Consider the following 57,671-nt stretch of genomic DNA (forward strand, 5'->3'; position numbering starts at 1 on the left):
CAATAACTTTTACTAGGTCGCCTTTACGGATCTTTAATTTTGCCGGTTTGTTAACTTTGTTTCCCATTTTATAATACCTCCGGTGCTAATGATACAATTTTCATGAATTGTTTTTCACGCAGTTCTCTTGCTACCGGGCCAAAAATACGTGTGCCACGAGGCTCATCTTGGTTGTTTAACAACACGGCTGCATTGTCGTCAAAACGGATATAAGAACCATCTTTACGACGGATTTCTTTTTTAGTTCTAACTACAACTGCTTTAGAAACAGTTCCTTTTTTAATGTTACCAGAAGGCAATGCGCTCTTTACAGTTACAACGATTTTGTCACCAATTGATGCATATCTTTTGCCGGTTCCACCAAGTACACGGATAACCAATACTTGTTTTGCGCCGCTGTTGTCGGCTACGTTTAATCTTGATTCCTGTTGTACCATCTTATTTAGCTCTTTCTAAAATTTGTACTAATCTCCAGTTCTTGTTTTTACTCAGCGGACGAGTTTCCATGATCAATACTGTATCGCCGATACCGCATTCGTTTTTCTCGTCATGAGCCATAAATTTGGTAGTTTTCTTTACGAACTTACCATAAATCGGGTGCTTCACTTTACGCTCCACAGCAACTACAACAGATTTATCCATTTTGTTGCTTACTACTAACCCGGTTCTTGTTTTTCTTAATTGTCTTTCCATTTCGACTCTAAAATTATTTAGTTTCAGTAGCTGCCGCTGCTTTCACAGCAGACAATTCAGTGTTTAATCGGGCAATAGTTTTTCTGGCCGCAGTGATACGGTTAGGATTTTCGATAGCCGAAATTGTGTGCGCAAATTTTAACTTAACTAAGTTTTGTTTTTCTTCTGCGATCTTAGCTACTAATTCTTCTTGTGAAAGCCCTTTGATTTCTGAGTTTTTCATCTTATTAATTTTTATAGTGATGGGTCTAGCGGTTATAATAACAAGTTACTTACAACATTGATCCCATCTTTCTTTTTATGCTTCTACGTAATCTCTACGTACTACAAATTTTGTTTGAACAGGTAATTTCTGAGCAGCTAACCTTAACGCTTCTTTAGCAATTGCCAAAGGCACGCCTTCTGCTTCGAAAAGGATACGTCCAGGTCTAACTACGGCTACCCAATATTCAGGTGCACCTTTACCTTTACCCATACGTACCTCAGCTGGTTTCTTAGTTACCGGTTTGTCCGGGAAAATTCTGATCCAAACTTGACCTTCACGTTTCATGTAACGAGTTACCGCGATACGTGCTGCCTCAATTTGGCGACTTGTGATCCAAGTAGCTTCTAAAGATTTGATTCCAAAAGATCCGAATGATAGCTCAGCACCACGAGTTGCTAAACCTTTCATCCTGCCCTTTTGCATCTTTCTGAACTTGGTTCTTTTTGGCTGTAACATTTTATTTAAATATTATCGTTGAACGATTTGTTAACTATTTGCGAGGGCCTCTGTTGTTGCCACCGCCTCTATTATCTCTTCCGCCTTGACCCGGACGACCGCCACCGCGTTTGTCGTTGTTCCTTCTGTCGCCGCCGCCTCTGTTCTCTCTAGCTCCGCTGTTACCTGGTGCATTGTTAGCTGCGCCAATGTTTGGAGAAAGATCACGTTTGCCATAAACTTCACCTTTACAGATCCAAACTTTGATACCTATTTTACCGTAGGTAGTTAAAGCTTCTGCTAAAGCGTAGTCGATATCGGCACGGAAAGTATGCAAAGGAATTCTTCCTTCTTTGTACTGTTCTGTACGAGCCATCTCAGCACCACCTAAACGGCCAGAAGTCATGATTTTGATACCTTCTGCTCCCATTCTCATGGTTGATGCGATTGATGATTTCATTGCTCTACGGAACGAGATCCTAGCTTCTAATTGTTTTGCAACACCTTCTGCTACTAATTGTGCATCAAGCTCAGGGCGTTTAATTTCAAAGATGTTAATTTGAATTTCCTTTTTAGTCAATTTCTTTAACTCTTCTTTGATTTTATCAACCTCTTGGCCTGCTTTACCGATTACAATTCCTGGACGTGCTGTGTGGATAGTAACAGTGATACGTTTTAAGGTACGCTCAATTACTACTTTAGAAACACCGCCTTTTGCAATACGAGCTGAAAGGTATTTTCTTATTTTTTCGTCCTCAACTAATTTATCAGCATAGTTGTTGCCACCGAACCAGTTAGAATCCCAACCTCTGATGATTCCTAACCTGTTACCTATTGGATGTGCTTTTTGTCCCATTTCTGTTAATTAGTTTGAGTTTCAACGTTTTTACTATCTACAACAAGGGTTACGTGGTTAGAACGCTTACGGATTCTATAACCGCGGCCTTGAGGTGCTGGTCTAAGTCTTTTCAACTGACGACCACCGTCAACCATTACCGATTTAACGAATAATTGGCTTTCTTCAGGGCGAGAACCAGAATTTTTTTGCTCCCAATTGTTGATGGCAGACAATAAAAGTTTTTCAACTCTTATAGCAGCTTCTTTATTGGTGTACTTCAAAATCTGTAATGCTTTCTCAACACGCTCACCTCTGATAAGATCCACAACTAAACGCATCTTACGCGGTGAAGTTGGGCAATTGTTTAATTTCGCTACTGCTTCCATCTTTTAATTATTTTTTCTTTTCAGAGTGGCCCCTAAAGGTTCTAGTTGGAGCGAACTCCCCTAGCTTGTGGCCAACCATGTTTTCTGTTACGTATACTGGTATAAATTTATTGCCGTTATGCACTGCAAATGTGTGACCTACGAAATCAGGAGAAATCATTGATCTGCGAGACCAAGTTTTGATTACTGTTCTTTTGCCTGATTCGTTCATAGAGTTTACTTTACGCTCTACGTTGTGGTCAATATAAGGTCCTTTTTTAATTGAACGAGCCATTATTTTTTCCTTTTCTCTATGATGAAACGATTTGAGTATTTTTTAAGTGAACGGGTTTTGTAGCCTTTAGCTAGAACGCCTGTTCTTGAACGTGGGTGACCACCTGAAGCGCGACCTTCACCACCACCCATTGGGTGATCAACAGGGTTCATCGCTACTGGACGAGTACGAGGACGACGACCGATCCAACGGCTACGACCTGCTTTACCCAACACTTCGTTTGCATGATCAGAGTTAGAAACTGTACCAATAGTGGCTAAACAAGTAACTAAGATAGATCTTACTTCACCTGAAGGCAATTTGATGGTAGCATATTTACCGTCTCTTGCAGCTAATTGTGCATAAGAACCGGCGCTACGTGCCAACTGAGCACCTTTTCCAGGGTGAAGCTCTAAATTGTGGATGATAGAACCTAGAGGGATGTTAGCTAATTTCAAAGTATTACCTACTTCTGGGGTAGCTTTATCGCCTGAAAGCAATGTTTGTCCTACTTGCAATCCTTCCGGTGCAATGATATAACGCTTCTCACCATCAGCATAGTTAAGTAATGCGATGCGTGCTGTACGGTTAGGATCGTACTCAATAGTAGCTACAACAGCAGGAATATCAAACTTATCACGTTTAAAATCAATTAAACGGTAAGATTTTTTGTGGCCACCACCGATATAGCGCATGGTCATCTTTCCTGTATTGTTACGACCTCCCGATTTCTTAGAAGATACAACCAATGATTTTTCGGGCTTGGTTGCTGTAATCTCCGTAAAACTAGCACCAACTCTAAAGCGGGTACCCGGAGTAACTGGTTTAAATTTTCTTAAGCCCATAGTTATTAATTATTCAATTTTTATATTAAATATTCGCGTAATAATCTATTGTTTCTCCATCTTTAAGGGTAACAACAGCTTTTTTGTATTTAGGGCTACGGCCAGTTACCAAACCTGCTTTGGTGTTTCTGGTTTTTGCCTTGCCTTGTACTACCATTGTATTTACCGCAACGATAGTTACGCCATACATTTGCTCGATAGCACTTTTAATCTGCAATTTGTTAGCTCTATGATCTACTTGGAAAGTAAAACGGTTAGCTTTTTCAGTTAATGCAGATGCTTTTTCGGTTAAAATTGGTCTTTGTAAGATTTCCATATTACTTGGCAAATGCCTCCTCCAATGATTTAAGCGAATTAGCAGTTAACAAAAGTTTACTAGCGTTTAATACATCATAAGTATTTAAATCGCCTGCAGTGATAACTTTAGCTTTCTGAATATTTCTGCTTGATAAATAAATATTGTTGTTTTGTTCTGGCAACACTAACAAAGTTTTCTCGTCAGCTAAGTTTAATGCGTTTACCAAGTTTACATAGTTTTTAGTTTTGATGCTATCAAAATTGAAGTCTTCTAAAACCACGATGCTGTTATCTTGAGCTTTGTATGATAAAGCAGATTTACGAGCTAATGATTTTAATTTTTTGTTCAATTTAAAACTATAGTCACGAGGTTGAGGACCAAAAACACGACCACCGCCATTGAACAATGGAGATTTAATGCTTCCGGCACGTGCACCACCAGTACCTTTTTGTTTGTATAATTTACGTGTAGAACCAGCAATTTCGTTACGTTGCTTAGCTTTGTGCGTACCTTGACGTTGGTTAGCCAAATACTGTTTTACATCTAAATAAATCGCGTGGTCGTTTGGTGTAACACCAAATACCGACTCAGGAAGTTGCACCTTGGCACCTGTCTCTTTTCCTGAAATGTTTACTACTTTAACTTCCATCTTGCTTACTTATCTAAGATTACGTAAGAACCTTTAGCTCCTGGTACGGAACCGCTAACTACTACTAGGTTTTGCTCAGGATAAACTTTCAATACTTGTAAGTTTTGAACTTTTACTCTGTCGCCACCTGTTCTACCCGCCATACGCATACCTTTGAATACACGTGAAGGCCAAGAAGAAGCTCCCAATGAACCTGGTGCACGCATCCTGTTGTGCTGACCGTGAGTTTGACCACCCACACCACCAAAACCGTGACGTTTTACCACACCTTGGAAACCTTTACCTTTTGAAGTTCCCACAACATCTACATAGTCACCTTCAGCGAAGATGTCTACAGTAACCGTGTCGCCTAAGTTTAAAGTTGCTTCAAACTCGCCGAACTCAACCAATTTACGTTTTGGAGTTGTGTTTGCTTTTGCGTAATGGCCTTTTAATGGCTGCGTTACGTTTTTCTCTTTTGCTTCATCAAATCCTAACTGGATTGACGAATAACCGTCTGTTTCTTCGGTTTTAACTTGTGTTACAACACAAGGCCCAGCTTCGATTACAGTACAAGGAATGTTTCTTCCTTCTGCATCGAAAATACTGGTCATTCCTACTTTTTTTCCAATAATTCCTGACATTTCTTTAATTAAGTTAACACCCATCGAAGCAGTAGGGCTTCGTTCAAGGTGGATATACAATCCCCGCAAAGGGACGGCAAAGATAGGCAAGAATTATTAATTTTCAAATAGTTAGCTAAAAAATTTTTGATGTTTTATTAACAGCTATTTGAAGCTTCGGGAAGTAAATGTGTTTCGAAATCAATTTAAGGAACAAAAAAACCTAACAAATTGACTTACATACACTTAAACTTATTGAGAATTTAGACCGGTAATTATAAGAATATTTAGTTAAAACAGCACTGAAAAATGATTGCATCAGCTTTGCTTAAACGACTAATGCGCAAAACCGCCGCTTAAGCTAGCCATGATAATAGCCAGCACCAGCAAACCAATAGCAACATATAGGTAATCTTTCTCTATAAAAAAACTAACTACCGCCATTAGTACTCGGGCTATTGGAGTGAATATGAGCATCAACAAACCAAATTGAACAATAGCTACGCCTTTAAAGGTTAATACTTCGCTAAAAATACCTGCTACAGTTTTTAAGGATACTTTGTTAAAATCGAAAACTTTATAATCAATGGTTTCGGCGGAATGATCAAAGAGATAAATGATACCGCCAATGACAACGATGCCCATGGAAATGTAAACGCCAACCCTCAATAAGTTGCCTACCAAGCTTTGGATGTCTTTATCTGTTATATTTTTTGCTTGCTCCATTAAAAACCTCCTGTCAATCCTTTATAAATCATTTGTATTGCCAAAATGGTAACAACTACCGCAAAAACCATTTTCAATTTATCTGTTTTTGCCTTAACCAACACTTTGGCACCAACAGTTGCCCCTAACAGTACGCCGATGCACACCGGCATTGCTATACCAGGATCAATTTGTCCGCGATGCAAATAAACTACAGCACTTGCCGCAGCGGTGACGCCCATCATGAAATTACTGGTAGTTGTAGAAACCTTAAAAGGCAAGCGCATGATGTTATCCATTGCAATTACTTTTAAAGCACCGCTTCCTATTCCAAGTAGGCCCGATAATGTACCTGCAAACAACATCATGAAAAATCCACCTCCTACATTTTTTACCGCATAAGGCGTTTCGACACCCTGATTGGGATACGACCCATTGAGTTTGAAAAATTTTGCGCCTTTGCTGCTGTAATCTATATTGGTATGATCTACTTTTTTACGCAAAGTCATTAACGAAGAGAAAATCAGTATGCAGCCAAATATTACAGCCACGTAGGCAGCGTTTAAATAAACCGCAATTACAGCTCCTAAAATAGCTCCTACTGTAGTGGCAATTTCTAAAAACATGCCAATTCGCATGTTTGTAAGTCCTTCTTTAACGTAAGCCGCCGCAGACCCCGTAGAAGTAGCAATTACAGAAATGATAGATGCGCCTATAGCATAATGAATATCAACACCTAAACCTAAAGTTAGTAATGGAATGATGATTACACCGCCTCCTAAACCAGTAAGAGAACCTAAAAAGCCAGCCAAAAATGCGCCAACAAGTACAATTAATGTAAATACTAGTACTGTCATGCCGGCAAATATAAGGCACTTCAATAGGCTTTATGCAATAAATACGCAATAAAACAATCTCTATGGAATACTTAGACTTTATAGTGTATAAGGCTAATTATAAAATTGATAAGCAATTTAATTGTAGGCAAGTACTAATCCATTAGTTCGGTAATCATCTCGGAACTTAGAGCCCTAGCCTGTTCCAAACGGTCTTTAAAAAAAGTTTTAGCAGCTTCAAAATGTGCTTTATAACCTTCCATATCTCCATAACAAATCATAGAGGCCCATTCGTGAACTGCAGTGTGGAAAGCTAAGTCATCATTTCTTATAGACTTATCGTATAAGGCCGTTTGTATGGTTTCTTCTAGCAGTGCATCATTTTTAAAAAGATATTCGGCTATGCCTAGGCGTAATTTAAATGGTGGAGTTTGACAAATTAAATTTTGATAAGGATTGATGCCCATCTTATGCCAAGCACAAACCATACTTAATATGCTTAAATGCGAATTAGGTTTTGGGGCACAGCTTTTATTGGAAAGGCTAAACGCTCCCATTACTTCGGCATCGAAAAACAAAGGCTCATCTGCCTTAAAAACAAAATTTTTAGCAGCCGCAATTCTATCCCTGAACTCAAGTTCTTTCTCGGCAATCATCAATGCAAAAAGTTCACTTTCGGTTTTTGCATATTGCCGTACCTGTGTTTGAGCATGGGGATTTAAAATGGCCAAGCCAGCATAAATATGTGCTTTATAACTGAAGATTCGGAGCGTAGTTAATATTTTCACATTATCAATACCGCCAGCGTAGGCTGGGCTATCCCAGGGATAGTAACCTTGATTGGCCCAGGCAGAACCCATACTTTCGAAGCCCATATGTGTTACCGCCTGGGTATCGGCAACAATTTTATCATGTTGGTGATAGCTTGGCATTTCGATGATATTGGATTGCAATGCTTGATAAATTTCAAGCGCCTTCTTATACGCCACCTCGCTAGCACGATGCCTTATGATGACCAGGATTTGCCCTTTGGTAGTTAAGCCGGGACCGTGAAGGGAATGGCTGGTAATGATGTGCGTATCTGCAGGCAGATAGTTTTCAAAGGCTTTAATTTCTGGATGTTTTACAGATGTTTGCCCTCCTACAATAGCGCCATACTTAGTGGATTTAGCATACATTGCTACCACCTGCGCTATTTTTTCTGCCTCAACACTGTAGATGATAAAATCTGATTTGCGAGAAACTTCATGTCCATCGGCTAGCACTTCTATGCCTTTATCTTTTAACTCGGTAGCTAGTTGTGGTAGATGATGAGGTAAATCGGTGCCGCAAACTTGATAGCCTGCCGCAGCGAACGTGAGCGCATACAACTTGCCCATATCCCCCAACCCGATGATTCCAATGTACATGGAGCAAAAGTATCACTGTAAGGTTTAAAAAAAATGACGCCAATCAATTGATTTATTGATTAAACATCCTAACTTGAGCCAAATTACGATAACACAATACAACTAAACTTGATAATAAATCTTTACTAATATTGTTTTAGTATTAAATAACATTAGGCATGAGACAAACTTTACTTCACTTTGCTGGCATTGTACTGCTATGTTTTATTAGTCAGAATATATTGGCACAAACTAAACCCGTTGCCCCACAAACCAAACCAGCACCAGTGGTAAAAAAGGTTTATCGCCAACGTGACACGGTAAAAAACACCGATCCGAGCTTAAATGGGCAATACACTTTTATGCTTTCCAGAACACGCACTTCTCCTGATGGTTATAAAATGATTGCCAAATATAGGTTAGATGAACTCTGGAAAAACGTAATGGACACCTTGCGCAAGGAAAAAGCTGACAAAAAAAATCTTCAGCAAAAAATTACCGAGCAGGATAAAACTGTTAATTATTTAAAAACTGAAATTTCTGGTAAAGAGGCTTCGCTTACTGAAAATACCAACAAGGTTAATGAAATTAGCGTGCTGGGTATGAGTTTTGAAAAAGACACTTACAACATTATGATGTGGAGTGTTGTTGGCGTTTTGGTAGTGGCCCTTATTGTGGTAATTGCCCGCTCAGGCAAAAGTGTTAGCGAGGCTAAGCACCGCACAGAGCTGTACAACGAAATTTCCGAAGAATATCAAGCCTTCAAATCAAAATCGGTGGAGAAGGAAAGAAAGCTTGCCAGGGAACTTCAAGACGAACGAAATAGGTTAGAAGAACTAATGAACGGCAGAAAGGGCTAGCACCTAGTGCTATTTTTCCTTCAGTAATTCGGCCATTAGCACTTCCGCTACTTTTGTGGCTTTCTGTTTAATGTAAGGGCGAGGCGTGTTGTCGCCTACTTCATACGTTAACGCTTCGGCGTTAAGCACCTTACCCAGCCACGACTTTGATACGTTGCCCCCATTGCCAGACGGCTTAACAGTAGTCTTGTTATCTCCTTCAAAATCATGTAAGCCTTTTACCCATGCTGTGGTAAGCCCAGGAAAATTGGTATCTGGCCTATCCTCATTAGTGTAAAGCACATCATTAAAAGTCGAATGAAAATCCAAAGCAAAATATACCTTGGCTTTCTGTTTCTTTACTTTTTCCAATAAAAAATTTCTAACCGCTCGTGTTTCAGGCTGTTTAAAATCAATCCAATCCCTATTTAAATCTACCCCGCCAAAATTATGACGCCAGTTACCTTCATCTACGCCATCGGGGTTTATCATTGGGATAATAACCAATTCGTAGTTGGCAATGAACTTTTTGGCAAGCTCAGTTTGCCCCAATAAAGTTTCAACAAACTGCATCATTGCCATGTAGCCTGATATTTCGGGCGGGTGTTGGCGACTTAGCACGACTACGATTTTCTTTCCATCACTTTTAGTTGAGTTTAGTGCAATGATAGGTTTGCCTGCAATACTTTTACCAATAACGGTTTGCGTTAACTGATAACGCTGCACCATTTGATTGTTCCATTGGTAAGATTGTGCAGAAGATATGATTTCTTGAGCGGCTAAAGTTAGCGTATCGGTGCCCAGTTGCAGTTTAAAAGACGCGGTTGTTTTCTCTTTGTTGAGTTTTACCGCATTAACAGCATCCCAAGTGCTGCCATTATGAGTTATTTTGGGCTGGTAACGATGTTTACTATCGGGATAAACCAAGTTAAGGTAGATTTTTTTACCTGCCTTACCCCAAACCTTAAATGCAAACCACGGACTTTGATTGATGGGTTGGTTTTCCGGCTCGATGGTGATGTTAAAAGTACTATCATTAAGTTGGCTTAAGGCATTTAGCCTTGCAGCAGGAAACTTGTTGCTAAAAAACACACTTCCGTTTGCAAGCGCATAAATTTTGCGTTCCTGCAACTTAATACTAACGGCCGTATTTACCGCATTGATTTGATCAGTTGAATTGACTTTTTTAACAGCACAAGCCTGAAAAAATAGTGCAGCAGTTAGTAGAAGGTAAAACTTAGGATATTTCAATGTTATTTATCTAAAAGTAAACCATAATGATTTTTCATGTATTTAATAATGGCATCGGCAATTTTTATACCTGAAGCTTTACGTTGTGTAGCATTATTTCTTAAATCGGTGCCATGTGTTTCCAATTGTATGGCTGATACCGTGCCACCATTTCTTGAACCATAGGTTAGCGTACAATACCCTCCATTAAAATAGTCGTCATCGTTAGGTGTTGGATCTGTTTTACTTGGTACTGCAGGGATTCCTTCATTGGCCAAAAGCGTACCAAAGGCATAATCACCTCTGATAAGTTGCGAAAAAGAGTAGGCAGATGTAGTAGATAGCTGATAAATACTTGAGGTATTAGCAACACCATTCAAAGTGGCATCTGAAGCATTTAAGTTTGATCTGGATACAATGTAGCCCACTTCAACCCTTTTTTTGGTATGACCATGACCATGCATATCCAAAAACAAGCCTTTACCTACATTTTTAGCCACCATGTCCCTTGCAGATTTCAAAAAGCCGTGGTACTCTCTCCAAAGGGCATTTGCAGCCTCACTTTTATGATAAGCCTCCTCTAACGAACGATTAGGCTCCATGCGTTCCCTTGCCACGTCGTTAACAATAACATGCGGATGAATTCCAGTTTTTGCATAAAAAGCGCTGGCAATTTCCTCTACCAAATCAGTTACATACAAATCCCTTACGGTTACGGCATCCGGATTATCCCTAAATGGCATAGTTGAAGGAGTAATGGTGCCATCATGCGGAGAAGCTAAAATAATTGGAGAATTAGCATCGCCAACTTCAAACCTCACATATTTATTGCTTCCGTAAATGATGGTATTAGGCTTATAAGCAGTTTCATCAGGTTTGGTAGGATTTCCGCCGTCGCCGCTACTACTTGAGTTCTTTTTGCAAGATAAGATGATAGACAAAGCCATCATCAACGCCAATAAATTAATCTTTTTCATATCTATTGATTTTAATTGTCTGCTAATACCGGGCAACAGTTAGCGTGTTTCAACTGGCTAAATCATTCCCTTTTTGCTCCACATCTTTAATATTTCCCCAACAATGTTGCCCACACCATAAGCTGGATCTTCCTCTGTTTTGCGCCCCCATTTATATGCTTTATCAACTTTGTTATCATGCCTAAATCCTCTTACATGCGTAAATTCATGGGCAATATGTCTGGCTAAGCGCTGTGCAAGCTCTCCGTTTTCAACCAACCAATAATCATAAGTAGTGATGCTATAGCTACAGGCATTGGAAGAGCCCATAGTCCCTTTCTTATCGCCATTATTTTTTATATTGATGGTTAGGTTAACTTCTTTATCTGCCAATAAATTATCGTAAACAGCTTTTCCGGGTATGCGACCAGTTGTTTGATCATACACTACCTCAAAACACTTCTTTTTAGATTTGCTGTATGCGGAATCGTTGTAGTTTTGTTTATATAGCGCCTCTTTAAAATCTGCAGAAGAAAATACCCTACTTAACAATTGTTCGGCCTTTCTTAGTGTATCGGCAAAATGACTAGGCACAGTAGCTTTTTCATCCACATTAAAAGAAATTTTAAAACGAATATCAGCTACAACACTTGGCTTTTCGGCAAATATGTTTATGGCAACAAGTGCTAAAATTACAAGCAGCAGCCATCCTAGTTTTTTCATAATGCTAACATTTAATTTGAAGATTTAACCTAAAATAACAGGCAAAAAGAGTGACCGTAAGGAGCAATTAGCTTGCTCCCTCAGTCTTAACATATATAACTAACTTACTATTAACTAGGGATTTTGAACCATGTAGGGATTAGCCTGCATCTCACGGCGTGGAATTAAGAATTGCCATGTTACAGCGCCTCTTGCACGATCCATTGCATTGGCTAATGTAGAGGTAGCACCTGTATTTGCTCTAGCTAAAGCAAGATCTAACCTCTTCAAATCCAAGAAACGAAAGCCCTCGCCCCACAATTCTATTCGGCGTTGGGTCATAATTAAACCGTTATTATCGTTACCAATATCTGTAATGTTATCAGGGCGCACATAATTTGGATCCCTATTTTTCGCTAAAATATCTATAATATCAGCCGCCTCATTGATGAAACCATCTTTTGCTTTTGCTTCCGCTGCAATGAGATACATTTCTGCTACACGCATGAATGGAATATCGCCGGCACTAACGGCAGGATCAGCTACTACAAACTTTTTATGCATGTACAAAGCCCTAGTTTGGCCGGCTGCTGGCTGTCCTGTTGAGGCATCAATTACACCCGGAAAATTCACATAATCGTTTACATTATCGCAAAACAACTTTTTCCTGATATCAGTATTACTAAGCGAATTGTACAAAAGCGAGTTAATTTTTTTAGGATTTGGCCTGGTATGTGCCGAATTGAAATTTGAAGACATGTAAGCGTAAAACGAACCGTAAGTTGGCAGTTGCTCAGGCAATTGGTGCGCACCCCACATCCATTCAGAGTTTTTCATGTCTGTAAAACCATCCAAATACGCAGAGTTGGACATTAACTGATATCCTTTTAGTGCTTCTAGTGCATAATAAGCTGCATCAGTCCAGTTTTGCTGAGTTAAAGCAACCCTTGCTTTCAATCCTTGAGCCACACTTTTATCAATGTGTGTTCTGTATAACCCTCTTGCTGGTGCGCCGGTTAACATCACAATCGCTTCATCTAAATCTTTATTAATTTGAATGTAAACATCTTCGACGGTATTGCGTGGTTGTGGGTCCAAAGAGTATTTAGTAACAATAGGCACTCCAAGTTGTATCCTTGGTGAATTTGGATTGGAAATATCTGTTAGTATAGATTTATCGTAACGTTTGCCGAAGAGTTGCACCAACATGAAATGCGAAAAAGCCCGAAGTGCTAAACACTCCCCTTTTATTGCATTTTTTTGTGCTGTAGTTGCATCAGGCACCTTATCAATACCTTCTAACAACAAATTTGCATTAGCAATTATCCTGTAATAAAGGCGGTAGGCAAAATAAGGCAGGTCGTTCAAATCAGAGCGATGGTCTGTCCAACGGTAAGCGCCCCTGAAGTAACTTGTACCCGTTGCCGTATGAACGATATCTTCGCCCATGAAATCCATCACAATCATGATGGCAGCGTGACCATCCTGTTCCTGATCAGAATATTGCATGTACAACCCACGATAGATACCGTTAAGTGCCACCTTTACATTGTTGATGTTATCAAATATCTTGTCCGCATCAATTTGATCAGTTGGAACGGTATCTAAGTATGACTTTTTACATGAACCTAGTAGCAGTAAAAAGAAAAAAGCTGGCAGAATTAAAAAATATTTTTTCATTATTGAACGAACTATAATGTAATGTTTAAACCAAAACTGATGATACGAGAAGGTGCGTAGGTATACTCAGCATCTCCTGTGTAAGTTTGCGTAGGATCCATACCTTTTCTTGCCGAAGTAATGAACAAATTCTCTCCATTTACAAAGGCTTTTGCATTAGTTAATTTCAACCTTGAAAGCATTTTTTTAGGAAGGCTATAAGTTAATGCAACGGTACGCAGGTTCAAGTAATCTGATTTTGTTAACCAACGGTCGGTATCAGAAATAGATGATGAAGTGCTAAGTACAGGAATATCAGTTACATCGCCAGGATTTTGCCAGCGTTTTAACATATCTACGTGTAAAGCCCTACCATTGGTAGTGGTACCACCTCTGAACATTAGTGAGCGATAATCGTTATCGAACGTGTAACCACCAACCTGATAAATGAACATGACATTTAACGACCAGCTTTTGTAGCTGAAGCCATTATTTACGCTACCGAAAAAATCAGGAATTGCACTACCTGCGTAATAATAGGTGGCATCAGCCAAAGTAGTTGTTAAAGTGCCATCTGCTTTGCGGTATTGGTTTGCCCCTGTTTCTGGATTTACAGAATCCCAATCTCTCAACCAAAATTCGTAAAGTGATTTACCCGTTTCGTATTTTTTAGTTCCACTTACCCTACCTTCATAAGATGGTGGCAATGACAAGATCTTATTTCTAAACGTACTCCAATTAATATCAATGTTCCATTTAAAACGCTTAGTTTTTAGGGGAACTCCATTCAACTGCACTTCAACACCTTCGTTACGCATGGTGCCGAAATTGTCGTTATAAGTAAGTAAGCCCGATGTTAAAGGTAAAGTAACGGCAAACAGCAAATTGCTCGACTGGCGACGAAATGCTTCTACCGTACCGCCAAACCTATTTTTAAATACCGAAAACTCTACTGCTACATCTGCATTTTGATTGGATTCCCAAACCAAATCGTTATTACCAGCCTGTGTAAATAAAGCTCCTGGCTCGCTACCGTTGTTGTAGTTTAACGTATATAAACGTTGATAAGTGAAATAACTTCCGGTACGATCATTACCTACCTGACCGTAAGATGCTCTAAGTTTTAAGGCATCTACCCACTTAACTTTGAAGAATGGCTCTCTATCAATATTATATGCTGCACTAAGCGACCAGAAGTTGCCCCATCTGCTAGAAGGCGAAAATCTGGAAGTACCATCTCTCCTGAATGAACCAGAGAACAAATATTTTCCTTTGTAGCTATAGTCAATTTTTGACAAGTAACCTTCAGTTTTATAATCTCTATCATAAGACCCTAAAGCTGTAGTAGTTGTCATGTTATCCAGTACAGGTAAACCCGCTATTCCTTCGCTTCGTCTTGATCCCGATAGGTAATCATAATAATTAAGGTAGTTTTCGTGACCAACAAGTACACTAATTTTATGTTTGTTGATGGTTTTGCTCCAAGTTAATAACTGATTAAAGTTTAAATAGGTTGTAAGGCTATTGGTTCTGGTAGTTCTACCCACGCCCACAGCATCACCCATTACGCTGTTATCATACACGTTGCTACGATAGTTACCCAAAGTAAAACTGAAATTAGAAGTAAACTTGAAATCCTTCCAAAATTTAGCTTCGATATTGGCCACACCATTTAATGAGTTTCTTCTCACTTGGTTAACGTTGTACAAAGTTTCATACACTACATTTCGGCCGGTAAACAACGGTCTGTAATCACCTGGATCATAAACTTTATTTCCTTTGTTGTCCAAAATGTAAGCACCCGTTACCGGATCATGTTTGTACACAGGATAAATTGGTGCCAATATCAAATCGATGTAGAATGGATTTTCATTGATACCGCTGCTCTCGTTAGCCTGATCAGATTTGGTGTAAGTACCAAATAAATTCAATCCAAATTTCAGCCAATCTTTAGGCGTTGAGTTTACCCTTAACCTGCCGGAAAAACGCTTAAAATCCGAACCAATCACGTAACCGTTTTCGTCCAAATAATTAAGTGAAACATAATGATCTGTTTTAGCAGAACCGCCACTTAGCGATACTGACATGTCCGACCTCATGCCTAATCTCTGCAACTCTTCCCGGAAACGCACATCATCAGGATATAATAATTTAGCGTTTGGATTTAACTGTCCGTTTTCTAAAACAATTTCGTCATCAGCTACATTAAACGGATTCCAACCTACGTAGCTTTTTAAATTGGCCGTAGCGGCTGCCGCAGTGCCAGAAGTTCCATTTTTTAGTGCTTCCCACACAATTGGAAAGTATTGGTAAGCATCTAAAGTTTCATAATTTGGCAAGCCACGCTCAGAAAAAGCCTGTGTTAGCTTTGCAGTAATGGTGGTTTTGCCGTTGCTATTTCCTTTTTTAGTAGTGATTAATACTACGCCGTTAGCTGCCCTAGCACCATACAATGCTGTTGCTGAGGCATCTTTCAAAATGGAAATATTGTCAATATCTTCTGGATTGATGTTACTGATTACACCTTCGTAAGGTGCACCATCAAGCACATACAATGGGTTATTATCACCTGTGATTGAGCCAAACCCTCTGATTCTGATATCTGGTCCTTCGCCCGGCTGCCCGCTACCTGCCGTAGTTTGCACACCTGGTGAAGCCCCAACAATTGCAGAGTTTAAGTTACTGATAGGGCGTTGCTCGATATCTTTAGCTGAAATTTTGGTAACCGAATTGGTAAGCTCGTTACGTGTAGTAGTTCCAAAAGCAATTACTACCTCATCTAGCTGTTTGCTATCACGGGTAAGCGTAACTTCGTATTTTAATAAGGCCGTTAATGGAACTTCCTTAGTAACATAACCAATTGAACTAAATACCAATATTTTTTCGGTAGACTTCACATTGATTGCAAAATTACCTTCCACATTGGTAACCGCACCTGTAGTAGCACCTTTTACCCTAACGGATACGCCAAACAATGCCGAACCGTCTTCAGCATCAGTTACCTTTCCTGTAATGGTCCTATCCTGCCTAGCCTGCGTAGTGTTAGCTGCCAAGTCGTTTGCATGGTCAATAGGTTTTACAGAAATGATCTTATCTTCTATAGTGTAGCTTAAGGACATTCCCTTAAGTACAGATGACAAAACCACATCAATTGGCGCATTGGAAAAGTTAGCAGACACCCTTTTTTCATCTGAAACTTCCTTACTATTATAAATGAAATAATAGTTGGTTTGATTCCTCAGCTCCTTGAACATTTCCTTTAAAGTAATGTTTTGTTTTTTGATGCTTACGTTTTGAGCAAGTGTTTTGGCACTTAGCTGTAAACTGAAAACAAACACGATTACTGCAATGATTCTCATAACCAGTAAAGCTTTTTTAAATAGTTGTTTTTGTTTGGTCGAAAAATCGCAACTAAAAATAGCGTACGACAATCTACAATGTATTTTTTCTTTCATACATTTGTATATAAGGGTTTTGAATAAATAGTGGTTTCGTTTATTGTTATTTCATTTGGGCCTTTTATTGCTTTTCTCGGTTGCCGCCGAGAAAAGCCTTTTTACCCTTCTTGGTTATTTCTTCATCTTCTTTTCGCAGGTAATTACATTATTTTCAATTCCAAAAACTACATCTCCCGTAAGCTCCAACGTTTTTAAAACCTTTGATACGTTGGTATTTCTAGGAATTACACCGGTAAATGAGATATCGGGCTTTTCACCTTCGTACTTGATTTTAACATCGTACCAACGTGTCAACTCTTTCATGATCTCATCAATACTTGTGTTGTTAAATACAAACAAATCATTTTTCCAAGCCATTACTTCTTCAATATTGGCCTCTTGTTGTTTGGTTTCGTTCTCACTTTCAGTATAGATAATCTGTTTGCCCGGCTTCAACAATTGCGATTGCCCATTTTTAGTAAACTGCACTGAGCCTTCAAGCAAAGTAAGCGCTGAGCGGTACTCATCCGGATAAGCCATCACATTGAAGTGCGTACCCAGCACTTTGATTTCAGAACTGCCATTGCGTACGTAAAAAGGTTTACGCTTATCTTTCGCTATTTCAAAATAAGCCTCGCCTTTGATCTCCACCCTTCTGGCATCACCTGTAAATGCTGCCGGAAACTTAATTGATGAGCTAGCATTTAGCCAAACTTTACTACCATCAGAAAGCACTAAACTAAATTTTCCTCCAGCTGGTGTTGAAAGCGTATTAATTTTGGGTGTCGCTTCATCTGATTGGTTTTTTGCCACATAAACAATCTGCCCATTCGCATCCTTTTCAATCAAGATATCACCTTGAGTGGCAAGTTTGCCGGCGGCAGTATGATCCAAAACAATTTCAGAACCATCCGAAAGTGTCAACACAGCTTTTTCACTACCGGGCAATACATCATTATGATAAGCCAGTGGACTAGACTTTTGGTAAGAGTGGTTAGCGGTGTAATAAATTGTTACACTGGCCACAACCAATACCACCGCGGCCGCAACGTACTTCCAAAGTGGCTTACGCTCACGACCAGCCAACTTTTTTGGGTTGGTAATATTTGCATACATCCCATCCCAGTCTATTTCGTGTACAAGCGCATCAGATTGCACTTTTTTATTATGTTCATCCAAAAATGCCAAAACCTCATCTTTGGTTTCTGGATTTCTTATGTAAACAAATAACTCGGCATACTCTTCCTCCGTGATGCTCTTGTCTACATATTTTTGGAAAAGTTCCGCTAATCTGTCATTTGTTCCTAGTGTCATCTGATGTTCTTGATTGTCCATTTATACATTTATTGTCGTTAATTATTTCACGACCAATAATGTTTGCTTTTCTTCACTCAGTTTACCTTTGTTGATCCATAAAATGTAAGCACCTTTTGGAACGTTGGTTAAATCAAGTTTTAAACCTTCTTGTGTAGTTGTTTGAGCGTAATTATTGGTCAGTACGGTTTTACCCGTCAAAGATATTAGATTTAAGGAAACTGCACCCTCAACTGACGATGGAACTACATTAACATAGTTGCCCGCCGGATTTGGATACACCTTAGCAGATGCAAGCAAATCAAATCTTAAGCTTTGTATGCCTAAAACTTCCGAATTGCCATTTTTATCGTATTGTGTTAAACGGTAGTAGTTTAATCCCGAAAGCGGCGAAAAGTCAGTTAATGAATAACTTAACGGCGAATTGCTATCGCCAGCACCTGCAACTTCCTTTAAAATCTTGAAATCAGCTGGTGATGAGCCTCGTTCGATAACAAATTTGCTATTGTTTTGCTCACTTGCTGTTTTCCAAGTAAGAACGGCCGATGCTCCTTTTTTAGCCACGTTAAACGAAAGCAGCGAAACTGGCAACGTACCTTGGAACTCATAGGCTCCCAAATCAACTACCCCGCTTGATACACGGCTGTTCCCCGCCAAATCAGTAGTGATGCCAACTGGAATTAACGTATTATCTCCTTTTTGAGTTGCTTCGCCTTCTACAAGTTGTAGGAAATTCAAATCAGTAGCTACGGTGCTTGCAAACAATAAAGTGGGAGTTGCATTAACGATATTTCCATTTACACCGTTAGTTGCCACTGTAGTTGTTTGCATTAAACAGTTTTTTACCGTGAACGATGCACCGGTATTTCCTGCCGCAATATATACATCGCCTTCATTACCGTTAAAAATTGAGTTCTGTAACGTAATTTTTTGTGTAGTAGCCGAAGTAAAAAATGCTATTGCACCACCATTATTTGCGTTAGAAGCATTGGTGTTAGTATTGTTGTAAAATGTGCAATTGGTTAACACCGCATCGGTATAGGTTGAATTATAAATTGCCCCACCATAAGTAGCATTGTTTGCTGTATTATTAGCAAATACACCATTGGTGATACTAGGCGCTGCGTTATTAGAAGCTGTACCACCCAAATACATAGCTGCCCCACTAGATGCGGTATAATTGGCTAAAAACTTACAATTGGTATAGGTAGAGCTTGTACCATAATTATAGACTGCACCACCAGCAGAAGTAGATTTATTATTTGAAAACACAACGTTTAAGCAAGTAATTTTCGACGAAGTTGCTGTACCATTTGTAATTGCGCCACCTGAACCTGCAGTGGCTTCGTTGCCATCAAAAGTTGTGTTGGTAAACGTAGGCTGTGCAAAACTCGACAAATAAATTGCTCCACCCTCAAGGGCAGTATTGTTTGTAAATTTAACATTGGTAAATGTTGGATAAATATAGGCCGTTGTTAAACCAAGCATATAAATTGCTCCACCATTATTGGCCGATTTATTATTTTTAAATTCTACATTATTCAATGTAGCTGAACTATATAAAAAATATGCAGCTCCGCCATTTTGTGAAACGGTGGCATTCTCATTATCTGATATGATTAAATTTTCAAAAGTTGCCCCAGTGGTTGAACTCAAAAATAAACCTGCTGCTCTACCTTGGTGAAAACTGCCTCCATTAATTGTTGGTGTCGTTGTTCCATCGGCATAGCCCGCAGTAATTGTAAAACCATCTAATCTGGCTCCAACCATATTGCCGGTAACTGCCACAACATGGTACACATTATCGGTTTTAACCCCAACAGTGCCAATATCTCCACTTAAAATAGTTAGGTTGGCGGCTACGTCTCTCGCTGATAAAACTGCCTCAGTACCTACAAAACCTCCATAAACACTAACACCTTGCTTAAGCAGGAAAGTTTTGTCTCTATCCGTAGTTGAGCTACCAGGAGCAATTGTTGGTTTATAAGTTCCAGCTGCAACCCACACCTGATCTCCAGAAGAAGACGCATTAATCACAGTCTGTAAGTCGGCAGCTGCATCAGCCCAACTTGTACCATCACCGGCGCCCGTTGCTATTGGTTTAACATAGCGAACAGTTTGCGCAAATGTTGTTAGAGAGCCTAATACAATTAGAAATAATAAGTAAATTTTTCTCATGAATTGTTGGTTTAGGGTTTGTTGATGCTATATAGACTAGTTAGCCTGCACAACGGACCGTTTTTTAACCAACTTTTTTATTTTTTATAGAGAACTGCGATTTGACAAGCCATTGATATGATTTGAAAACTATGGCGAAGGTATGGCAAGAAGATTTTTTTATAGGAAAAACTTCAACAGTAGCAGTAATGAAACCGTGATGTTATGTTTAGCAATATGATATTTAAGATGCTTAAGCACCTCAACAATGACGTTTTTAACTCTACTTTTTGAGAGCCCAACCGCCTGCGCTATTTCTTCGTGACTCATATGCTGAGTACGGCTCATTTGAAATATTTCCTGCTTTTGCAGCGATAAGGTTTGCAAAACTTTGTTGATCAAAAAAGTACTTTCTTTCAAGTTAATTTGATCATCAATATTATTTAAAGAAGTAGAGGTGTTGATCCAGGCGTTGTTAATGGTTTTTTCTGTACGGCTAATTTTTGCCAAATAATCGTAAGTTTTGTTACGGGCAATGGTGTAGATGTAGTTACGCGGATGTTCTATGGAAAGTAACTTATCTCTGTTTTGCCAAATTACCAAAAAAGTCTCTTGCACTATTTCTTCGGCGTCAGCTTTACTGTGCACAAACGAATCAACAAAAGCAAGTATCTTGCCTCTGTAAAGACAAAACATTTTATTAAATGCTAGAGAATTTCCATCTGAAATTTCTTTTAGCAATAGCTTTTCTGCCGTTAAATCGTACAATGCCATTAAAAATAAATATCAGCTAACATAGCTAATAAATAGCAGGTTAGTCAGTTTGTGGTTTAGGTTATCTAAAATTAGTAATCATCTTTTACTCTACAAAATATTACAACTTATTTTTTTAAAATAAAATTACCATAATGCAAAAAAGCAAACACGTTTAATACGTATTTGCCTAAAAATACCATCATAAAAAAGGCGACCTCATTAAAATGAGACCGCCAATCGAGTCGCTTATTTATATAAATTAATTTTTAGCCCTAATTCTACATTTCCATAGGTATATTTTTGCAGATTACTGTTAATTGGCAGCGAATATGAAGCTTGCAATTGATATTTACTCAAAATATTAAAGCCAACACCGAAAGAAAGGTTGTTGCTGGTGTGATAAAATGCAAGCAAATTAAATTTGTCTTCCAAAAATTGAGCATTCACTCCAAGATCCAAAACACTTTCGTACCCTTTTAAGCCTCTAAACATCGCCTTTGGCGTTAGCTTAATTGTACCATCCGTAACCTGATAGGCTGCGGCCGCATAAAATGTGGTGTAATTGTAACCATCGTTTACATTTTCTGTATAGATTAAACTGCGCAAATTAGGTGCAACCACGCTCAAGCTCAATTTATCGGTGGCATAATTAACACCTAAATCACCATCAAAAACATATCCTTGATCATTAAATTGCGAAGGAATCGGATCATCTAAATCTCCAATCACATCAGCCATATTAACTTTTAAGGAAGTTACGCCGGCAGACAAACCAAACCGTAAATTTCCATTTGCTGATGTCTTTAAATTATAAGCATAAGTAGCCGAAAACCTGTTGACATTTAAAACGCCATCCTTATCAGTATTTACAGTTAAGCCAAACCCACTTTTACCCATGCCGTAATCAAGGGTCAAGGTATTTGCAACAGTTTGCCCATTACTTCCTGTTAAGTTATTTTTATAGAAAGCGCCTAAATTTAAGCCCTCCTTCTTTCCTGCCATAGCAGGATTGTAAAGGTATTCGTTAAGGTAGTACATAGAAAGTGGCGGACTAACCTGTGCCACTAATTTTGATGACAGCAAAAAAAGTGCAGTAGTAAGGACGATATAAGTGATGTTATTTTTTTTCATTGTTGTTTGGTTAAACAAATTCTTTTTATTGCATTTATTTGCGGCCTATTTATCTCCCTTTAAGGATAGTAATTGTTCCTTTTACCGGTGGAAGTCCCGCTCCAATATTGATTTCGTAGTAATAAGTACCGGCATTTAAAGTTGCGCCATTAAAGCTTCCATCCCAATCATTTTGGTAATTGGCTTTTTTGAAAACCGTTTTACCAACTTTATCATACACAATCACCTCATTTTTAGGATACATCACCTGTAAATCGGTAACTATCCAGAAATCATTTTTACCATCGCCATTTGGCGTTAAAATATTATTCGCCACTATTTGACCGCTATAAAGCCTTAATACAGTGCTGGTTTTAGGACTTGGATTACTAGTTCCCAAGCTGTTGCTAGCCACTACATAAAACGTATGAGCGCCCGGACTTAACTCATCAGTAAAGTTGTAAACCCATTCTCCCTTATCGTTAGAAAATGCAGTTACACTATGCGCTTTATCATCAACATAAATGGTAATTACACTTAGTGGCTCAGCTAATCCACTCAATTTAGGTCTGAAGCTGGTTAATATGCCATTGCTCACATTTGCAATAATTGGCGCCTGTGGATCCTCCATCAAATTATTTAATGAAACTATAACCCTCAATACCTGCTCACCGCCAACATTGTTAAATACCTTAACCGTTAAAGTAAACGATCTTACCTTTTCGTAATCAAGCTCGGTACTTTTTGCAACTGTGATATTTCCAGTAGTTGGACTAATAGCAAATGTATCGTTGAAATTACCGCTGATGATTGTCCAGTTTGTAATCACCCCCGTAAGCGTAGTTACCGGTTTTGCCACAAAGGAACCATTGGCCAAATTTTCATCTATGGTAACTTGTAGCGGCGGTACCGGTGCAGCACCACCAAACTCGAAAGCACCCATATCTAAAATCAAGTTGTTGATACGAGCTTGGCCCGCCAAATCTAAATTAACACCTAACGGCAAGAAAGAACTTTGCCCGGCGTCAATTGCCGGACTGAAATCCTGCAGATATAAAAATTTCGAATTGCTTGGATCTACACTTTCAAATACCGGATCCTGTCCAACTAAATTTCCATCAACACCATTTGTCCCGTAAGCTTCGGTCAAAGTAGCTTTCACTACTAAATTTGCGGGAGTAGCAGTGTAAAAATCTACGGTTGGTAATTCGCCAGCTAAATTTTTATAAGAGATACTATTATATACCGTTGCCTGGCCACTTGAGGCCACATAGATGGCACCGCCTCTGGAAACGGCCTTGTTGCCATAGAAAGTGGCATTATGAATTACTGGAGCGGCATTGGTAGACACGTAAATTCCCGCACCGCCACCAGAATTGGTATTGCTTTCGTTGTTATAGAATAAGTTATTAATTAATACCGGGCTGGCTAAATTTCCGGTAACGCCAAATAAATAGATGGCTCCGCCGCTAGTAGCTGCTTTGTTGCCAATAAATTTCACGTTTCGCATTTGCGGACTGTTGGCATTTAGGTACAAGGCACCTGCGGTAGTGCTGGCTTCGTTAGCCGAAAAAGTTACTTCATTTATGGTAGATGTTAATGTGCTGGTACCTAAATAAACGCCGGCTGCCGAACTTGCCTTATTTGCCGTAAACGTTGAACCTGATAAATTTAACGTACCAGTAGTAAAGTAAATACCAGCTCCGCTACCTCCGGCAATGTTACTATTAAAAGTACAGTTGGTTACGGTAACAGTGGTACCCAAGGCATTGCTGATTGCTCCTCCATTAGTAAGGGCATTATTGTTGCTAAAGTTGCACTCGGTAAATGTTGCACTAGCCGATGCAGAGTTCATTAAAACTGCTCCTGCAGTGGTAGACAATGATTTGTTACCATCAAAAATACATTTGGTAAAAACCGGCGCTCCAGCAGTGGAAACCGCAATTGCCCCGCCTGAGTTAGCTTCATTTCCTATAAACTCCACTTCATTAAATATTGGAATAGATGGCGTAGCTGCAGCGCTAAATATGAAAATTGCGCCTCCACTTCCTCCGGTAGCTTTATTATTGATGAACTTTACTTTGGTGTAGGTTGGCGAGCCATAAAAGATATACGTTGCTCCTGCACTTTGATCGGTAGAAGCGTTAAGGTTATCTCTAATAATTAAATTTTCGTAAGCTGCGCTGCTGTAGTAATTGATAATACCTGGCGACCTGCTTGGAGGGATGGCGTTACCGTTTACTGTAACAGCATTACCAGTTCCAGTACCACTACTGTAGCCCTTAGTTATGGTAAATCCATCTAATTTAGCCGTACCTAAATCTCCAGAAGCAATAACTACGTGATAGGCATTATCGGTATCAATGGTTTCATCACCAATGTTTCCGCTTAAAATAGTAACGTTAGTAGTGAAATTTCTTTGAAAACGAGACGTTTCTGTACCTGCAAAACCACCATAAATTGCCACATCTTTTTTTAACACAAATGCATTATACCTGTCGGTAGCGGTAATGGTAGCGGTAGCATCCGCTCTCCTATTAGGCTTGTACGTACCTGCGGCTACCCAAATTTCATCTCCTGCAGCGGCCGCATTAATGGTTGCCTGTAAATCTCCAGAAGCTGATGCCCAGCTTGCGCCGCTTCCCGTAGCTCCTACTTTAACGTACCTAATTGTTTGTGCCTTAACGCTGGTTCCAATTAGCAAAGAAAAGAAAATGAGCAATACGTAAAGTTTTTTCATATCGTTTGTTAGTTTATCTTTTTAGGTTATTTTGAGCAAAGCGTTTTTTAGCTCAAAACTATAGGATAGACTGTTACCAATTGAAAGAGGACCACCACAAAGTGATTTTTTTAAAACTTTTAATAACCGACATCGCCAAAAGCAGATTGTTAAAATTATTTCGGTACTTATATGGCTTTGCCCCGTCTATATCAAAAGCTACATCTTAAAAAAATTTAAACAAGCATTGAAATGAAATTTATCAAGTTTACTTTAGCCTTAATGTTAGTTTCCGCTTTTGCTTTTGCGCAAAAATGGGAAGTAGGCAAAACTTACACCGACGACGAAAAATGGACCGAATTTGTAGTTGGCGATTTACCAATAGTGATTAGCGTACCGCATGGTGGCGCCATTAACTTACCTGATGTAGGAACTAGAGATTGCAAAGGTGCGGTAACCGTAACGGATACCAGGACCATTGAACTCGTTAAAGAAATCGAAAAAGCATTTTTAGCAAAATATAAAGCTAGGCCTTACATTATCATCTGTAATTTATCTAGAAAAAATATTGATCAAAACAGAGAAATGGAAGAAGGAACCTGTGGAAATAAGGCGATGGAAAAACCTTGGAACCAATTCCATAACTACATTGATACCGCTATTGCATTAGCTACTAAAAAATTCGGAAAAGCAATCTACATCGATTTACATGGACACGGACATACCAAGCAACGTTTTGAGTTAGGCTATACCATATCTGCAGATGAACTGAGAGATTTAGATGCAAAAAACACTAAAGTAGCAGCTAAATCATCAGTAGCGAATATTTTAGCAAGCGATAAAAGTTTAGATATTGAACAGCTGTTGATAGGTTCAAATGCTTTCGGAACTTTAATTGCCAACGAGGGATTTAGCGCCGTTCCATCTAAACAAGATAAGGCACCGTTAGAAGAGGATAAATATTTCAATGGCGGTTATAATACTCGTCGTTACACTTCCACTCAGTATCCTAATGTATTTGGATGGCAAATAGAAAGTAACTACAAAGGTGTACGCGATGCCGAAGGAAGACCTGCTTTTGCTAAGGCATTTGCAGAAGTAATGGGCGATTATTTTAAAACCTACCTGAAAATTAAACTTTAGGAGAAAAGTTTTCTGAAGGACTGAATGAGTGAATGACTGAATGACTGAATGACTGAATGATTGAATGATTGAATGAGTAAATGATTGAATGAGTAAATGATGAAATGACAAGGCATTTTCACTTTTGAATTTTAACTTTTGAATTTCGAATTTCGACTTAAACAAAAAACCCCGAAAACAAGTTTTCGGGGTTTTTTGTTGCTGTATTAAAATCATTAAACTTTGATTTCTACTTCAACACCACTAGGCAATTCTAGTTTCATTAAAGCGTCAACAGTTTTTGAGTTTGAGCTATAAATATCTAAAAGACGTTTATAAGCACACAATTGGAACTGCTCACGAGCTTTTTTGTTTACGTGTGGTGAACGCAATACAGTGAAAACTTTTTTCTCTGTTGGCAACGGAATAGGTCCGCTAACTACTGCGCCTGTAGGCTTTACAGTTTTTACGATTTTCTCAGCAGATTTGTCTACCAAGTTGTAATCGTAAGATTTTAATTTAATTCTGATTCTTTGGCTCATTTTGTTATTTAATTAAACCGATAGTTAGAGCTATTTATAACTAAAGGCGGGTTTATTTTAATAGTATTTAGATGTTAGTATTTAGATAATGTACAAGCTAAAAGCTGACCCTCTAAATACTAACTACTAATATCTAATCACTAGTCTTCAGATTTGATTCTACCTTTTGACTTAGCGATGATTTCATCTTGAACACCTCTAGGTGCTGCTTCATAGTGATCAAACTCCATTGTTGAAGTTGCACGACCTGAAGTGATTGTACGTAACTGAGTTACATAACCAAACATTTCTGAAAGTGGAACCAATGCTTTGATTACCTGAGCACCATTACGAGTATCCATACCTTGAAGTTGACCACGACGACGGTTCAAGTCACCCATTACGTCACCCATGTTTTCTTCAGGAGTTAATACTTCAACCTTCATGATAGGCTCCATTAATACTGGAGAACATTTAGGTAATGCAGTACGGAAAGCCATACGAGCAGCAAGTTCGAATGATAAAGCATCAGAGTCAACCGCGTGGAATGAACCATCAATTAAACGAACTTTGAAATCGTTGATTGGATAGCCTGCTAACACACCGTTAGACATTGCCGAAGCAAAACCTTTCTCTACTGAAGGGATGAATTCACGAGGAATAGCACCACCTACAATTTCGTTCACGAACTGCAAACCACCTTTATCGTAATCAGCGTCAATTGGAGAAATTACCACTTGAATATCAGCAAATTTACCACGACCACCTGATTGTTTTTTGTAAACCTCTCTGTGTTGAGTTGTACCAGTGATTGCCTCTTTGTAAGCTACTTGAGGAGCACCTTGGTTAACTTCCACTTTAAACTCACGTTTCAAACGGTCAATCAAGATATCTAAGTGAAGCTCACCCATACCTGAGATTACAGTTTGACCAGTTTCTTGATCAGTTTCTACTCTAAAGGTTGGATCTTCTTCAGCTAATTTACCTAAAGCAATACCTAATTTATCTACGTCAGCTTGAGTTTTTGGCTCAATTGCTAAACCAATTACTGGCTCAGGGAAAGTCATTGACTCTAAAACAATTGGGTGTTTCTCATCGCAAAGGGTATCACCAGTTTTGATATCTTTAAAACCAACTACCGCACCAATATCACCAGCCTCAATAAAAGGAATAGGATTTTGTTTGTTAGCGTGCATTTGGAAGATACGAGAGATACGCTCTTTGTTTCCTGAACGAGTGTTCAATACGTAAGAACCAGCATCCAATTTACCAGAGTAAGCACGGATAAAGCATAAACGGCCTACAAATGGGTCAGTAGCAATTTTGAAACCTAAAGCCGCAAATGGCTCATTAACATCTGGTTTACGAGAAATTTCAGCATCAGTACGTGGATCAGTACCTTTAACACCTTCAGAATCTAATGGTGATGGCAATAACTCCATTACTAAATCCAACATAGTTTGTACACCTTTGTTTTTGAAAGATGAACCACATACCATTGGAACAATTGAGTTATCTAATACTGCAGCACGTAAAGCGTTTAAGATTTCACGCTCAGTTAATGAGTTAGGATCATCAAAGAATTTCTCCATTAATGACTCGTCATAACCAGCAACTGCTTCTAATAATTTTTCACGGTACATTGCTACCTCTTCTACCATATCATCAGGAATTGGCACTTCAGTAAAGGTCATTCCTTTATCATGCTCGTTCCAAACAATACCACGGTTGTTGATTAAGTCAACTACACCTTTAAAAGCATCTTCAGATCCGATTGGCAATTGCAAAGCGACAGCATCAGAACCCAACATGTCTTTAACTTGTTTAACTACTTTCAAAAAGTCAGCACCTGAACGGTCCATTTTGTTAACGAAACCGATACGAGGCACACCGTAGTTATCTGCTAGTCTCCAGTTAGTTTCCGATTGAGGCTCAACACCATCAACTGCCGAAAACAAGAATACTAAACCATCTAGTACACGTAATGAACGGTTTACCTCTACGGTAAAATCCACGTGTCCAGGGGTATCGATAACGTTTACTTGGTATTTATCACCACGGTAGTTCCAGAAAACGGTAGTAGCAGCCGAAGTGATGGTTATACCACGCTCCGCCTCTTGTACCATCCAGTCCATGGTAGATGCACCTTCGTGTACCTCACCAATTTTGTGGTTTACACCAGCGTAATAAAGAATACGCTCAGTAGTAGTTGTTTTACCAGCATCGATGTGGGCAGCGATACCAATATTTCTTGTGTATTTTAAATCTCTTGACATCTTTTTTTTATTAGCTAATTAGCTAATCCGAGAATTAGCTAATTAGTTATTTTCTTTTTAGAATCTGAAGTGAGAGAACGCTTTGTTAGCCTCAGCCATTTTATGCGTATCTTCTTTTTTCTTAACTGCTGCACCTTCACCTTTAGCTGCTGCTACCATTTCGCCAGCTAATTTTTCTTTCATGGTTTTTTCACCACGCTTACGCGAGTAGTTGATTAACCATTTCATACCTAAAGCAGTTTTACGCTCTGGACGTACTTCAGTAGGTACCTGAAAGTTTGCACCACCCACACGACGAGATTTAACCTCTACAGCTGGGCTAATATTTGCTAATGCACGTTTGAAGATTTCTAATCCGTTTTCGCCTGATTTTTTCTCTGCCAATTCAACAGCATCATAAAAAATTGCGTAAGCGATAGATTTTTTACCATCAAACATCATGTTGTTTACAAATCTTGTAACCTGAACATCGTTGAATTTAGGATCAGGAAGAATAATTCTCTTCTTTGGTTTTGCTTTTCTCATTTCTAATGTCCTCCTAAATTATTTCTTTTTACCTTTTGCTGGTGCTGCAGCTGCCTGTCCTGGTTTAGGGCGCTTAGTACCATATTTACTACGACGTTGGTTACGACCAGCTACACCTGATGTATCTAATGCACCACGGATGATGTGGTAACGTACACCTGGTAAATCTTTAACACGACCACCACGGATTAACACGATTGAGTGCTCTTGTAAGTTGTGACCTTCACCTGGAATGTAGGCATTCACCTCTTTTCCATTGGTTAAACGTACACGGGCAACTTTACGCATTGCAGAGTTTGGTTTCTTAGGGGTAGTGGTATATACACGTGTACATACGCCTCTTCGCTGTGGACAGCTGTCCAACGCTGGAGATTTACTCTTAAACTCCAGTGCTACTCTACCTTTTCTAACTAATTGTTGAATGGTTGGCATTTCTTGCTTTTTGTTTCTATTATTTATTTAATTTCCTTGACGTTAGCAGTTTACAACTAGCCTACATTAAGGGACTGCAAAAGTAGAACAATTTCTTTTAACTATCAAGAGGTTACGTGAAAAATTTCACAAGTTAAAAATGGCTTAACCTAAAACGTGTTTTTATTTAAAATCCCCATATCAATTGCTGGCACCTTTACTAATGAAAAATACAAAGGCGAAATATGATTTTTGACTCTTTCAGCTGGATTGAGTTAGCTTAACGTTTTACTATCTATTTTTTAATATTGAGATTAGTAACAATACACCGAACCCCACAATTGGATAACCTAGTGGCAAAAGTGATGTACACCGTTTGATTTTTAGGAAAGTGATAATTAGCCTCGAAATCGTTAGTAATGGAATTGAAATCCATTTCTACTTCTACTTGCCCCGCATTAACTGAAAAATCTGGATTTTTGTTGACTAGCATTACTACCTTGTAAGGGTTACCGCTTGGCTCCGGTGTTGGTAACGCACCTAGTTTTGTGGCAGCTGAACTACTTGATGAAGGTATTGCTACCAGTACACCTACGGACATGTTCGTGTTAGTTACTTTCCACTGCCTGTTAATACGCCTATCCCAACAATTAGATCCACTGTATGCATAAGGTTTCTCTCTGTTGCCAGCTGTACCTCCGTTAACCCATGTTAATGCCCCATTATCATCGCCAAGTAGTAGAAAGCACCTGTCGCTATCAAAATTTAAGCTCAATTTACTATTCTCTGTATTGAATATACCATCAACACTTACTTTTAGCATGCTTCCTGTTAATTGACTTATTGACTGATTTTGGCTTAAGCAGCTTACATCATCCCTGCCTACACCGAAAATTCTATTGCCATAGGTACTTATGTTATACAAAGTTGCTTGAGCGGCATTAGTTCCATCATAGCTAGGGTGAAAATAATTATGAGACAAAGTTCCTCCATACTTAATAGCCAAAATGCTATTTACTATTTGCGTTTCTACGGTAGTTAAATCTCTATTGAATGAAACAGCCTCGGCAATGGTTGCATTATTAAAGGCGCTACTTCCTGCAGGGAATGTGCCCAAGCCCAAAGTATAGGTTGCCGCACTGGCTAAACTAGTAGCCACAGTTCCGGACGAAACCGAAGTGCCATTTTGTGAGCCGTTAAGTACTCCTGAACCTATGCCTATTTTATAGATGTTTGGAGAAGTTGAGTTACTGAAGGCACCAGCAGTACCAGCCATAAACCTTGGCTGACCATTGATTCCTACAATATTGGTGGTATTATTACTCAGCATAAATAAATTGGTGGCCGAAGTTGCCACGCCATACATTGTCCCCTCGTTAGGATTAACAACAGATGTTTCGCTTAAACTTGTCTTAGAAAACGCAGCATTGCTTGCCAAGGTAAGTACGCTGTTATAATTGAATACAGTAGATGACCCCGAAGCTACGGTTGCAGTACCATTTGCATTTCTGGTAAGTGTATGGTTTCCCATTTCATCAGCTAGCGTTCCAGAGGTAGCAGCTATTGTACCCGCAGCTTTATTATCCATCCGATACCACGTGGTAATCCCTTCGGTAATGCCCCCAGGAGCTAAACAAAGCTTATCAGTAGAAAATGTAAAGTAGTCTCCATCAACAAAATCATAGCTCACTTCCCAGTTGGCTCCATTTAAAGTCATTTCCACCTCGGTTACTCCCGTAGTGCTACTGAACTTCCCATTACTTGCACTATTTGCTACTAGCAGATAAACCGGCTTATCTAAATCTGGAGCTGGCAATTTTGTTGTTAAGGCCGATGTGTGGGCGGGCACCTGTAAAAAAACGTTGCCCAAAGTTCCTGTTTCAGCCACACGCCATACCCTATTAATGCGTACATGATCTGTAGCTACAGGTAAGTCTACCCCGCTCCACAGTAAATTTTTATTGTTGTCGCCAAATAACAGCCAAGTATTGTTTGTGGTAAATGCATTTGTGTTACTTGGGTTGTCTGCGAAAAGACTATTCCCATTACCGATAGTAATTAAGGCCCCATTTTCTACAGATTTTGATTGTAGCTGTTCCAACCCTTGGCAGTCGTCCCTTGCTATCCCCGTAATTCGATTCCAGAAATTAGCATAATTATAAACATCCGCATTAAGCACATTCTTATAAGCTGCAACGGAAGAATTTAAAGTTTTACCATACTTAACCGCTAAATACGATTGTATCTTTAATCGCTCAGCAGCAGTTAACGCTTTATTGTATAAGATAACTTCTGGTATATAGCCATTAATCCACTCAGTACTACTACCTCCGGCGCCCAGCTTATTCACAGTTCGAGAAATTGTTGTTGGAACGGCAAGGGTGCTCACTGTAGTGCCTGCGCCATTTACCGAAATTGTTCCTGCTATCGCTGTTGCACCGCTACTACCGGCAGCATAACTTACATCATATATGCTAAACCCATTTGCCGCAGCCAAGGGTGCTGTAGTAGTAGCCATTGACCCAATTATGGTAGATGAAGCATTCCTACTTTCCGACCCCACATTGTTAGTTGCCGTCTGCCTATTGAAAGCCCATAAGTTGGCGTTTGCGCTTGAAGCCAGGTGTAAAATCCTTCCGCCAGATGTTACGGTACCAAAATTGGTATTGAGCACTGCAAATGAAGTTAAACCCGCGGTAAAATCATTGAAACCTGTGGGCAAATTAAAAAACTGTGAAGTACCATTGAATCCCATCACCGGATTAAAATTTGCCGCAACAGCACTTGCTCCACTTCTAAATAGCGGACTACCCACGGAGGTGCCGTTCATCCCTAGCAAGCCTAAATCGTTCCAAGAAGTAACTGCAGTATTGTCAGTAGTGGTTGATGGACCATCGCTGGCTTCAAGCCAAAGATTTAAATTTGAAGTAATACCACCAGGTGCAGCATTAATAATTGCTACTGTAAAAAATGCTCCATCTGGTATAGTCACGTCATCAAACTGAACTACCCCATTTACAACACTGGTTGCGTTGTAGATGGTTGCGCTAGTCCAATTTGTTGCGCTGTTACTAACCATTAACTTAGGCTTATAATAAGTTTTACTAAACAGCATTACGCCTGTTTTACCCATTTGTATGGATACGGTACCTGGCGTACCAGTAACCTGTGCTTGCCATACCCTACCCAGGCGTGAATAACACCCGAAACTTGAGCTTGTAAAAACTGTGGGCATGTTGCTTTGCGACAAATTAGTTACCACTCCATTATCATGGCCAAATATGATAAACGACTTATTGGAAGCGAAGCTATTTAAATTAAGCGTATTGCTCGTTGCAATGCCTCCACGTCCCATGCTAACCATATCAGGCCCGTCAATACTTGTTGATTGAAGTTGCTCCAGCGCACCACAGTCATCTCGACCTATGCCAGTGATGTCATTTTTGAAACCCGACTTAGCGGTGGCGTTCCATATGACGGTTCCATCGGAGGCAACATAATTTGTAGCCGTAGTTTGATCTAAAGTAAGTCCCCACCTTATGGCCAAATACGAATTAACCTTCAACATTTCACTCGCTGATAAATCCCAGGGGTAGTGAATCAATTCATCAATATCGCCATTCCATCCCTGACTATCTGTTTGTGGATATCCATTACCAGCTTGGTATTGTATTGAAGGCGCCATTGTTGTGCTCCAGCTTGTAATCGTTGGATTACCTAATTGTTTATTATCTCCGAAACCAAAGGCGTTGTTAGTGGCAAATATGTTAGAATTGCGATACATTGTTGCAATGCTGTTTGTTCTGGCTGTGCTTGTCCAATAAGCAGTTGCAATACTGACATCAACCCCAAAGCCCCAATAATTTATGTCACCAGTTGAGGTAGAGTATAGCCCCTGTATGGTACCTGTACCAGAACTTCCCCATCCGTAAGCAACCTCTACACCACCTGTACTTGCAAAACTTAACACTGAGAAATTTGTTTTATTTTGCTTCCCGTAGGCAAATCCTGTTAAGTTGCTACTATTAGAAAATCTATCTTCATCAAAACGAACTTGTTCATTGAAATTTCGGAGAAGTGAATTTTTTCTATAAACTGCATCGCCGTTTGTAAGCGCTAAATTGTTTCCGTTAACTGATTGATCGTACCATATTGTATTAAGTGGTATTGAAGCTAAATCGTTGACACTAGAAAAAGAGCCATCATCTGCGGCGAACCAAGCTGAAGGGCCGGCAACACGCACAAAGAAATTGGCATCGGGAATAGCGGTAAATGTGGAGCCAGAGCCGCCATTCCACGACAAGTCAAACACCTGAGCACCGGTTAGTTCCCTACCTCTAATTATGATATCGTGGTAACCTGACGTGAGTGTAATAACCGAAGAAAGAAAATTAGTGGCTGTAGTAGTACGATCGATAATGGTAGTACCATCGATGATTAATGCAAATTGATCATCAATATTGGCCCTAAATTGATAGGTTGTTGATCCAGATGCTACAAACAATTTACCGGATAGTTCCAATCCAAATTGATCGGCAATTTTATTGAGTACGAAATCGTGAAAGTTGGTTGCATTATGGTAATAACCATTGCTTAATAAAGTTGGGCTATAGGCACTAAAACCCGAAGCAATGGAACCTGAAGCGGTACCCAGTGAATACAGTTTATACTCTAAGCCATTGACATACGTGCTGCCCGATATACTTGTACCAGTACTAGGATTTGTTACGCCACCTGGTGCAACTTCAGACCAAACAAGTGTCCAGGTAGCATTATGTGGCAGATCAACATTATTAAATACTACTTCGTTATTTTTACGCAAAGCAGTTAAGTAGTACACTTGAGTTCCTGTAGTCAGGTTATCGTCGCCATCTAAATCCACCACCAACTGTATATTGGCCATTCCCTTAGTTACTCTAAGCCCTGTGGTACTACTACCTACAATCACTTGAACAGGCGCTACATTAGCCGTATTAGCTACTTTATACGCTTGGTTCCAACGTTTTGGATTACAGTTTACAGCAGCATAGCTTGATGGAATACCCGAATTGCTGTTTTGGCTAAAAAACCCAGCATTTCCGCTTAGCGAAGCACCCATTAACAAAAATTGTTGATCATTCGTAAACGATACATTGTTAAGTTCGTTACCAAGCTCATTGATGGTGCCAAGACCAAATCTCACATTGGTTGACTTTGCATATTCATTTGACTTAGATTGCCTTTGGTCTAGGCCTGAACAATCATCTCTACCTATACCAAAAATGTAGTTTTTGTACGTGCTATTGGCTGTGGCGTTCCATATTGTTAAGTTTTTGCTAGAGGTATAGTTTTGCAACGTACTTTGGTTAATGGTTTGGCTGTATTTAATTGCCAAATAGGTGTTAACTTTATTACGCTCTGCTGGACTGAGCACTCTGTTGTATAAGAAAACCTCCGAAATCTGTCCAAGAAAAATATAATTTGGAACTGCTCCGATACTTGTACTTAGGCTTGTAAAATCAACGGTGTTAGTTGTTGAAGAAACTAACGAACGCCCATTTACATTGATACCCCAATTGTTAGTCGCGGCAAACACGTTGTGTAAATTCCAATCGAGGGCGCTATAATTAAAAGATGTTGTTCCTACACCCGCTTTTAGATCTAGTATAGCACCACTCGCAGGGTTATAGCCAAAACGATCATTGGTACCAAAAGATTCGTAAATACCGCCATCGCTCCAAGTATAATGCCCGGTACCTGAATTCCCAAAATACCTATACATGTGACCACGAGTTGTAGTGATGGAAGATGATTTTCCAAATGCAAATACTTCAGCACTTGTGAAGGTTCCGGTTGGAAAGGTACTGATAGAGAAATAATCATTACCATCAAATTCAACTACTGGATTATAGTTTAGTACATTTTTAATGAGCTCGGGGTCACTAGTTGCAGGCAAATTAACTCCTGCTCCTGATTGGTCGTCCCATGAAGTCATATTTCCCGCAGCAGTATTATCATTTGCCTTTACCCAATGTGTTAAACCCGTACTTACACCTCCTGGTGAGGTTTTTTTCCAAACAAATGAAAAAATTTCGCCATTGTTTAAAACAACTCCAGTAAATGTGGCAACGCCATTTGTCAAATTGCTTACGGCGTACTGCCTTATAGTTCCAGTCAAAAAGTTTCCATCGCCATCTGCATCAACCATCAAGGTTAAACCTGTCATACTTGAGGAAAACCTAAAACTTCCCACATCACTACTTCCTGCAATAAAATTAACAGTGCCGGGTGTTCCGGTAATTTGAACTTTCCACTCACGAGCAATCCTTAAGAAAGTACAGGACCCATCATCAATTACAGAGGGTATCTCAGTCGACTGACTTGCTAAAGCAGCATTATCGTCACCAAGCAATACATAGTCTCCATCATTTAAGCTTCCTGTATTGGCCGCATTTGTAGTTTGCAAGCTACCTTTACTTACCTTCAAAAACTCGCTACTTAAATTGCCTGCCGGGCGCATTCTACTTTGCGACTGTTTCTGATATAATGCTTCTGCATTGTCTCTTGCAATTCCAAAAATTCGGTTGTTGTAAGAAGCATTTGCTGTTCTATTCCAAACCACAGTACCGTTGGTAGATAGGTAATCACCAGCAGATAAAGTTGTACCATACTTTATTGCTAAGTAAGTATTTATCTTTTGAGATTGCACACTAGTTAACTTAAAAGGATAATAAATAAACTCCGGCAAATAAGCACCATTTACAAAAGAACCACACAATGCCCCGTATTGTAGACCATACTTATTGATGATGTTATTTGCGTAATCATACGTCTGGTCGGTGGTAAATGTACTATTAGCATTGGTTCTTACGCCACGCAAAACATTTCTAGTAGCACTTGCACCAGTTTCCAACTGATGAAAACCTTCTTCTATTTTTGGCTCATTGAGCACATATGGGTTTGCAGAATAAATAACACTACCAGCCCTGGCTATACCCAATGCACTGGTATTAGCATTTTTATAAAAACCAAGCACATTATTGGTGCTACAATCCCATCCATATCCCCAAACCCATGATGTGCCTGCAATGTTGGTGTAATAAGACGAAACATTATACGCATGAAAAGGCCCATTTTGATAAACTAAACCATTAGAACTATTTGTACCATTTTTTGAAAGATAATTGTCATTGCCATCAAATTGGGCTGCAGAGTTATAATTGATCAAAATTGGAACCCCACTTACCGAAGTCCAAGCCCGGCCTCCAAATAGTTCTGCATTATTTTGATTGATGGAATTAGGCGCTTGGTTAATGTATTTGCTAATGCCTACGTTAGTTCCACTAGCAGCTGTAGTTGAGTTATCTGCTTTGTACCAATGACTTAAAAAAGCATTTTCATACCTAACAAAGCGACCGTCGATCTCTGAATTTGCTGTTAATCCCGGACCGCTCCAAACAACTTTTAAGCTCTCCGCACCAGTTTTCTCAATGAATTTTATCCTAATAAGTACGTCGCCGGCATTTAACGCTTTAGAGGCCACTGCACTATTTCCCGTGGTAAGCCTCTCAACTACTTTCACAAAGGTGACTCCACCGTCAGTGCTAAGATATAACTCGGCAATGTCATCAACATTAATTAGTTGAAAGCTATAGGTCCCGGTTTGCGGCACTGAGAGAATTCCATTGTATTCCATCCCATAATTATCCGCTATCTGGGTCACAAATTCTCTTCCTATAACTGTACCCGTGTAACCCCATATGGTTGGCGTTGCATTAGTTGTGCCAGTACCAAATGACGATGTCAGTGTAAAACTGCCAGAAAACATATCGGCTTTATAACCATTAAAAGTTCCCGAGCTTACACCGCCTGGCGCAACTTGCGCTTTACCAATTAAAGCAATAAAGCTCAGCAACAGGACAATTAATAGGTAGGTATGGCGTTTCATCTTCCGGATGGTTTTTATTTATTGACTTGTTTATTTAAGCATAAACACAATATTTACTACCGAGCATGAACTAGCGGGTGCTATCACATCGTAAGTCATAACTCCATTGGCATCTATGCTAACATTTGCCAAAACACTGGTATCGAAACTAGTGATGAAGTAGTGCAAATCGGTGGCATTTGCGAAGAAAGGCAAGCTACTAGGTGCGCCTGTACTTTTAATAGCAGGAGAATTGAATTGTGCTTTATAAAGCGCAAACAAGTCTTTAGTTTGCCCTATAACAGCTGCCGAAGTTTCAATATTTACACTAGGCATATAAAACCATCGCGTTACATTATTTGATATGGGCGACCAATTAGGCACTGCTGGCGTACCCACATTTTGTACTAAACAGCTCTTATTGGTGTCAAAAGCAACAAGCCCAGTTGCTGGCGAAGATATAGCGTTGATTTGCGAGGTAGTCATACGGGGGGGCAACACACCTTTGGAGGTGCTATTAATTTCAAGCATAGCCGATGCATTTGGCGCCGCAGTACCCATTCCAACTGCTCCTGACGTTGTTACTACGAAATCGTTAGCGGCCTCTGTAGCTGTTGGACTTGCGCCACTTGAGTTATCCTTAGCAGCATCGATATTAAAGATAGTTCCAGAGGCTGGAATAATGGTGCCAATGCCTACTGCACCAATAGAGTGAATTACCATTGATTGGTTCTTCACTGCATCAGCGGATACGTAAAAATCTAGATAGTCAGTCCGAACCCCGATTCCATAAAAATCGGTACCTGCTGCGTTATTGTAAACTCCTAACTTTTTGCCAGTCGAAGTGCCTAGATCCAGTATAGTATTGGGCGAGATTGTGCCTATTCCTACTCTGTTGTTCAGCGCATCTACACTAAAAGTACTACCATCTACTGAAAATTGATTGACCACTTGTGTGCCAGATGGACTGAAAGACAGTGTCCTACTACTTGGCATATCAACGGTTCTATTAGCGGTTAAGGCATCATCAGCAGTATAAATATTGTTTGCTACACCAGGACTTCCCCCAACAACAAGGCTGCCGCTGGCATCGAAGCCCATCAACTTTCCGGTAGCAATAGTACCTACAGCTGGGGTGAAATTGGCTACAATGCCATTAACCGTACTCGTGAATTTATTACTGGCAACTGTTAATGAGTTACTATTGATGATATTTACGCCAGCTCCAGTTATTCCATTCACCGTGGTACTCAAACTATTTACAGAAGAGGTGTTGCTTACGGTAGTTGTTGAAAGTAGGCTGGAAAGCGTACGTCGATAAACATCGCCATTAGCATCTGTAGTAAGCACATCTATGTTGGTAGTGTCAAGGTTTAACCCCTGTAAACGAAGCTGACCATTAACATGCAGTTTGGTTTGTGGTAAATTGGTGCCAATACCTATATTTCCAACATTCTTATTGAATATGTTCACGCCTGAAACAGTCCACTTACTGGTATCTACGTTTTTGAGCGTCCCTTTATTGTCAATAATTCTAATTTGAGCTACAGAATTTATTGTAATAGCAAATAAAAAAAACAGCAGAAAAAAAATAAAAACTCTCATTTTAAGTGGTTTATTATAATTACTACACTATCATATTTATTTTCTAGCAACACGATCCCTGCCTATTTTATAATTCATAATTAAAACTTCATTGGATTCCGCTCACCATTTTTAACTGATTTCCCATGCCTCATATACTTGATATTATCACCATAACCGAAGCTAAAAAACTGGGCGTTGGAAAAGTCGACCGCCACTACAAAGTCAGTTCCAACTTTCGTCATTGGCAAAACACTGGCATTTGTAAAATCGCTACTGTTGCTCACCAGCAAAGTGTAATTTTGTTTTAATGTGGATGGCAAACCCCCTGTTGGCATTGCCGAAACAGGCACGACAATAGTTATAGTACCTACAGTTCCTGTTTCTTGCACTTTCCATTCTCTCGGTAATTTGTAAATGGTTTTTACCGGAGTTTCAGCGTTATTCACAAAAGATGAAATAGAAGCATTATCATTTCCAACCAACATGTAACTATTGTTGGCTGAAAAGCTATTGCTATTGCCACTGTTGGTTACAGGGAAACTGCCTGCGGTAAAATCGCCCAAGAAAATAGTAAATCTTAAATCAGATGAGGTTGCATTGATAGAGATCGACTGCTTTTGCTGTAGGTTACTTCTATCATCCCTACCAATGCCGAAAACATCGTTGTTATATCCTGTATTTGTTGAACTGTCCCAATATGTAGTTGTGCCATCCCCAGCAAGGTAGCTGGCGCCCGTACCGTCATTCAATGAAATTCCATATTTAATTGCCAAATAAGCATTAATACGCCCAATTTCACTGCTAGAAAGTGTGTTTATGCCGTAAACAATGGCATCTGCTAGTCTACCAAAAGGTCGCGTTGAAACATTATCACCTCCCAACAAATCGTATTTGCCACCGCCATCAATTGTTGCTGTGGAAGTTGCAACTACGCTAGAACCATTTTTTGAATATTGTAAGGCACTACTTCCTGAAGGAATAAAGCCGTTAACTAGCGCCAATTCTCCCTCATTCCAAGTAACACTACTTGGCACCTCTAAATTAGATGGCTGCCGATCTAAAAACGAAACAAAATTGTTGGTATTAACAAGCATCTGGAAATCCAGCTCACTAGAATTAGAGCGCAGAACTGTTCTTATATCCGAAATCGATGCTGATTTCAAACCCGGCATTCCGGCGGCAAAAATACTTGAGTTGATTTGATTTGGCGTTGTTCCTCCAATATTAAAGCGTTCTAAAGCATCACTATTATCCAAAAAAACAGTAGGATTAAAATTTGCCACAGTACTAGCTGTAGATTGAAATAGCGGCGTACCTACTGCAGTTGCGTTAACGCCGTCCATTTGGTTTTGCCAAGTACTTACTGTTGCTCCGTGTGTGGTTGTACTAGTGCCTAAATCTGCCCTATACCAAAGCTTTAAACCATTTAAAACACCACCTGGCGCCTTTTGATCTAAAGCTAAAGTAAAAAAATCATTATTGCTCAAAGTCACACCTGTAATCCTACCATTGGCATCTAACGAGCCAACTTGAGTAGTTCCACTACTAAAATTACTGTTGGCATTTTTTTTAATTAAGAAAACTGTTCGCCTGCTATTACTGCCCCAACCAGTAAACTCTAAATTTACAGTTTGAGAAAAATTTGTTTTTTGAACTTTCCACTCCCTACCAATACGACCATTATAAATTGAGGTTTCTAACTCTGTAAACTGCACATTGGCGCTCCCATCGTCGTTACCAATCATTAAAAAGCTTAGATTTTGCGCTATATCGGTATGATTAGCTGAGGTATTTCTGGCAGAAAAATCATTGTTAGTGGATAGTATGACGAAATCATCAGTATTGGCCGACTTAGAAATTCGCTGATGTAGTATCGTTGCGTCGTCTCTTCCAATACCGAAAACATCATTATTAGAGCCAGAATTTGCAGTGGCATCCCAGTAAGTTGTAGCATTATCACTGGCAATATAGTTCAGTCCCGTGCCATCATTTCTGGAGATACCATATTTGGTTGCCAAATATGACTCAATCCTATTTATGTTTGAGGTATTATCAGTATTATAACTGATAAATTCTCCAATAATTACATTGGATGTTTCATCATTGGATACACCTAAACCGCCAAGGCTGACTCGCCAACTATTATCATCACTGCTAGCGTTACTGTTAATTTGAATACCATTTTTACGCTGTACAATAGCTTCGGCTGCGGTTCTGTTAAGAGAAAACTGATTTAAATTTAATGTTGATGCAATAACGTTATTTGATCCCAACGTAAGAAAACTTGGAGTTCCATTGATTTGAATGGTATTCTCATTTCCGTTATGATAGCCAAACAAATTATTGGATATTTCTGAAGAAAAAACCCGGGCGCCAGGTGTAGTTTTCAGTTTAGCCACTCCAAAGAAACTGTAAGGTTGTCCGTTACCTCCTACATCGAGTGCTGCTGGTAAATTCATAATGGCACTATTCATGGTATAAGTTCCATTAAAATTCAACAAATCTGTGGTACTTGTATTTAAAACAGGCGTACCAATATCAATTGTAGCATTATTAGTAGAATTTTGTTCTTTCCATACTGATGCGGTATTACTTGTATTATCGCCCCTAAACCAACCTAAGTAGCCTACGCCTACACCTCCCGGACTCAACATGCTCAGCTCGGCGGTCACCAAATCGGAGTTACCTAATGCGTCTGACAATTGTATGTTAATGTTTCTGCTATAGTTGAGTGACGCCATATCGGTGGCCGAGGTAATGGTGTACCTTACGGCGTTAATGGCATTTGCGATGTCTGCATTTGAAGCGATGTTTGAAAGTGTAAGTATGCTGTTCCCTGCCGAAGAGCTACTAGTGGCTACCACGCCTGATGGCAACGTAAGGGCGGTTAAACTCTCTGAACTAAGCGCAGAGGGTATGGTAATGGTAGCAGTAACTCTTTGTCCACCAGAAAAATTAGCAAAACTATTTCCCCACAAATCTGAGTCGTTAATTTTTGCAGCAACATTCCTTTCAACTACACCTTTATAATTCCAAACAGCCGAAGCAAGCGTTGATCGATCTGCGTCAAGCGTTAGCACAGGAGGTAAATTACCTGTGATACTGTTGATTGTAACTTGTTGCAAATTTGAAGCTCCACCAGTGAAGCCTAAAAAAGCAAGAATAGCCCTATTACCATTAAGTATGGTTGCGATGTTAGTTACGGTACGTGTATCAACTGTTACACCATCCCATGACATGGTGAGTTGCTTAGTGCTTGCAACCCATTTAATAATACAACTGTGATTCGCATTATCCTCAACATTTGAACCAAAACAAGTAGATGTTAACCAGGTTCCGTTGGAGATAAATGTCCAAAAATCGCCCGAGACACTACAAACGGGGTCGCCGGCATTTTGATAGGTATCATATCGGTATGCAATAGAGGAGGTGGGATTTCCTGTATTAGCAAGCTCTTTACTGGCATTATTATGCAAGGCGAAAAGGGTTCCATCTGCACCAGCATCACTTGCCCCCATGAACCACGATAAGTCTATTGTGAAATCGCTAGTAAAATCTAATTGAATTCTTGAATGAGCAAATCCCGTTTGAAAATTTATGGCTGGTGTTAAAGTTAACTTGCTAGTTGGCGAGGCTACCGACGCAGAACCCGACAGCTTAAAATAAGTATTAAAATTTGGAGACGTTACAGTGGTAACCTGTGCATGAACAGGATTAATGAACAGTATTAAAAAAACAACGCAAGTTGAGAAGAGCCATTTAATACGTAACCACATTTTTATTGATAATTTAAAGTGATATCGCCAACCCGCACTAACTTGCCATTAGTTGCAGAAAATGTAATTAGCAACACTGCCGTTGCTCCGGGCGTAACCCAACTTGCCATATTAGTAGCACTAAATGCTGTTTTTGCCCATGATGTGTTAGTGATGTTGGTTTGGCTGGCAAATGCAGTTGTACCACTGAGAAACCATTCAAAAGATGCGGAACATCCCGTATTGGCCAAATTATCAATTTGCACTGCATTGCTTGAATCCCAGCTTACAAAGTCGTTAGGCAGCGTTACTCTAACTGCAACCTGATAAGTCTGAGCAGTTGATGCGTCTCTACCTGTCCACTCGTAGTAGTTCATCCAATTAGGCGTTACAGTGGTTCTTGTATTATCGGCAATCATATCACCTACATTTGCAGTACCTGAAGGTGTTAATACTGCACCCGCATATTCAGCAGGAATAACCATTTTTTTTGTGGCCACGTTTGTGGTCGCTAATCTTTGCCAAATTGTGCCGTTAAATTGATAAAGCCCTATTGCGTTTACATTTGCCGTCTTTGTTGATGCAGTACCAACTGCCGCGGTTACGTAAACAATAGTTCCTGCATCGGTATACGTCGCATCTTTCGCTTTAAGCTGATCACCAGTTAATCTTGGAAAAGTAACACCATCAGCTACAGTAGCACTTCCAGGTTTTCCTTGAACATCTAACGTAGTTGCCGGAGTGATGGTAGATACACCTACAAAACCATTACTCCCTTTTACGAAAAGGGCGTTAGTATTGGCATTGTTAAATATTTTGTAGTCTCTACCTTTATTATCAAAGTTATTGATCGAATTATAAGCCCCCATTTCCCAAAAAGCTATTGGATCGGAAGAAGTACCGAGCTTTAATTTGGGGCCTACAGCATCCATTGGATCAATGCGGAACTGATTCGTAGTAGCAGTATTCAAAACCGTGATAACTCCTCCAACCCCGGAGCTAGATTGTACCATTTGGTTTCCACCTACGATTTGTAATTTTTCGGTTGGACTAGAAGTGCCTAAACCTATTCTTTTATTTAGCGCATCTATACTAAATGTAGTTCCATCCACAGAAAACTGATTGACCACCTGCGTACCAGAAGGACTAAATGCCAAAGTTCTACTGCTAGGCATATCAACTGTACGATTTCCCGTTAATGCATCATCTGCTGTATAAATACTATTTACTACTCCGGGGTCAGCGCCTACTACCAAATTTCCACCAGCGTCGAAACCTAGTAATTTGCTAGAGGCAATGGTACCAGAAGATGGCGCCAGATCAGCAGCAACGCCATTGACGGTGCTGGTAAGCTTGTTACTTGCCCCTGCAAGTGCATTGCTGTTGATGATATTTACCGAAGTGCCGGTAACACCGTTTACGGTAGTGCTCAAACTATTGGTGGAGGAACTGTTGCTTACACCAGTTACCATACTCACAGAAGTTCCAGTTACGCCGTTAACCGTCGTAGTTAGGCTGTTCGGAGAAGTCACTGTGTTACTTACCGAGGTAGCGGTAGGGTCAGCGCCCAAAACTAAATTTCCACTAGAATCGAAACCTAGTAATTTGCTAGAGGCAATGGTGCCGGAAGATGGCGTTAGATCAGCAGCAACGCCATTGACAGTGCTTGTAAGCTTGTTACTTGCGCCTGCAAGTGCATTGCTGTTGATGATATTTACCGAAGTGCCCGTAACACCGTTTACGGTAGTGCTCATACTATTGGTGGAGGAACTGTTGCTTACCGAGGTAGCGGTAGGGTCAGCGCCTAAAACTAAATTTCCACTAGCGTCGAAACCTAGTAATTTGCTAGAGGCAATGGTACCAGAAGATGGCGTCAGATCAGCAGCAACGCCATTAACGGTGCTTGTGAGCTTGTTACTTGCGCCTGCAAGTGCATTGCTGTTGATGATATTTACCGAAGTGCCCGTAACACCGTTTACGGTAGTGCTCATACTATTGGTGGAGGAACTGTTGCTTACCGAGGTAGCGGTAGGGTCAGCGCCTAAAACTAAATTTCCACTAGCGTCGAAACCTAGTAATTTGCTAGAGGCAATGGTACCAGAAGATGGCGTCAGATCAGCAGCAACGCCATTAACGGTGCTTGTGAGCTTGTTACTTGCGCCTGCAAGTGCATTGCTGTTGATGATATTTACCGAAGTGCCGGTAACACCGTTTACGGTAGTGCTTAAGCTATTGGTGGATGAACTGTTGCTTACACCAGTTACCATACTCACAGAAGTTCCAGTTACGCCGTTAACCGTCGTAGTTAGGCTGTTCGGAGAAGTCACTGTGTTGCTTACCGAGGTAGTTGAAAGAAGGCTGGAAAGTGTTCGCCGGTAGACATCGCCATTGGCATCCGTAGTAAGTACATCTACATTAGTTGTACTAATGCCCAATCCCTGTAGGCGAAGCTGGCCATCAACGTGTAGTTTGGTCTGAGGCATACTCGTTCCAATACCTACATTCCCGCTGTTCTTATTAAATATGTTAACGCCAGAAATCGTCCACTTACTAGTGTCGATACTACTGAGCGTACCTTTATTATCGATAACTTTTATCTGTGCACTGGAACTAAAACCCAGCACACAGATAAAGAGTAGAAAAAATATCTCCTTTAAAAATTTCACGCTTTACGAAAAAAGTTGAAATTATCTAATCCAATGAACTTCAATCACATCGCCTACAAAAACTACCCAGTCATTTGGAGGCGTTGAACTAGGCACAAGTGTTACATCTGATCCACTAACGGTATAATCTTCGCCCGCCAGTAGTTTAGCGCCATTTCTATAAACAGATACTTTACTAACTACCGATGGCAACGTTGTTCCTGTAGTAGTGTATAAGGTTTGTCCAGCAGTTGCGGCAACAAACTTTTGTTGTCCAGCTTGCACCTGCAATAAGTCCGTAGCCATAATTTTCTTTGTCTCACCAGTTGCTTCGTCCCTAATTAAAACTGTCCAGCCTGTACCTGTACCGCCGTGACTAGATGCATTAGTGGCGTTAAGAGATGGTAAGTCAGTAGTGACCAACTTTAGGCCGTCAAGTGCAAATGATTTTCCATTTACGTCAATAAAAGTATCGTCTGTTAAAGTACCACCTAACTGCCAAGTAGTAGTTGTTACATCATTGGTAGTGTTAGTGAGCATGGTCACGCCATTCTTAGCTTGTAAATACTTGATTGTACCTTTGTTATCGATTACTCTAACAGAAGTTCCTGTTGTACCTGGTGCAGCATTGGCTTGCTTAGTTACATCACCGGTTGTTTGCTGCGCATTCGCAGTAGAGATTGCCAAAGTTAGCAGTGCTGCTGCTCCCAATGTTTTTAAGATAGAATTTTGTTTCATAGTTGAAATTTGATTTTTTTTTAAATATTTGATAATAAAGTGTTTGCTCGTTTATAAAAGTTGTACTATGCGTATTTCGTCGCCACTATAGGCTGCAATTTCTGCTTTAATGGTTTTTGCACCCACCACGGTAAATCCTATCATCACACCATTTCTGTACAGTAAAATTTTCTTTTCATCTATAATATTAGAGGGCGTATTGAATAGTTGCTGACCATTGGTTGCCACCACGTCCAATTGCTTTTGCATATTTTTCAAGTAACTATCGCCACTTATACGCTTTACCACTTGGTCGGTATTACCAACTACCAATATGCTATCTCCAACACCACCACTATTAACGGTCCGCACCTTTAATTCGCCATTAACATCTAAAGCTGTAGTTGGGTTAGCGGTATTAACACCAATTTTACCATCGCTTAAAACTCTTAAAGCTTCAACATTATTGGTTTTAAATATTAAGGGCTTATTGTCGGTAGTGCCAAGGAAATTTGTTGCAGGATTAGTACCGGAGTTACCGTTTAAACTCCAAAAGGAGCTAAAAGGAGAATTATTTTCCAAACGTACCCATCTTAAACCATCAGAATAGTAAACACCGGGACTAACAGCGGTTGTACCCGCACCACTGGAAGCAGTGTTGTAAATAAATATACCGCGAACAAAAGCGGTCAATGGCGAAGCGCTGTCGGTAGAAGTTAAAGCTACACGTGGAAGTAACAAGCCTTTGTTATCGGCTTCCAGCTCAAGGATAGTGTTAGAGTTGATTACTGTAGGATTGGATCCAATCTTTACCTGTGCAGTTACAGATAAAAAGGAGGTCAAACTAACAGCAACAACAACTAGGCATTTAACTAGTTTCATTGGTCAGAAGTATGTTTTTCAATAGGTGTTATTCAATCCAAAAGCAAATTGGGGCAGAAGAAAGCAAAACTTTCTAAAATTCTATCTTACAATAAGCTTTGAATTCGTATAGTAATTCTCTTTAAAATCTTATATACTTAAAACTCAACAAGTCAAGGGGAGATGTATACCTTTACAATGTTTATGTTTAAGCATCAGTTTTCAAAAGTTGTGCCACTTTAAAAAACCATCTTTTAGAAAGAAAATTAATACTTAACAAAGTTAATATCTTTTTTTAAGAAAAAAAAACCTCACTTGGGGAATAAATTTACCCGCCGCAATGGCAAAAAAAAGCGCTTAATTTTCACTCAATAGCTGCTGGTTTTGAATAAAAACCTTAAATTAATGCAGCCGAAATATAGCTCTATTACCTCTTTACCGTGATAACTCGACCTGTTACTAAAATGAAATGGTATATCCTATATAAGCCATCATCATCAATTTTTACCTCATCTACTATTCCCGTTTTACTGAAAGTATCCGTAACGAAATTGCCTTTTTTAATTTCGTTAAGTACATCTAAGGGCGTATCTTCATTTAATCTTATCATTGCCTTATCTAATTAAGCTAAAACTTTATTGAATAGCACTGTAAAAAAGCTATTATTGATGGCTCATTTACCCATGGTCCATTCTATTGCATTTAGCAATTGCTGAAGAAATACCTCGTTAGTATAACTTTCCGGAGTATGTCCTAAACCTGTATAGAATACCCTTCCACCCTCAAAATGATGATACCAAACTATTGGGTGTGAACCATTCATTTTGGCTCCTTCATAAGAATTTTCATCCACTTGCATAAGCACTTTAACCTGCTTATTAAAAGATTTAAAATTGTACCACTCATCAGTATGTTGCCACTCTGAGGGTATTTTTTTCATTAACTGGCGATGAGTTTTTGTAGTAATTAGCTTTGCCGACTGCACTTTTGGATGGCTAACAAAATAAGCCCCAATTAACTTGCCGTACCATTCCCATTCATAACAAAAATCCGTAGCTGCGTGTATGCCCAGTAAACCACCACCATTATGGATATAATCAACAAGTGCTTGTTTTTGCTGTTCGTTAAATACATTAGAACCAGTTGGGTTTAAGAAAATAATGGAACGATATCTACTTAAATTTTCTTTTGTAAAACTCAAAACACTTTCAGAAGTATCTACCTGAAATCCGTGTTCACTTCCAAGTTTTTGAATCGCAATAATCCCGTTGCTAATGGATTTATGACGAAATCCTTTAGTTAAGGAAAAAATGAGTATTTTCTTATCTGCATTAAAAGTTGCCGCAATGGCATTGACTTTCGAAAGCAAAATAAGACTCAACGAAATGATAAAAAATGCCTTTTTCATTTATTATAGAAAGTAGCTATGTATAACTGTTCCACTTGTTTTCTAGCCCAATCTTCCTTTCTTAAAAACCTTAAACTTGAGTTGATGCTGGGATCTTTAATAAAACAATTAAAGCGTAAAAGATAACCCAGCTCAGCCCAGCCGTAATGTTCTTGTAGCTGCGTGAGGATATGTGCTAACGTTTTACCATGCAAGGGATTATTTTTTTGCTCTGTAATGGACATACGCAAAGTTAAAAACCTTATGTTGAAAACAAAGCAGCGGTAAATGATAATCCAAGCACTGCTTAAAGACCGTGCTATTTTATAGCTGTAATAAATGAAGTAGAAAGTAATGCAACAACAGCGTTCCGCTCTTTAACGAATTTCTACTTATTACTCTTGTACCAAATGAATAAATGCGTCTTTTTGGCTATCCAATGCCACATTTTTAGCGGCCAATGATCTGATTTCTCTGGCGTCTAATTTTCTTTTCTCACATTCTGTGATTAGGGAATTGATCATTGCAGCGCCTATTTCTCCCGAAGTATTAACCTTATTAGGTGCTACTAATTTTAAAATTGGGTATGAATAGGCTAAAAGTCGGAATAGGAAGAAAACGTTGTTTTGCTTGGGAATGGGTACAACAGTTCGAGTACGGAAGAAAAATACTTTTCTGAAAATGATTTTAGCTAAAGCCGCCTCCACCATGTGATTGATTTTACCGTAGCCGCTTTTGTTATCTTTACCATTATATTTCGATAAAAAGCTAAGCACCATATTTGGATTCAGCACTAGCAAGCGAGATGTAAAACTTAATGCAGGCTCTATCTCAAATTTAGCGTACAATTCATTATCTAAACCTAGGGGAATGATCCTGGCACAATAAAAGCATGCATGGTAACCAGTCAAAACATCTTCATATTCATCAAGTTCCAATAAATCCCCAACAATAAGCTCCTTTAATTTAGGATGTTTAACCCCTGCCGGCCATCTGCCGACACTTAGTACTTCACTAATAACTTGGCTTTCAAGACATTTTAATAATACACCCTGACCTACCAGCCCTTGTGCCCCTGTAATAATAACTTTCAACTTCATAGGTGATTATATGCTTGAAGTAAATACTCTTTTAAAATAAGCTATAAGTGCCTAGTGTGTACACTAGCGCTAAAACACGTAATTAGGATGATCTATCTCGAGAACGTCAATAAAAATCTATCAAAACTCATGGAAATACAGCGCTTTTGAATAGTGGTGCTAACAGCCTGAGCTATTAGACACCACATCCTCAACTATTCCTATGAAAAATTAGCAGTTAAATTAATTACCTCCGGTAATTAATGGTGCCGGTAGTTTTAACACTACCGAACACCATCTCTCATCTATCTATGAAAAACTAGCCATAAACATCAAAGCTAGATCTAAAGTAGTGCTGCCGATAAAACTTAATTATCAAACATCACTTATATTAATTCTTATAAAAAGCCCAAAAAAAACACAACTACTTTTGTAATTAATGGTGCCGGCAGCTGGTTAGTGCTACCGAACACCATCTCCTCATCTATTTATGAAAACTAGCTGCGAAATATTCAATGTTTAAGCAATGGTGCCGACAGAACCGCCGGACACCATATTACCCTAAAAACATTTACCTTTATTGCTTAATTATTTTAAATTCAGTTCTTCTATTTAACTGGTGTTCTTGAATGCTACATTTCACACCGTTTGCACAATTATTTATCAGCATAGATTCGCCGTAGCCTTTCGCTTGCATGCGTATTTTGTTAATGCCTTTACTAGCTAAATATTTAACTACTGCATTTGCCCTAGCTTGTGACAACCTCATGTTCAACTGATCGTCACCTCTACTATCCGTATGAGAGCTTATCTCAATCCACATTGTTGGATTTTCTTTCATAATCGTTACCAACTTGTCCAACTCAACTGCAGCGTCTTTTCTAATATTTGCTTTGTTAAAATCATAGAAGATATTTTCTATCCTTATAGGCATATTTTCAACAATTGGCACCAAGTAAAGCGGTTGTTCAATTTTTCCATCTTTGGCAGAACTTGAAGACAGGTTAATTACAGCAGCCCTATAATTACGTTTATCCGCTGTTACTTCGTATTGAACACCTTCTTCCACGTTAAATTGATAATTTCCTTCTGCGTCGGTTTGCAGCCTAATAGGTTCGCCTCCAGCTTTTCGCAATGTAATAAGGGCGTTAGTTAATGGCTTACCAGTTTCCTTATCAAGTGCCTTGCCCTGCACCAAAATGGTAGGCTTCTCTTTTTCTATGAAACTGTAGATGTCATCAGAACCATTGCCTCCTTCTCTATTAGACGAAAAATAACCTTTCAATTTACCTGTCAATCTAAAACCAAAATCGTCTTGTGGCGAATTGAATGGGTAGCCTAAATTAGTTACCAGTCCTGTTTTAGCATTGGCTTTAAAAATGTCTAAACCACCCATACCTAAGCCTGCATCAGATGAAAAGTACATCATATCTCCTTGTACAAAAGGAGTACGCTCATTGCCGATGCTGTTCACCATAAAAAGATTTAACGCAGCTCCCCACTTACCATCAGCAGTCCGGTTACAAACGTAAATATCTGTACCTCCCTTACCTCCAGGCATATCTGACACAAAATAAAGCTGCTTCCCATCCGCAGAAAGGAAAGGATCGCCTACAGACCATTCGAGTACGTTATTGTACCTGAAAGGCACCGGTTCTGACCAAGTATCCCCATTTTTTTTACTGCTGTAGATTTCAATATTTATCGTATTGGCTACATTACGCTCAAGGCGTACATTTTTTGGAATACGACTTAGCGTAAAGTATACCTCTTTCTCATCAGCACTGAACGTAGCAGAACCAATATGATATCCAGTACCAGAAATATTTATTGGAAACAACTGAATATTTCCTTTTTCATCTTTCTGGAATAGCTTAAGATATCCATTACCTGTCCAACCGTAAACCTTGTTATTAGGAAGCTGAGTTCGATCCAACTTAAGGAAGGATTTTGACGTTTTCTCAGAAACGCTTGAAAAGTCCCGATCAGATGTGAATACTAAACCATTGTTATAAACTACTGCGGCCCAGTCAGATTTAGCACTATTCACCTCTTTAAGGTTATATATCTCCACATCTTTTGGACGCTCCATCCAGCTTGCAGCAGAATCACAAGAAACCAACCACTTGGCAATTTGTGCCGAAAGTTCTGGCGTAGGCTGAGTCACCATCCGGTTATACCTTGCGTATTGCTCCTTAGCTTCGCCATACATTGAATTGGCTCGTAACATTTCTGCATACGATTTATAAGCTTCGGGTTGCACGCCTTTCATTGTCGTTAAAATTGCATACCAACTGGCAGCTTGCTTAAAATCTCGTAATTGTTTATAGCATTCTGCCAAACGTTCGGCAGCCACCACTGTCTTTTTCTTTTGATAGGCTTGCGTATATAGCTCAATTGCTTTTTCGTAATTATAAAGTTCAAACTGAGCATCAGCTTCTTTCAGCACAAATTGCGCTTTAACTACCGACGGAAGTGACCAAAAAATTACTGCAAAAAGAATGAAACCAATGGTATTTCTTTTCATTGTGTTGTATAGTTTTATTTTCAAAAGATCTGATAATGCCTGAGGTATTTGTTATCTGTTACACGTATCCTACACCTAGAAATATCGCTGCGACATCATCCGTACCTTGTTTTTCTGGAAATAAAATCCCAGAGAAATTTCATGCGAACCTCCACTTGTTCCAGATAAGGCGCCGATAGCAAAATCATAAGCGTACCCTACCCTGAGCCTAGTTCCTATTAAAAAATCAGCCATGGCCACTATCGAATTTGCTTTAGCTAAATCCTTCTGTAAGTAGGCCTTATCATACAATTTAACAGCTGTACGATAACTTCCGCCCAACCATATCCTATCATTAAATAGTACAAAGGCGTTGAGGTCTAAACTGGTTGGTCCTCCTCTATCATCCTTTAATAAAAAAGAAGGCTTAATTTGCACTACTTCATTCAAAGGGATCATCATACCTCCAGTGAGATAATAATGCGGTTTAGGTATAGGGAAAAATGGCGAGGTTGTATTTTTAGCAATCAGGTAATGCGCTACTAGATTATCTACCGAGAAGCCTGCATACCATCTTTCATTGGAAAAAAAGGCTCCAACTCTCGCATCTGGCGCTAAACTACGTTCTACCGTTTTGGGAATATTGGGGTCATCTGGGTTAACAGGGTCAAATAAGGCCCCATCTAAGCTGTTCTGCACAACGCCCACACCTACTCCAAAAGCTAGTCTCGTGCTTTCATCATAGTTTACCCTTAAACGATAAGCATAACTGGCATAAGCCGAAAGGCTACCAATAGCTCCCAGTTTGTCAGAAGCAACTTGAAAGGCCATGCCCACATTTCCTTCGTTAGCAATTGCGTCAACTGCCAAGGAAGCTGTTTGCGGCGCTCCTTTAATACCTGTCCATTGCCTTCTGTAAAAACTATGTAAGTTAAGCTCTTCTTTATAGCCAGCATAAGCGGGATTAATATAAACCCCGTTAAACATATACTGGCTAAATTGTGCATCCTGTTGGGCTTTAGCCCAAACAGTAGCGCACAATAATAAACCTAACGTGAATATCTTTTTCATTGTAAATGTTTTATGCGTTAATTAATCTTTAGTTAGTGTTACCCAACCGTTCATCACTTGCCAATTACCAGAACTGTCTTTTAAACGCAGTACATAGAAATAAGTAGCACCATTCAAACCTCTTCCATCCCATTCATTTCTATACGTTTTACCTGTACTTTTCCAAACCTGATTTCCCCATCTGTTGTAAATGGTAAGCGAATTTTCAGCATATTTCTCCAAGCCTGGCACCACAAACGTGTCATTCTTTCCATCTCCATTAGGAGTGATAATATTTGGCAGGTGGATATCCAAAATATCCTTCACTACGGTAGAAGTATTGTTGGCTAAATCGATATCTGTTTCGGTACTACTTACAATTGCAGTGTTAGAAATGCTTACCGCTTGGTTTGATTTAACCCTCACGATGATATTAACTGATGCACCTGCGGCTAAACTTCCTACATTCCAAGTAAGGGTTCTGTTACCTGTATTGTAACTAACAGATCCGTAACTCACTATAGTAGAAATATACTCCAATTGTCCAGCTAAAATATCCGATACCGCTACTCCGTTTGCTAGGTTAGCACCTACGTTTGTTACGCGTAATGTGTATTCAAATTCCTGTCCTACGTATGTACCAGTAGCGGTAGCAGTTTTTACAATATTTAAATCAACTGTAGCTGCATTAGGTATAGGCGTGGCGGTAGCTGTGTTATTACCCGGTACAGGATCAAGCTCAAGTCCGGTAATGGTAGCTGTATTAGCATAAGGTCCGGCAGATTTTACTGTTGCCGTAACCGTTAATGTAGCCGAAGCCCCATTAGCTAAATTGCCAATGCTCCATACGCCAGTACCAGGAACATAAGTGCCTGTGCTTGAGGTTGCACTTACGAAAGTGTACCCACTAGGCAATAAATCCGTTACAGCTACACCTGTAGCATTTTGAGGCCCCGAGTTTTTCGCCGTAACGGTAAAAACTACATTGTAGCCAAAAAACGGAGCGGCATTGTCCACTGTTTTCTGAACGCTAAGGTCAGTTTGTAAAGCACCAGGAGTTGGTGTGGCTGTGGCGGTATTATTAGTTAAATCCGGATCGGTTTGATCACCACTAGCTACAGCAGTATTTGTATAGTTCCCACTAGCTTTAATAGTAGCAGTAACAGTTAAGGTTGCAGTAGCTCCATTGGCTAAATTACCAACACTCCATACGCCGGTTGCCGCATTGTAACTTCCTGCGCTCACTGTAGATGAAACAAAGGTATATCCCGTTGGCAACAAATCGTCCACTCTAACGCCGGTTGCGTCAACTACGCCTTTATTATTCACAGTAACCGTAAAGGTGATATTTGAACCCACTAAAGGTGTTACGTTATTCACCGATTTTGTTACAGCCAAATCAACGCATTCCACTGATCTTTTAGTGAAAAATGCGGTTGGATCTACCGTATTTGGAAGATTGACGTTGTTACCGCTAGTGACACTAATTGGGGAACCCCCATCCGCACCGGTACAGCTAGCGGTCCAAACGCCAGTTACTATTTGCTGACTTACATAAGCAAGGGAGTTTCTAAAGTTAGCTTCATTAGTACCTGTACCGTTAGTATTGTTGCTCGTATTGTGTTGTAAGCTCACATTAGCTGCGCCAGCGGTGTTACTGCTAATTTGCCAAGTCCTATCCATCCCTTTGGTTACAAATACAGATTCATTTGAAGGACTACCAGCATAATTTTTCACCTGAACGCTGATATTTCGCGGTGCAATTTGATTAGTTACCGTGGCCGGCGTAAAATCTAAGCCTGCAATACTAACAGGGAACTGGAAGGATGTTCCATAAGGTAAATTCTCTTTAACAATTACGCCACTACCATTAGTTACAACGTGTTTGGTCACATCGTAAGCGTTTAATGTGGCATCATCATCAAGTACGAGATTGAAATTATTTAGGAACAAATGGCCTTTTGTAAAAGTAACAGTATTGCTCACTCTTACATTTCCAGTTAAGGATAGCCCATCGGTATTGTCGATTTCAATATTAGGTATAGTTGGATTTAAACCTGATGCATACCCCCCATTTAGCGTTTGCTGCAATGGATAACCGGGATACAGCGGGTTGTTGGCCCTAAAAATAATTTTGCCAGTACCCGTTTGACCGTTACCAGGCAGTGCAATAAAAGTGGCACCGGCACTAACTACCATGTTTTTGCCATAAAATATTGCTGTGGCGCCATCTTCTATATATACTACAGCATTAGGGCCAAAAGTAACATCGCCATACCAGGTTACTGGCATACCTGCATTAATGTCAAATGCGCCATTAATGTAAGTGGTTGCTTGCGCCCAAGTTTTGATTGACCAGCAAGCAAGCAATGTTAATATGAGTAGTGTTTTTTTCATTTCTTGTCTTTTTATACCGCAGCGTTAAAGAATTGCTTTCTATTTCATTTTCAATTCCTTAATCACCTGATCTGTGATATCTGAAAGAGGATTGATGTAAAGCAAGTTTGCTGACGAACTATCTAGCACTTGCATAAATTTGCCACGGGCTGCTACGGTTTTGATTGCCGTCATTACCCTATCTGTATAAGGTTTAGAAAGCAGTTGTTTGTAGTCAGCAATTTTTTTGTTTGCTTGCTCTGCATAGCTTTTCAGTTCTTTATCTGCAGTTTGTGCCTTAGTAATTGCTTTTGTAGTAGCTTCACTTTTTTGATCTATCTTATTTAAGCTATCCGCTGTTACGATGAGCTGATTTAAGGCCTGCTGCTTCTTGTTATAGTCAATTTGATAGGTAGCTGTTTCCTTTGCTACCAGTGTGTCGATTTTTGCAAATTCTTTCATACTTGCTAATACTTTTTGGCTATTGATAATGGCCAATTGTGCTTTTGCAAAACCAGGTAGCGAAAAAAATGCGATAAGAATGATTAGAGATTTAATTTTTTTGATGTTTGTTGTTTTCATAATTGTTTGATGATAAATAATATTGATTAGCTATTTTTCTTTGTTTCTTTTATTTCCAATAGTAAATGATGACTTTTCCATTGCCACTGTTGTAATCACCTATGTTAATTAATCCTTCAGCTTGTACAGTTGATTTAGTCCACGAAGAACCTCCCCCACCGCCGCCTTTGGCACCGCCGCCACCAGCACCGCCGCCACCGCCAAAAAAGCCTGCACCGCCGCCACCACCACCGCTCCACCCACTTGTTAAGGGCGTTTTAGGTATTCCACCGTTGCCACCGGTAATTGCTGCACCTGCTGTTGGACTAGTACTGTTAGCATCAAAGGCTGTACCTCCAGCGCCACCTGCCGTTGCGGTACCACCGCGACCACCAACGATTACTCCTCCATAATCACCAGGAGATCTGCTACCACTGGTACCGCCACCGGCACCGCCTAAGTAGGAGGATGCACCGCCACCGCCGCCGGCAATCACTATGGCATTAGCCTGTGTTACTGGAGAAGCCGTTGATACTGCGCTTAAACCTCCGCCAGCTCCTGCACTGGTACTACCCGCGAAGCTTGCCGAACCCCCAGTACCCGCAAATCCATATACTGGAACATCAAAATTTGGCGATACTGGTGTACCACCAACGGTAATGAATAATACATCGCCAGGGCTAACATTAAAGTAACATTTCACCCTGCCGCCATTTCCGCCAGTTTTAGTAAGCCATGGTCCGCCTTGAGCGCCCATAACGTCAACCATTACCTTAGTTACACCACTGGGAACCGTCCAGCTTTGTATGGCTCCTGTAAAGTCGAATGTTACCGCATTTAATTTAGTCATAGGCATATAGGGCGTACCCGCTACCTGAGCTTTAACCAGCCCCAGCCAACTTAAACAAATGCTAAGCAGCAAAACATATTTCTTGAACATATAATGCATTGTTTTTACCTATTTTATATTCCTGGAGTCATGTAAAAATAAACGGTAGTACCCATCACCAAAAAGGTATAGACTGTATCGGTACCGTTGATAGTTAAGCTGTTATTAGGACTTTTAAAAGTAAGCGCTGTACTTGCTGGATTTGACCCTGAAAATACCGCCGTACCTGCTGTTTGTCCCTGCACTGCCAGCGTATACGTTCCGCCATCTTTCATTCCAGTTAAGTTGAAACTGCCTGGATTGGCCGTTGTATAGGCTAAATTACTTTTGCTAAAATCAATAGTGGTAGATAAACCGGCATTGAAGGCTGTAGTGTTAGTAACAGCGCCATTTACCTCTAATTTAGAAGTTGGGCTAGTGCTTCC

At 39.7% G+C, this 57,671-nt stretch carries 47 protein-coding genes (2 of these 47 cut by a window edge); 2 read left to right on the forward strand and 45 right to left on the reverse strand.

What is annotated here, in order from left to right:
* From rplX to DUT68_RS10145, 15 genes are all read right to left on the reverse strand, one after another.
* On the reverse strand, positions 1-67 hold the 5' end (the start) of the coding sequence (gene rplX, locus DUT68_RS10075) for a 50S ribosomal protein L24 (protein WP_113638057.1). 275 nt of this gene lie to the left of the window's left edge; 67 of the gene's 342 nt are visible here — the first part of the coding sequence; it begins with the start codon at positions 65-67; the stop codon falls past the left edge of the window.
* 1 nt (position 68) lies between these two features.
* Positions 69-437: a 50S ribosomal protein L14 gene (gene rplN / locus DUT68_RS10080; protein WP_113638058.1), complete on the reverse strand. Its 369-nt coding sequence runs from the start codon at positions 435-437 to the stop codon at positions 69-71.
* A gap of 1 nt (position 438) precedes the next feature.
* Positions 439-693 (reverse strand): 30S ribosomal protein S17, encoded by a 255-nt coding sequence (gene rpsQ, locus DUT68_RS10085; protein WP_113638059.1) that lies wholly within the window; start codon positions 691-693, stop codon positions 439-441.
* A 13-nt stretch (positions 694-706) separates the two neighbouring features.
* Positions 707-916, reverse strand: coding sequence for a 50S ribosomal protein L29 (gene rpmC, locus DUT68_RS10090; RefSeq protein WP_113638060.1), 210 nt, complete (start codon positions 914-916; stop codon positions 707-709).
* Positions 917-991: 75 nt separating this feature from the next.
* On the reverse strand, positions 992-1,414 hold the full coding sequence (rplP, locus tag DUT68_RS10095; protein ID WP_113638061.1) for a 50S ribosomal protein L16: 423 nt from the start codon (positions 1,412-1,414) through the stop codon (positions 992-994).
* A 34-nt stretch (positions 1,415-1,448) separates the two neighbouring features.
* On the reverse strand, positions 1,449-2,249 hold the full coding sequence (gene rpsC, locus DUT68_RS10100; RefSeq protein ID WP_113638062.1) for a 30S ribosomal protein S3: 801 nt from the start codon (positions 2,247-2,249) through the stop codon (positions 1,449-1,451).
* 5 nt (positions 2,250-2,254) lie between these two features.
* Complete coding sequence (gene rplV, locus DUT68_RS10105) at positions 2,255-2,617, reverse strand: 50S ribosomal protein L22 (protein ID WP_113638063.1); 363 nt, start codon at positions 2,615-2,617, stop codon at positions 2,255-2,257.
* Positions 2,618-2,624: 7 nt separating this feature from the next.
* Positions 2,625-2,891 (reverse strand): 30S ribosomal protein S19, encoded by a 267-nt coding sequence (gene rpsS / locus DUT68_RS10110; RefSeq protein ID WP_113638064.1) that lies wholly within the window; start codon positions 2,889-2,891, stop codon positions 2,625-2,627.
* Positions 2,891-3,715 carry a 50S ribosomal protein L2 gene (gene rplB / locus DUT68_RS10115; RefSeq protein WP_113638065.1) on the reverse strand — a complete coding sequence of 275 codons (825 nt, stop codon included), beginning with the start codon at positions 3,713-3,715 and terminating at the stop codon, positions 2,891-2,893. The genes rpsS and rplB overlap by 1 nt, the downstream gene beginning before the upstream one ends.
* Positions 3,716-3,740: 25 nt before the next feature.
* Positions 3,741-4,031, reverse strand: coding sequence for a 50S ribosomal protein L23 (gene rplW, locus DUT68_RS10120; protein WP_113638066.1), 291 nt, complete (start codon positions 4,029-4,031; stop codon positions 3,741-3,743).
* Position 4,032: 1 nt separating this feature from the next.
* Positions 4,033-4,662, reverse strand: coding sequence for a 50S ribosomal protein L4 (gene rplD, locus DUT68_RS10125; RefSeq protein ID WP_113638067.1), 630 nt, complete (start codon positions 4,660-4,662; stop codon positions 4,033-4,035).
* Positions 4,663-4,667: 5 nt separating this feature from the next.
* Positions 4,668-5,285, reverse strand: a complete 618-nt coding sequence (gene rplC, locus DUT68_RS10130) for a 50S ribosomal protein L3 (RefSeq protein ID WP_113638120.1) — start codon at positions 5,283-5,285, stop codon at positions 4,668-4,670.
* A gap of 315 nt (positions 5,286-5,600) precedes the next feature.
* On the reverse strand, positions 5,601-5,990 hold the full coding sequence (locus tag DUT68_RS10135) for a DUF1634 domain-containing protein (protein WP_113638068.1): 390 nt from the start codon (positions 5,988-5,990) through the stop codon (positions 5,601-5,603).
* Complete coding sequence (locus DUT68_RS10140; protein WP_113638069.1) at positions 5,990-6,826, reverse strand: sulfite exporter TauE/SafE family protein; 837 nt, start codon at positions 6,824-6,826, stop codon at positions 5,990-5,992. Before DUT68_RS10140 ends, DUT68_RS10135 begins: the two co-directional genes overlap by 1 nt.
* A 134-nt stretch (positions 6,827-6,960) precedes the next feature.
* Complete coding sequence (locus DUT68_RS10145) at positions 6,961-8,214, reverse strand: prephenate dehydrogenase (protein WP_113638070.1); 1,254 nt, start codon at positions 8,212-8,214, stop codon at positions 6,961-6,963.
* A gap of 158 nt (positions 8,215-8,372) precedes the next feature.
* Between DUT68_RS10145 and DUT68_RS10150 the strand changes: the two genes are divergently transcribed.
* Positions 8,373-9,053 (forward strand): hypothetical protein, encoded by a 681-nt coding sequence (locus tag DUT68_RS10150; RefSeq protein WP_113638071.1) that lies wholly within the window; start codon positions 8,373-8,375, stop codon positions 9,051-9,053.
* 9 nt (positions 9,054-9,062) lie between these two features.
* Here the strand turns inward: DUT68_RS10150 and DUT68_RS10155 are convergent, their stop codons facing one another.
* The 10 genes from DUT68_RS10155 to DUT68_RS10200 form a co-directional block, all read right to left on the reverse strand.
* Positions 9,063-10,283 (reverse strand): M14 family metallopeptidase, encoded by a 1,221-nt coding sequence (locus tag DUT68_RS10155; RefSeq protein ID WP_113638072.1) that lies wholly within the window; start codon positions 10,281-10,283, stop codon positions 9,063-9,065.
* 2 nt (positions 10,284-10,285) lie between these two features.
* Positions 10,286-11,239, reverse strand: a complete 954-nt coding sequence (locus tag DUT68_RS10160; RefSeq protein ID WP_113638073.1) for a hypothetical protein — start codon at positions 11,237-11,239, stop codon at positions 10,286-10,288.
* 57 nt (positions 11,240-11,296) lie between these two features.
* Positions 11,297-11,941, reverse strand: coding sequence for a hypothetical protein (locus DUT68_RS10165; RefSeq protein ID WP_113638074.1), 645 nt, complete (start codon positions 11,939-11,941; stop codon positions 11,297-11,299).
* Positions 11,942-12,055: 114 nt separating this feature from the next.
* Positions 12,056-13,600, reverse strand: a complete 1,545-nt coding sequence (locus DUT68_RS10170; protein WP_113638075.1) for a RagB/SusD family nutrient uptake outer membrane protein — start codon at positions 13,598-13,600, stop codon at positions 12,056-12,058.
* An 11-nt stretch (positions 13,601-13,611) separates the two neighbouring features.
* The gene (locus DUT68_RS10175; RefSeq protein WP_198659566.1) at positions 13,612-16,938 is read right to left on the reverse strand and encodes a TonB-dependent receptor; all 3,327 of its coding nucleotides are present in this window, start codon (positions 16,936-16,938) and stop codon (positions 13,612-13,614) included.
* Between the two features lie 210 nt (positions 16,939-17,148).
* A complete protein-coding gene (locus DUT68_RS10180; protein WP_113638077.1) occupies positions 17,149-18,351 on the reverse strand; it encodes a FecR family protein in 1,203 nt (400 codons plus the stop codon).
* 21 nt (positions 18,352-18,372) lie between these two features.
* Complete coding sequence (locus DUT68_RS10185) at positions 18,373-20,508, reverse strand: T9SS type A sorting domain-containing protein (protein ID WP_113638078.1); 2,136 nt, start codon at positions 20,506-20,508, stop codon at positions 18,373-18,375.
* A gap of 159 nt (positions 20,509-20,667) precedes the next feature.
* Positions 20,668-21,261, reverse strand: coding sequence for an RNA polymerase sigma factor (locus DUT68_RS10190; RefSeq protein WP_113638079.1), 594 nt, complete (start codon positions 21,259-21,261; stop codon positions 20,668-20,670).
* 228 nt (positions 21,262-21,489) lie between these two features.
* On the reverse strand, positions 21,490-22,374 hold the full coding sequence (locus DUT68_RS10195; protein ID WP_113638080.1) for a PorP/SprF family type IX secretion system membrane protein: 885 nt from the start codon (positions 22,372-22,374) through the stop codon (positions 21,490-21,492).
* Positions 22,375-22,423: 49 nt separating this feature from the next.
* Positions 22,424-25,093 carry a T9SS type B sorting domain-containing protein gene (locus DUT68_RS10200; RefSeq protein ID WP_113638081.1) on the reverse strand — a complete coding sequence of 890 codons (2,670 nt, stop codon included), beginning with the start codon at positions 25,091-25,093 and terminating at the stop codon, positions 22,424-22,426.
* 231 nt (positions 25,094-25,324) lie between these two features.
* On the opposite strand from DUT68_RS10200, the gene DUT68_RS18335 reads away from it, so the two are divergent.
* Entirely contained in the window at positions 25,325-26,215 is an 891-nt protein-coding gene (locus tag DUT68_RS18335) for a hypothetical protein (RefSeq protein ID WP_157960832.1), read from the forward strand.
* A gap of 215 nt (positions 26,216-26,430) precedes the next feature.
* Here the strand turns inward: DUT68_RS18335 and rpsJ are convergent, their stop codons facing one another.
* The 20 genes from rpsJ to DUT68_RS10305 form a co-directional block, all read right to left on the reverse strand.
* Positions 26,431-26,736 carry a 30S ribosomal protein S10 gene (gene rpsJ / locus DUT68_RS10210; RefSeq protein WP_084237698.1) on the reverse strand — a complete coding sequence of 102 codons (306 nt, stop codon included), beginning with the start codon at positions 26,734-26,736 and terminating at the stop codon, positions 26,431-26,433.
* A 140-nt stretch (positions 26,737-26,876) separates the two neighbouring features.
* Positions 26,877-28,991, reverse strand: coding sequence for an elongation factor G (gene fusA, locus DUT68_RS10215; protein WP_113638083.1), 2,115 nt, complete (start codon positions 28,989-28,991; stop codon positions 26,877-26,879).
* A gap of 57 nt (positions 28,992-29,048) precedes the next feature.
* Positions 29,049-29,516 carry a 30S ribosomal protein S7 gene (gene rpsG, locus DUT68_RS10220; RefSeq protein WP_113638084.1) on the reverse strand — a complete coding sequence of 156 codons (468 nt, stop codon included), beginning with the start codon at positions 29,514-29,516 and terminating at the stop codon, positions 29,049-29,051.
* An 18-nt stretch (positions 29,517-29,534) separates the two neighbouring features.
* Positions 29,535-29,948, reverse strand: coding sequence for a 30S ribosomal protein S12 (gene rpsL, locus DUT68_RS10225; RefSeq protein ID WP_010599925.1), 414 nt, complete (start codon positions 29,946-29,948; stop codon positions 29,535-29,537).
* A 274-nt stretch (positions 29,949-30,222) separates the two neighbouring features.
* Positions 30,223-37,854 carry a PA14 domain-containing protein gene (locus tag DUT68_RS10230; protein WP_113638085.1) on the reverse strand — a complete coding sequence of 2,544 codons (7,632 nt, stop codon included), beginning with the start codon at positions 37,852-37,854 and terminating at the stop codon, positions 30,223-30,225.
* A gap of 30 nt (positions 37,855-37,884) precedes the next feature.
* On the reverse strand, positions 37,885-39,438 hold the full coding sequence (locus tag DUT68_RS18460; RefSeq protein ID WP_198659567.1) for a hypothetical protein: 1,554 nt from the start codon (positions 39,436-39,438) through the stop codon (positions 37,885-37,887).
* Between the two features lie 80 nt (positions 39,439-39,518).
* The gene (locus tag DUT68_RS10240; protein ID WP_113638086.1) at positions 39,519-43,196 is read right to left on the reverse strand and encodes a lectin-like domain-containing protein; all 3,678 of its coding nucleotides are present in this window, start codon (positions 43,194-43,196) and stop codon (positions 39,519-39,521) included.
* 2 nt (positions 43,197-43,198) lie between these two features.
* A complete protein-coding gene (locus DUT68_RS10245; protein WP_157960833.1) occupies positions 43,199-45,841 on the reverse strand; it encodes a beta strand repeat-containing protein in 2,643 nt (880 codons plus the stop codon).
* Positions 45,842-45,862: 21 nt separating this feature from the next.
* The gene (locus DUT68_RS10250; RefSeq protein WP_113638088.1) at positions 45,863-46,558 is read right to left on the reverse strand and encodes a hypothetical protein; all 696 of its coding nucleotides are present in this window, start codon (positions 46,556-46,558) and stop codon (positions 45,863-45,865) included.
* Positions 46,559-46,609: 51 nt separating this feature from the next.
* A complete protein-coding gene (locus DUT68_RS10255) occupies positions 46,610-47,419 on the reverse strand; it encodes a hypothetical protein (protein WP_113638089.1) in 810 nt (269 codons plus the stop codon).
* A gap of 406 nt (positions 47,420-47,825) precedes the next feature.
* The gene (locus tag DUT68_RS10260) at positions 47,826-48,008 is read right to left on the reverse strand and encodes a hypothetical protein (RefSeq protein WP_113638090.1); all 183 of its coding nucleotides are present in this window, start codon (positions 48,006-48,008) and stop codon (positions 47,826-47,828) included.
* A 63-nt stretch (positions 48,009-48,071) separates the two neighbouring features.
* Positions 48,072-48,806: a ThuA domain-containing protein gene (locus DUT68_RS10265; RefSeq protein ID WP_113638091.1), complete on the reverse strand. Its 735-nt coding sequence runs from the start codon at positions 48,804-48,806 to the stop codon at positions 48,072-48,074.
* Positions 48,803-49,030 carry a VF530 family protein gene (locus DUT68_RS10270; RefSeq protein ID WP_113638092.1) on the reverse strand — a complete coding sequence of 76 codons (228 nt, stop codon included), beginning with the start codon at positions 49,028-49,030 and terminating at the stop codon, positions 48,803-48,805. Before DUT68_RS10270 ends, DUT68_RS10265 begins: the two co-directional genes overlap by 4 nt.
* Before the next feature lie 150 nt (positions 49,031-49,180).
* Entirely contained in the window at positions 49,181-49,885 is a 705-nt protein-coding gene (locus DUT68_RS10275; protein WP_113638093.1) for a Rossmann-fold NAD(P)-binding domain-containing protein, read from the reverse strand.
* A 556-nt stretch (positions 49,886-50,441) separates the two neighbouring features.
* Positions 50,442-52,391, reverse strand: coding sequence for an OmpA family protein (locus DUT68_RS10280; RefSeq protein WP_113638094.1), 1,950 nt, complete (start codon positions 52,389-52,391; stop codon positions 50,442-50,444).
* A gap of 75 nt (positions 52,392-52,466) precedes the next feature.
* On the reverse strand, positions 52,467-53,441 hold the full coding sequence (locus DUT68_RS10285) for a PorP/SprF family type IX secretion system membrane protein (RefSeq protein WP_113638095.1): 975 nt from the start codon (positions 53,439-53,441) through the stop codon (positions 52,467-52,469).
* Between the two features lie 21 nt (positions 53,442-53,462).
* Positions 53,463-55,817, reverse strand: coding sequence for a T9SS type B sorting domain-containing protein (locus DUT68_RS10290; RefSeq protein ID WP_113638096.1), 2,355 nt, complete (start codon positions 55,815-55,817; stop codon positions 53,463-53,465).
* 39 nt (positions 55,818-55,856) lie between these two features.
* The gene (locus tag DUT68_RS10295) at positions 55,857-56,378 is read right to left on the reverse strand and encodes an OmpH/Skp family outer membrane protein (protein ID WP_113638097.1); all 522 of its coding nucleotides are present in this window, start codon (positions 56,376-56,378) and stop codon (positions 55,857-55,859) included.
* 49 nt (positions 56,379-56,427) lie between these two features.
* Complete coding sequence (locus tag DUT68_RS10300; protein WP_157960834.1) at positions 56,428-57,297, reverse strand: glycine-rich protein; 870 nt, start codon at positions 57,295-57,297, stop codon at positions 56,428-56,430.
* A 23-nt stretch (positions 57,298-57,320) separates the two neighbouring features.
* Positions 57,321-57,671, reverse strand: the final stretch of a protein-coding gene (locus DUT68_RS10305; RefSeq protein ID WP_113638099.1) for a beta strand repeat-containing protein. It continues 1,482 nt past the right edge of the window; only the last 351 of its 1,833 coding nucleotides appear in the window; the start codon falls outside the window, past its right edge; it ends in the stop codon at positions 57,321-57,323.

This window comes from Pedobacter zeaxanthinifaciens, assembly GCF_003313335.1.
Classification (GTDB): Bacteria; Bacteroidota; Bacteroidia; order Sphingobacteriales; family Sphingobacteriaceae; genus Pedobacter; species Pedobacter zeaxanthinifaciens.

Coding starts and splice junctions, on each gene's coding strand:
- rplN (WP_113638058.1), bottom strand. CDS start 437: ATGGTACAACAGGAATCAAGATTAAACGTAGCCGACAACAGCGGCGCA.
- rpsQ (WP_113638059.1), bottom strand. CDS start 693: ATGGAAAGACAATTAAGAAAAACAAGAACCGGGTTAGTAGTAAGCAAC.
- rpmC (WP_113638060.1), bottom strand. CDS start 916: ATGAAAAACTCAGAAATCAAAGGGCTTTCACAAGAAGAATTAGTAGCT.
- rplP (WP_113638061.1), bottom strand. CDS start 1,414: ATGTTACAGCCAAAAAGAACCAAGTTCAGAAAGATGCAAAAGGGCAGG.
- rpsC (WP_113638062.1), bottom strand. CDS start 2,249: ATGGGACAAAAAGCACATCCAATAGGTAACAGGTTAGGAATCATCAGA.
- rplV (WP_113638063.1), bottom strand. CDS start 2,617: ATGGAAGCAGTAGCGAAATTAAACAATTGCCCAACTTCACCGCGTAAG.
- rpsS (WP_113638064.1), bottom strand. CDS start 2,891: ATGGCTCGTTCAATTAAAAAAGGACCTTATATTGACCACAACGTAGAG.
- rplB (WP_113638065.1), bottom strand. CDS start 3,715: ATGGGCTTAAGAAAATTTAAACCAGTTACTCCGGGTACCCGCTTTAGA.
- rplW (WP_113638066.1), bottom strand. CDS start 4,031: ATGGAAATCTTACAAAGACCAATTTTAACCGAAAAAGCATCTGCATTA.
- rplD (WP_113638067.1), bottom strand. CDS start 4,662: ATGGAAGTTAAAGTAGTAAACATTTCAGGAAAAGAGACAGGTGCCAAG.
- rplC (WP_113638120.1), bottom strand. CDS start 5,285: ATGTCAGGAATTATTGGAAAAAAAGTAGGAATGACCAGTATTTTCGAT.
- DUT68_RS10135 (WP_113638068.1), bottom strand. CDS start 5,990: ATGGAGCAAGCAAAAAATATAACAGATAAAGACATCCAAAGCTTGGTA.
- DUT68_RS10140 (WP_113638069.1), bottom strand. CDS start 6,826: ATGACAGTACTAGTATTTACATTAATTGTACTTGTTGGCGCATTTTTG.
- DUT68_RS10145 (WP_113638070.1), bottom strand. CDS start 8,214: ATGTACATTGGAATCATCGGGTTGGGGGATATGGGCAAGTTGTATGCG.
- DUT68_RS10150 (WP_113638071.1), top strand. CDS start 8,373: ATGAGACAAACTTTACTTCACTTTGCTGGCATTGTACTGCTATGTTTT.
- DUT68_RS10160 (WP_113638073.1), bottom strand. CDS start 11,239: ATGAAAAAGATTAATTTATTGGCGTTGATGATGGCTTTGTCTATCATC.
- DUT68_RS10165 (WP_113638074.1), bottom strand. CDS start 11,941: ATGAAAAAACTAGGATGGCTGCTGCTTGTAATTTTAGCACTTGTTGCC.
- DUT68_RS10170 (WP_113638075.1), bottom strand. CDS start 13,600: ATGAAAAAATATTTTTTAATTCTGCCAGCTTTTTTCTTTTTACTGCTA.
- DUT68_RS10175 (WP_198659566.1), bottom strand. CDS start 16,938: ATGAGAATCATTGCAGTAATCGTGTTTGTTTTCAGTTTACAGCTAAGT.
- DUT68_RS10180 (WP_113638077.1), bottom strand. CDS start 18,351: ATGGACAATCAAGAACATCAGATGACACTAGGAACAAATGACAGATTA.
- DUT68_RS10185 (WP_113638078.1), bottom strand. CDS start 20,508: ATGAGAAAAATTTACTTATTATTTCTAATTGTATTAGGCTCTCTAACA.
- DUT68_RS10190 (WP_113638079.1), bottom strand. CDS start 21,261: ATGGCATTGTACGATTTAACGGCAGAAAAGCTATTGCTAAAAGAAATT.
- DUT68_RS10195 (WP_113638080.1), bottom strand. CDS start 22,374: ATGAAAAAAAATAACATCACTTATATCGTCCTTACTACTGCACTTTTT.
- DUT68_RS10200 (WP_113638081.1), bottom strand. CDS start 25,093: ATGAAAAAACTTTACGTATTGCTCATTTTCTTTTCTTTGCTAATTGGA.
- DUT68_RS18335 (WP_157960832.1), top strand. CDS start 25,325: ATGAAATTTATCAAGTTTACTTTAGCCTTAATGTTAGTTTCCGCTTTT.
- rpsJ (WP_084237698.1), bottom strand. CDS start 26,736: ATGAGCCAAAGAATCAGAATTAAATTAAAATCTTACGATTACAACTTG.
- fusA (WP_113638083.1), bottom strand. CDS start 28,991: ATGTCAAGAGATTTAAAATACACAAGAAATATTGGTATCGCTGCCCAC.
- rpsG (WP_113638084.1), bottom strand. CDS start 29,516: ATGAGAAAAGCAAAACCAAAGAAGAGAATTATTCTTCCTGATCCTAAA.
- rpsL (WP_010599925.1), bottom strand. CDS start 29,948: ATGCCAACCATTCAACAATTAGTTAGAAAAGGTAGAGTAGCACTGGAG.
- DUT68_RS10230 (WP_113638085.1), bottom strand. CDS start 37,854: ATGAAACGCCATACCTACCTATTAATTGTCCTGTTGCTGAGCTTTATT.
- DUT68_RS18460 (WP_198659567.1), bottom strand. CDS start 39,438: ATGAGAGTTTTTATTTTTTTTCTGCTGTTTTTTTTATTTGCTATTACA.
- DUT68_RS10240 (WP_113638086.1), bottom strand. CDS start 43,196: ATGTGGTTACGTATTAAATGGCTCTTCTCAACTTGCGTTGTTTTTTTA.
- DUT68_RS10250 (WP_113638088.1), bottom strand. CDS start 46,558: ATGAAACAAAATTCTATCTTAAAAACATTGGGAGCAGCAGCACTGCTA.
- DUT68_RS10255 (WP_113638089.1), bottom strand. CDS start 47,419: ATGAAACTAGTTAAATGCCTAGTTGTTGTTGCTGTTAGTTTGACCTCC.
- DUT68_RS10260 (WP_113638090.1), bottom strand. CDS start 48,008: ATGATAAGATTAAATGAAGATACGCCCTTAGATGTACTTAACGAAATT.
- DUT68_RS10265 (WP_113638091.1), bottom strand. CDS start 48,806: ATGAAAAAGGCATTTTTTATCATTTCGTTGAGTCTTATTTTGCTTTCG.
- DUT68_RS10270 (WP_113638092.1), bottom strand. CDS start 49,030: ATGTCCATTACAGAGCAAAAAAATAATCCCTTGCATGGTAAAACGTTA.
- DUT68_RS10275 (WP_113638093.1), bottom strand. CDS start 49,885: ATGAAGTTGAAAGTTATTATTACAGGGGCACAAGGGCTGGTAGGTCAG.
- DUT68_RS10280 (WP_113638094.1), bottom strand. CDS start 52,391: ATGAAAAGAAATACCATTGGTTTCATTCTTTTTGCAGTAATTTTTTGG.
- DUT68_RS10285 (WP_113638095.1), bottom strand. CDS start 53,441: ATGAAAAAGATATTCACGTTAGGTTTATTATTGTGCGCTACTGTTTGG.
- DUT68_RS10290 (WP_113638096.1), bottom strand. CDS start 55,817: ATGAAAAAAACACTACTCATATTAACATTGCTTGCTTGCTGGTCAATC.
- DUT68_RS10295 (WP_113638097.1), bottom strand. CDS start 56,378: ATGAAAACAACAAACATCAAAAAAATTAAATCTCTAATCATTCTTATC.
- DUT68_RS10300 (WP_157960834.1), bottom strand. CDS start 57,297: ATGTTCAAGAAATATGTTTTGCTGCTTAGCATTTGTTTAAGTTGGCTG.